Consider the following 57,671-nt stretch of genomic DNA (forward strand, 5'->3'; position numbering starts at 1 on the left):
CCTTTTCGAGGATTATAAAACAAAAAATGCCCCTCAATGAGGGGCATTTTTATTGCTAATAATAAGAATCTACAATAGCTTAGTTAAAGATATAACGTAGTCCTAATTGTGCTTGCCATCTGTTTAAAAGACTTGCATCTGTTCCAAATGTTTGAGTAAGCTCTTCATTGAACGTGTATGTAGGTACACCGTCTGCAACGCTTACACTTACTGGCTGGATACTGTTAGGTTGCTCAACAAGTCCCCAATCAGAATTGATAAAGTTTCCTAAGTTAAGAACGTCAACACTAAACTGGATTGTGTTTTTCTTTCCTTTTACATCAAAATTAAAATCTTGTAATAAACGGAAGTCAACACGGCTTCTCCATGGTGCAAGTGCTCCATAACGCTCTGCATATCCACCTCTGTTTTCGCTCAGGTAATCATCTTGCTCGATGTACTGATTAAATGCTGCTGCTTGTTCTGGTGTAGCAAAATTTTGCTGTGATACTTCTCCAGCAGTTGGGATGTAAATAAGGTCGTTAAAGTTACTTCCGTCACCGTTAACATCACCAGCATACGTATAGTTAAAACGTCCTCCTCTAGCCCACTCCGCAAATGTAGAAATGGTAGTAGCAAACTTGCCATCACCATACTCAAATTTCTTTGAAGCTACAGCAATTACTCTGTGTTGATCACCATAACGTGAGTTTGATAATACTGCATCATTTGCATTACCACGTATTGCATTTGCGTTAAAAGCATCACCTGTAATCTCTGCGTCAATAGAGTTTACATTTTTAGAATCTAGGTAGTTATATGCTACACTTGCATAAAGTCCGTTACCAAATGATTTTTCTGCTTTTAACGTAGCGTTAATTGTACGACCGTTATCAGAGTTTGTAAATACATACGCATTTGTAGGTCCGCCAAAGGCATTAGTAGAAAAATCTGAAGCTTGATAAATAGGTCTGTTATCTACTCCTTGTAATGTAGCAGATGGATTATCAAGTGCCCAGTTTTGAACGTGTGCAGCGTTAAGATCTTTTGTGTAAGAGAAGTCTCCTGTAAGTACCACGCCATTATCTAGGCGGTAATCTACACCTATATTAGATCTCCATACTTGTGGCCATTTAAAATCTTGATCTACTGTCTGGTAGAAGAAAAAGTCAACACCTTGTACTTGGTTACCTAACCATACAAAAGGAAAACGACCTGTAAATATCCCTGTTCCTCCACGTACTTGGAAAGTCTTATCTCCTTCTACATCCCAGTTAAAACCTAATCTAGGTGAGAATAAGAATCCATTGTCTGGAAGTACTGTACTATCTAGAAGAATATCTTCTCCCGTTGATGGATCTACATAAACGTTTTCTGGTTGGTACGTTCCTTTACGATCAATGTTCTCTTGAATTTTATCTTCTGTATCAAAGTATAATGGCTTATCAAGACGTAGCCCTAGTGTAAGAGTTAAATCATCTGTTGCTTTCCATTGATCTTGTCCATAAAGAGAGAACTGCCCTACGTTAGTTTCGGCAAGTGCCCATCCAGCTGGATCACCAATAGGAAGACCATTATTCTCGTTAAACTCTGCCTCTGCAGATAAGAAAGTTCCTTGATATTGATTAACTAAGAAATCTTGAAAAGCCACAAGGTCAGTTTCTCCAGTTGTATCATTTACATAATCTGTATCTAGTACTCCATCACCATCAAAATCCATGTCTTGATCGATTGATACACTTCCAAATAAATCAAAACCGTAACCTGTTAAGTTAAATGAGTTGTAGAAGCTAAATTTCTCAAATGACGTTCCTAAAGTAAATGTGTGACTTCCAGAAACAATATTCAAGTTGTTTGTGATTTGGAAAACTTGTTGCTCAAGTACATTTGAAATTGAGAACGGCTCATGACCAGCTATGATATAGTTTTGTCCTCCTTTTGTAATGTTTATAGATGGACCTGGTGTAGAAAAAGGCTTTCTAAAATCATCAAAGAACGTGTAACCTACTTGTAATTTATTTGAGATGTTACTAGCTATGTCGCTATTCCACTCAAACTGGAAAGAATCTATGTTGTTGTTTATTTCATATCCTGCATTTTCAAACTGCAATGTAGTCTGGTTAGGTCCACGAAGTGCAATTGCATTTGGGTTTGCTGGATTTTCCTTAGAAGAGCGTAGTAAGTTATAAACAAGTGCTACACGGTTCTTGTCATTCACGTTCCAATCTAACTTGAAAAGTGCTTTTGTAGAACCTGCATCAAAGTTAAATCCTTCATATCTTCCTGGCTCATAAAAAGAACCGTCTGCATACTGGATACTTCCTAGTGCAGCAGAAACAGCATCAAGATCTGCTGGTAATACGCGAGACTCATTGATTGCTCCAGTATTTCTGTTAGGTGCCCATGGAGCTCCAAGATCTGATCTAGATTCCTTTTCAAAGTTTGCAAAGAAAAATAGTTTGTTTTTGATGATTGGTCCTCCTATAGAGATACCATAAGTATTCTGGCTCTGGTCTGCTACAAAAACGTCATCTCCTCCTACTTTACCTCCAGTAAGATCTTCATTTCTGTAAAAACCGTAAACAGTTCCTTTTACTTCATTAGTACCACTTTTTGTTACTGCATTTACAGAAGCTCCTGTAAATCCAGAAAGCGTTACATCATAAGGAGCTGTACTTACTTGAATTTGCTCAATAGCATCAAGAGATATAGGTTGAGAACCTGTCTGTCCTCCTGGAGTCGCTGCATCAAGTCCAAATGGATTATTGAAAACCGCCCCATCAAGACTAAAGTTGTTATACTGATCGTTACGTCCTCCAAAAGATCCATTACTAGAAGCACTAGGCTCTAGACGGTAAAAATCTGCTGCAGATCTAGATATTGTAGGAAGTGACTTTAATTGTCTCTCACCTACATTTGTCGCTGCACCTGTGCGGCCATCACTAAAAGTATTATTACGAGAACCTGTAATTACTACTTCTTCTAGCGCATTGCTATCTTCACTCAGTGTTACTTCAACGTTGTACGTTTCTCCTAGATTAAGAGTTACGCCTGTAAATTCCTGACTTTGGAAACCTACATAGCTCATTGTGATCGTATAAGGTCCACCCACACGTAGGTTTAATAGACTAAAACGACCGTCAAAGTTTGTAATAGCTCCGTACTTTGTACCTGTAGGAGTGTGTACTGCAAGTACATTTGCCCCTGGCAAAGTCTCGCTACCTCCATTTACTACTCCCGAAATAGAGGAAGTAGTTACTTGTGCTTGCAAACTAAAAGCGCCAAGTACTACAATTAATAAGAAAATTTTTTTGAACATAAAGTTTGAATTTGTTTCCCGTAAAAATACTAGAGTAAATCAAGGTAGACGCTCATTTTAGTAACATTTCTTTAGCATTTTCTTAACAATTGTTAAATACTTTTTAGGTGCGCTTTCGCGAAAGCGTAAAATCATCACAAACAATATCGATAACACCTCATTATCATCATGTTATCAATCCAAAATATTCTAAAATAACTTATTTAATTCACAAACAACAATTTCACATGTACTCTATAAAATATGATAACTCATGAATGAATAATTATCTTTGCAGTCTATGACAAGTAACCAAAAAACGCAAAAACAAATCCTTGCCAAGCTAGGGATTAAGACCCTCAATGAGATGCAAGAAGCAGCTCAACTAGCAATACAATCTGCAAGAGAGGTGATATTACTATCTCCTACGGGTACTGGTAAAACACTCGCTTTTTTATTACCTGTAATAGAAGCACTTGATCCAGATTGTGAAGAAGTGCAATTACTTATTGTCGTTCCTTCACGCGAGCTTGCTATCCAGATAGAAAATGTAGCTCGTAACATGGGGACTGGATATAAAATTCATGCTGCTTATGGTGGGCAAAGTTTTAATACAGATAGGCAAGCTATAAAACATCGTCCAGCTATTTTAATAGGTACGCCTGGTAGAGTAGCAGACCATATGCGCAGAGAGACATTTTCTACAGATCACATTAAAACTTTAATTCTAGACGAATTTGATAAATCACTAGAGGTAGGTTTTGAAGGAGAAATGACAGAAATCCTTAGTTTTCTACCGGCTCTAGAAAAGAAAGTGCTTACCTCTGCTACACAAGGAATAGAGATCCCAAAGTTTGTAGGCCTTACTACTCCGGTAGAAGTAGACTACTTGCATGAAGGAGGATCAAAACTTGAGATAAAAGCTATTGTATCCCCAGATAAGGATAAGCTAGATATGCTTGTTAAGGCGTTGTGCCATCTAGGCGATCAGCCAGGGATTATCTTTTGCAATTTCAAAGGAACTATCGCACGTATAAGTGAATACCTTAGTGATCGTGGTATTGCTCACGGGACTTTTTATGGTGGTATGGAACAAAGAGAGCGTGAACTGTCGTTACTTAAGTTTCGTAACGGTACGCACCAATTACTACTTGCAACAGATCTTGCAGCCCGTGGTATTGATGTGCCAGAAATAAAATTCATACTACACTACCACTTACCTATTCATGCAGAAGAGTTTACGCACCGTAATGGTCGTACAGCTCGTATGCAGTCTGAAGGTACAGCATACGTATTACACTGGAAAGATGAGAAACTTCCAGAGTTTATGCCACAAATGGATGAAGAGTTCATACATGACAAAGGTATACCTGACGGATCACAATGGCGAACTTTAGAGCTTTCTGGAGGACGTAAGGATAAGATTTCTAAAGGTGATATTGCTGGTTTCTTTTTTAAAGAAGGAAACATAGATAGAGAACATCTAGGTACTATAGAGGTCAAAAATTTACAATCATTTGTAGCTGTACATAAAAGTATTGCAGAAGAAATGATACAAAGACTAGATAATAAGCGACTTAAAAAGGCAAAACTAAGAATACAACACGCCTAGAGAAGCATTTGTAAAACAGAAAAGGATTGTAAAAACTACATTTAATAAGTAGTCTTTACAATCCTTTTTTAATGATAACCAATTTTGGTTATAAGAATTATTTTACTTCTACAAAGCGAGCAAACCATTTATAAAGGTCTCCTCTAGTTATCACAGCACCCTCACTTATAAGTTTAAACTTATCTGCATTACGATCTGCGCTATAATCTTTGCTTGCACTCATAAAAACAACATCATCATCCCCTAAGTTTTCTTTAAGCCATGCATAGCCTTCGGCAGTGGTGATGTCTATATCTTCCTTATTGATTTTTACAGCAATAAGTGACATATTATTTTCTCCTAGTAAGAATAAGTGCATCTGGTTAGGAGATACGTGCTCTAGGTATTGTGCTTTGGTAAGCACACCTTCCCACACAAGATCTGAGAAAACATCTATTTCCTCTTCGGCTACTTGTGGTTGTTTTTCTTTAATGGTTGCCCATTCATCACCAGTGATAGATTGCGTTGCTAGAAAATTTATAAATTCTGGCTTTAATTCTTCTAGTTGTTCTTTTGTAAGGCGAGCGTATTTCATTGTGAATCACTTTTTCGCGTAAGCGTATTAAAAAATAAATTTCATAAAAAAGCCGTCCTTACGGTTGTAAGAACGGCTTTTCATATAATGTCTAATGACTTAGTTAGCCTCTGCTACTACGTCAAAAGGAAGTGTAGCTACCACATTTTTGTGGAAACGTACTTTTGCTTCATAATTACCTAAGCGTTTTACAACATTTCCTGCGATAGAAATAAATTTCTTATCGATAGAAACACCTTCTTTTGCTAGGTATTCTGCAACGTCTGCATTGTTAATAGATCCAAAAAGCTTGTCTCCATCTCCAGTTTTTGCAGTAATCTTAACTTCAAGTCCGTTAAGTTTATCTGCTTGCTTCTGTGCATCGTCCACAAATTTTTGTTCTTTGTGGGCGCGTTGCTTAAGGTTCTCTGCAAGTACTTTCTTTGCGCTAGGCGTTGCAAGTACAGCATGACCATTAGGGATTAGGTAATTTCTACCGTATCCGTTTTTTACTTCTACTAGATCGTCTGCAAATCCTAGATTTTCAACGTCCTTCTTTAATATAAGTTCCATCTGTTATCTAGTTTCTATTTGTATAAATCAGTTACATAAGGCATCAATGCAAGGTGACGTGCGCGTTTTACTGCTACAGACACTTTACGTTGGTACTTTAAAGAAGTTCCTGTAAGACGACGTGGTAACAATTTACCTTGCTCGTTTACAAAACCTGCTAGCCAGTCTGCATCTTTGTAATCGATATACTTGATACCAGATTTCTTAAAACGACAGTACTTCTTTGCTTTGTTAGTCTCAATGTTAAGAGGCGTAAGATATCTGATATCTCCGTCCTTCTTTCCTTTTGCTTGTTGTTGTAAAGATGCCATAACTTACGCTTTTTGCTTTTTTAGTTTTTCACGTCTTCTTTCAGCCCACGAGATCGCGTGCTTATCAAGTGCTACCGTAAGGTAACGCATCACACGTTCGTCACGGCGAAAAGCTAGTTCGTAATCATTGATAGCTTGTCCATCAACAGTAAATTCAAGTAAGTGGTAAAAACCGCTTTTCTTGTTTTGGATAGGATATGCAAGCTTTTTTAAGCCCCAATCCTCTTTACTAATCATCTTAGCGCCCTTTTCTTTAAGAAGACCTTCGTACTTCTTTACTGTTTCCTTTATCTGATCATCAGATAAAACGGGATTCAAGATGAAAACAGTTTCGTAATGGTTCATATAATATGAGTTTAATTAAAAATGAGTGCAAAAGTAACGATTTACTTTTAATATTCAAATAGCATATTGTTTATAAATTGTAAAAAAATGCTACCTTAATTATAGAATCTCATTTTTAGCTTTTTGCTTTCGCGAAAAAGTGAATTTACAGAATCCACGCAATTACTATATAATAAGGACACTTCTCAAGGTTGTTCTAATTATCATCTAGTTCATAGATTATAATTAAAGCTAAATCGTGTAAAAACTGAAATTCTAGGTCTCTTTAATTTGTCTAAACCTACGCCCAATCGTCAATAGTCAAATTTTTACCGATTAAGACGTTAAAATCGCCGTTCCCTATGAGAATAAAGGAAAAATCATTCGACCAATCGCACGAATACCCGATGAAAGTCATGATTTTGTTGGTAAATAGGTTATTTTTACTTAATATTGACAAACTTAACCTAATTTAAATACTAATTGCTGTGGAAGGAGTACTATTAGACTGCGCAGTTGTGGATGATTCAAGTTTACAACGTCTAGCTATCGTAAAGATGATCAATGATCACCCTAACTTACGACTAGTTGCCGAATATAACAATGCCATAGAAACTAAAAATGGTCTTATCGAGACTAAAGTAGACCTGCTTTTTCTTGATATAGAAATGCCTATCCTCTCTGGATTTGATTTACTTGATGATCTAATCCATAAGCCACAGATTATATTTGTGACAGGTAAAACAAAATACGCTTACAAGGCTTTTAACTATAACGCAATCGATTACTTACGTAAACCACTTACTAAGGATCGCTTTACAAATGCGGTTTATAAAGCAATAAGCTTACACAAACTAAAAACTGAAGGTGCTGTCGAAGATGATGACTATATCTTTGTAAAAAGTAACCTAAAGAAAAAGAAAGTGATGCTCAATGAGCTTAAATATATCACTGCTCTTGGAGATTACGTAAAGTTAGTTACTGTGCATGATCCTATTGTTGTACTTGCAACGATGAAATCATTTGTAGCACAATTACCACCAGAACGTTTTATGCGTATACACAAGTCTTACATTATCAATATAGATAAGGTAGATAAATACAACAGTAGAAATATTGAGATAGACGGAGAAAAAATTCCTTTATCGAGACATAAAAAGTCAGAGCTTATAGATGCTCTATCTGCATAAGTAGACGTTAGACAAAATTTAGATATAAAATTAAAAATCCCGCTCGTTGAGTGGGATTTTTTATGCGGTTAATTTAATCTATTATAATTGTTGTGACATTTAAACGTTGTAGCTTTAATATAACCATTATCCATTTTTGAAAAATCTTTTACACTTAATCGCAATCATAGCACTAACCATTGTTACTCAAATAGGCGGTGCTGTTTATGTAGTTACACTATTAACGCTACAACAAGTAAAGAGCAAATCAATTTTAAAAGGATCTTCTCTGTTTATTTTTCTATATTTAATAGCAACATTTCTGGTTACACCAATTCTAGCGCCAATTTTTGGACGAGAAAAAATTAAAGAAACAGAATTTCTAGAAGCACATTCCTTCTTTTACAAGCTAGCTAATAGGGATTACGTCAAGCCAGAATTACAGCAACTACTTGACAACACCTCTAAAGCCTACGCAAAAAGTAATAAAAATATAAAGCTCATTCATTTAGACGCCAGCTTTCCATTTTTTGACAAATTTCCATTACTCCCTCATTTAAGTCATAACGATGGAAAAAAAATAGACATCTCCCTTGTATATCAAGACGACAACGCAGAAATTACAAATAGAAAAAAGTCAGTAAGTGGATATGGTGTTTTTGAGAATCCTCAAGTTAGAGAGTATAATCAGAATTTGGCTTGCCAAAAACGCGGGTTTTGGCAATATGACTTCCCCAAATACTTATCTTTTGGAACTATAAATGATGATATTATATTTTCAAACAGCGGAACAAAAAACCTTATTAGTGAAATCTTAAAGGATAATAATCTAAGCAAACTATTTATAGAGCCTCATCTAAAAAGTCGCTTAAACCTTTCTAATAATAAAATTAGATTTCACGGTTGTCGTGCTGTTAGACATGATGACCATATCCATATCCATATCCAGATAAAATAAGTGCTATATTTTATATTCAACTAAATTTAGTTTGAGACTTAAACTTGAAAATCTAAACTATTAATAACAATCCACATCTATCACAAGTCGTACACTTCTATAAGGAGCAATAGCATTAAAACTTGTCACAACCCGCTTTATTGCTTTCTTAGTCTCTAATAATTTCTGACGGCGACTTATCTTAATTAGTACATTACGCCTATATTGATTTCGTATCCTTGCCACAGAAGGAGTCTCTGGGCCTAAGACTGCGTCTGGCCCTAACGTTTGCCTTAGTGCTTTTGCGAGCCAGATACTAGCCTCTTCTATTTTTTGATAATCTCTATGCTTTAATGTAATCCGTATCAATCTATGAAACGGTGGATACTTAAAATTACGACGCTCTTCTAATTGCTCCTTGTACATCTCCTCAAACTTATTTGCAGAGACCTGCTGTAAGATTTGATGATAAGGATTATACGTCTGCACAAGTACTTTACCTTGCTTTTCTGTTCGCCCTGCCCTACCCGATACTTGAGCAATCAATTGGTAACTGCGTTCATGCGCTCTAAAATCTGGAAAATTGAGCATACTATCTGCATTCATGATTCCTACAAGAGTTACATTTCTAAAATCTAATCCTTTGGTAAGCATTTGCGTACCTACAAGAATATCTATTTGCTCTTGTTCAAAGGCAGTAATAAGCTTTTCAAATCCATACTTACCTCTAGTAGTATCAGAATCCATTCTTGCAATAGATTTGTCTGGATACAGCTCTTTCAGTTCTAATTCTATTTGCTCTGTTCCAAAGCCCTTTGTAGTAAGCTCTGCGCTACCACAAGCCATACATTTTTGCTGTAATGCGATATTATAACCACAATAATGACAACGTAGTTGTGATCTGTATTTATGATAGGTAAGACTTACATCACAATTAGGACATTGCGGTGCGTGACCACAAGTAGTACATTCTAATATAGGTGAGAAACCCCTACGGTTTTGAAAGAGAATTACTTGCTCCCCTAATGCTAGTGCATCTGTAATTGCGCGTATTAAGGTGTCAGAAAAGTGACCCGTCATCTCACGTTTTTTGCTTTTCTCCTTAATATCTACAAGATTAATCTCAGGCATTAAAATACCTCCATGTCGTTGTTTTAAAGACACATAACCATATTTCCCTTGCTGTGCGTTGTATACTGTTTCTATAGATGGCGTTGCAGACCCTAGTAATACTTTTGCTTTAAACATTGCTCCTAGCACAATAGCAGCATCACGAGCATGATACCTAGGTGCAGGGTCGTATTGCTTAAAACTACTCTCATGTTCCTCGTCTACAACTATAAATTTTAAATCTCTAAAGGGTAATAAAAGTGCACTACGTGCCCCAATAATGATTTGAGCTTTATCCAGCTTTTTCAATACATTATTCCACACCTCTACTCGCTCGTTTACTGAGTATTTGGAGTGAAAAATCGCTACGCGCTCACCAAAGTATGTTTGTAGCCTAGTTATTAACTGCGTAGTAAGTGCTATCTCTGGAAGTAAGTAGAGTGTTTGATCACCAGATTCAAGCATCTCTTCAATAAGCTGCACATAAATCTCCGTTTTACCCGATGCAGTTACTCCATGCAACAAGGCTACATCTTTAGTTTCAAAATGACTTTTTATCTCATTATAAGCCGTCTGCTGGTATTCATTGAGAACCTTCGTTTCAAAAACTTCACCGTCAAAACCTACGCGGTCTTGGCGTTTCTGATACGTTTGAAAAACACCTTTATCCACCAGCGCCTTGAGCTGACTAGCAGTAGCGCCAGATGCTTTTTGTAAATCTTGAGATGAGATAGGTTTATTTGTTTTCGCTTTAAGCGAAAAAAATGTGAGCACCATTTCTCTTTGTTTTGGAGCTCGAGATAATTCTTCTAGTACATTAGTTAGCCCTTCCTCGCCTTCATATGCTGGCGCAATAGTGATAAATTTTACAAGCTTAGGTACGTATTGCTCATAAATCTCTTCTTGCATCTCAATCACACCTTGATCAATTAAACGCTGTATAGATGGAAGGATTTTCTTCTTGTCTAGAATATCCATCACCTCATGAACCTTTAATTCTGAACGATGTTGCAAAGCTTCATAAATAAGAAACTCATCATCCTTAAGTGATGTCTCATCTATATCAAGCCCATCTTCCTTAAGTCTTATCACAGTCTCACTTTCCAGTAAGAAAGCCTTAGGGAGCGCAGCACGCATTACCTCTCCTTCGGTACACATGTAGTAATCTGCAATCCAACTCCAGAATTTGAGCTGCTCCTCTGTGACTATTGGGTCCTCATCTAGAATTTGCTGTATTTCCTTGGCTTCATAAATTGTAGGCGCCTGCTGATGTTTGTTTTTTACGATAGAAGCATATACTTTCTTTTTACCAAAAGGAACAGCAACCCGCATCCCTTTTTGAATATAGTTATACTCTGCCTCAGAGACGAGGTACGTAAACGTATTCTCTACAGGGATAGGAAGTATAACATCTATAAAATAAGGCATAGCAAATTGTGATAAGAAAGTATGAATATACAAAGTTACAGAAGCAGATCAAACGTAGGTGCTAATCGTAAATAAAAAGAACATTGATGTTTGACATACGCTTTCGCGAAAGCATAAAAAAAGCCGCTCCCAAAAGAAACGGCTTTCAATTTTAGAAGGCTAGATTTCTAGCTTCTTATCCACTGTTGTGTTCTAAATAAGAATGCTATATAACCACGAACGTTTAAGACATCTTTATCATCCTCGTCAATCCACAGTTTGGCTTTATATTCTTTTCCTTTTTCTGGATCAAAGATGGTTCCTCCCTCATATTCATCATCATCTTTTTCTAGATTCTTAATGATATCAAGACCTATGAGTGGTTTATCATAATCTTCACCTTTACAGTAAATACAAGTCTTGTCACGATTTGCTGGATTTAATATATCTACAATCTTACCAAACACTTTACCATCCTTTTTATAAATTTCTATGATAGACATTGCCTCACCAGTCTCATCATCTATAGTTTTCCATTGTCCAAAAATAGTTCCTTGTTGCGCTTGTATGCTCACTGCAAAAAATAGCAGCATAAGTAGGGTTATGTGTTTTTTCATAGTATTCAAGTTTTAAGATTCTAAAATTAATGTGATTTACAGAGAGATTATAATGCATAAAAAATGGCGAGTCACAAGTGATCGCCATTTTTAATATGATTGTGATAATTAGTTTTTACCTAACATCGCATCTTTAAGATCATCATCTGCTGGGTCATTACCTAACCAGATTCCGAAAAGAGCTTTCTTAAAATCAAGACCTGCAATAGATCCTACTTCTTTTCCATTTTTGTAAACTACAGTTCCTTTTCCTTTAATATAAGCGATGTCAAACACGTTTGTTTTTACAATCTTATCGCTGAAAAAACCTTTGAACTGCTCAATCTTCGCATCTAGCGAACTAGTATTGCCATTCATTGAAGCGTCAAAACCATCATCTACAGCTCCTATCATTTTCTTACTAGAAACCATTCCAGAAACGATGTCTAATTTAAGCGCCATAGTCTCGTCTGCATTGATAATTGCTGCAGCATCACTCTTTTTTGACACTAGATATAATCCTCCAGCATAAAGGTCAAATACTACCTTCTCTCTCATACCAGCACCGTTAAGGATAAGTTCTGTACCTCCCATTGTTACTGAGTTAGGTAAAGTTGCATCTCCTACTACTGTTTGTGCCTGGCTAACTGTAAGACTACATACAGCTACTAAAGCTAATAAATACTTTTTCATAATTTTTCTTTGTGTTTGTGAGTTATTTAATTTGAATTAGGGTTTTTATGTAAAATTCGTAATTTTTGAAGGGTTGCATTCAGCTCATAACCCAATAAAATCAAATTGGAATTTAACCAAATATAAAGCATCATTATTAATAATGCACCAATAGAGCCATACAACTCATTATATGTGCCAAAATTATCAATATAAATGCCAAATAGATAAGTGGTTATCATAAATAATATTGTTGTCATTAATGCTCCTGGTGAAAAGAAACGACTTTTACGCCCTTCTTTAGTTCCAAAATAATATAGCGTAGCAATTACCGAATAAATCATAATGATTAAAAACAGGTTCTTCCCTATGCTTAATAGCGCGATATCCATGTCGTTACTCATAAAGTCACGCTCTCTCAATGAATTAAGTAACAATTCAAAATATATCACTACTGATATAGTAGTAACCAACAACAATGCCAGAATAATGGAAGTCCCTAAAGCAACCGCATATTGCCTAAAGAAATTACGGCTTATCTCATTGTAATGAGAACCCTCAAAACCACTAAAAATGGCGTTAACACCATTTGCCGTTAAAAACAAGGCAAGCAAACCAGCAAAGGAAGCAAGACCTGCTCTCTCATTCTGTGAGATATCGATTATGATAGGTTTAAAGAAATCTAAGGATTGCGCAGGTATCAACTCATAAATAAAGGCCATGAACTTGATATCAAAATTCTCAATAGGCACATATGGCACTAAATTAAGTAAAAACAGCAATGCCGGAAAAATGGCCATAAAAAAACTATAGGCAATAGAACTTGCACGAGATCCCAGAGCTCCCTGTATAATCCCATTAAAATAAGCGCGTAGCAAGTAAAGAAGCGTCATTCCCTCAAAGCCAGGAATAACGATACTATCCAAGATACTCACAAGCCAACAGAAAGGCTTGAATCTCATTAAACGTTGTTCTATTGTCTTATCTGATGCCATTAAACTGCTTTCAAACTAAGATCTAAGTTATAGACAGAATGCGTGAGCGCCCCACTAGAAATATAATCTACACCGCAAAGAGCATACTCACGTATCGTCTCTTCATTAATACCACCAGAAGATTCTGTAAGGCATTTATCGCCTATTAATGCGACTGCAGTACGAGTATCCTCATAATTAAAATTATCTATAAGAATACGATATACATGCTCGTGATTTTCAAGTATCTCTTTAATCTCATCCAGACTTCTAGCTTCTACAATAATCTTCAGATCTCGCTGCTCTTCCTTAAGATAATCTACTGTTTTGAGAATTGCTTTTGTTACACCACCCGCAAAATCAATGTGATTATCTTTAAGCATAATCATATCATACAGGGCAAAACGGTGATTCTCACCACCACCTATTTTTACAGCCCATTTTTCTAGCGCTCTTATTCCTGGCGTTGTCTTTCTTGTATCTAGAATTTTAGTATCTGTTCCTTCTAAAAGGTTCACAAAGAACTTTGTCTTCGTCGCAATAGCACTCATACGCTGCATAGCATTAAGCACTAGGCGTTCCGCTTTAAGAATGCTCTGACTTGAACCAGATACATAAAATGCAATATCACCATATTTTACAGCGTCTCCATCCGTTAATATATCCTCAACTTTTAATGAAGGATCTACGTATGCAAATACCGCTTTCGCGAAAGCGCAACCTGCAAGAATACCTTCATCCTTTACAAGTAATTTTGCTTTTCCAGTGGCGGTTGCTGGTATACAAGCTAGTGAGCTGTGGTCTCCATCACCTACATCCTCTCTTATAGCATTTGCAATTATACCTTCTATCTCAATCTGAAATTGTGCTTCTGAAATCATATTTGTATTGTTCCTTTGATGTAAAAATAAGCAAAAGGTAAAGCTTCTTACTTCTGTAATGTAGTTTTGTATTTTTGCCATATGAATATTAAACTTCTCTGCGTAGGCAAGACCGATAATAAACAGTTGCAAGCACTGGTAGACACGTATAGTAAACGGCTCAACTTTTATGTAAAATACTCCATAGAAATTCTCCCGGATATTAAGAATGTCAAAAATCTTAGTGAGCAAGAACAAAAAAATAAAGAAGGCGACCTTATTTTATCTAAAATAGGCCCTTATGACCACCTCTTGCTATTTGATGAAAATGGAAAAACGTTTACAAGCGTAGGCTTTTCAAAATTTTTACAAAAAAAAATGAATAGTGGCATCAAGACATTAGTCTTTGTCATAGGTGGTCCTTATGGATTTTCTGAAGAGGTTTATGCAAAAGCACAAGGAAAAGTATCATTATCATCTATGACATTTTCTCACCAGATGGTAAGACTATTTATTACCGAGCAAATTTATAGAGCATATACTATCTTAAAAGGTGAGCCATATCATCATCAATAAACATAATTTCTAGAATTAGAATCGTCTTTTAATTGCCCTAATTTATTAATGCTAAATAATTATTGGGTTTAACCTATTTTTATGAGCATAAGTAGCATAATTATTACCGCTACGTGTTATTTTTGTATCCTTAATTCGACTACAATTTAATGGGATCACAATCAGGTACAAAAAAGAAAAACAGGCTGCAATTATTGCACCAGTACTATGTGTACACTGGTTTTTATACTTTTTTAAAGGACGCTCTTAAAAAAGCACTCCCTCCTATCTTACTTGTAGTAGCAGCGATAGTTCTTATTCACTTCTTTGTAATAGACCTTAATACGGCACTGCAATATGTAATAGACAACTATTCAAACCTGCTTGTCCTTACCTTATTTTTTGTTTCAGAATCTATACTTGGTATAATTCCTCCAGAGCTTTTTATCGCATGGAGCGACAAGACAAGCAATCCTATTTTATACCTATCTCTTATAGCAATATTATCATATGCTGGTGGAGCAGTTTCCTATTTTACAGGAAGAGCAGCTTTAAAAATTCCATCCGTTCATAATTACCTAGAGGTAAAAATGGAGAAGCACTTAAAAAACGCTCGTAAATGGGGAGGCTTTTTAATTCTAGTAGGAGCTTTACTTCCGCTTCCTTTTGCCGTAGCAAGTCTTGCAGCAGGTATGATTCGCTTCGAGTTTAAATATTGGGCATTATTTGGTCTTGCTCGTTTTGTAAGATATGCAATTTACGGAGCAGCAATTTTTAGCCTTGTATCCTAATGAAACTAGTTTTTGCAACACACAATCACAATAAACTTCGCGAAGTTCAAGCATTAGTGCCTGATCATATTACCCTCCTATCTTTAACAGACATAGGATGCACAGAAGAAATCATTGAGGATGCAGATACCATCGAAGGTAACGCACTTCTTAAAGCAAATCATGTGCTTACTAACTATGGGTACGATTGTTTTGCAGATGATACCGGTCTTGAGGTGGATGCACTTGATGGTGCGCCAGGAGTATATTCGGCGAGATATGCTGGTGAGCAAAAAGATGATTCGGATAACATGAACAAGCTCTTAATAAATCTTGCTACTAAGCAGGATCGTGGAGCACAGTTTAAAACAGTTATCGCTTTCGCGAAAGCAAACAAAACAGAAACCTTTACAGGAATATGCAGAGGTGAAATCACTAAAGAACGTCACGGTGATGGCGGTTTTGGGTATGATCCTATCTTCCGACCAGAAGGTTACGATGCAACTTTTGCACAAATGGCTCCATCTTTAAAAGGAAAAATAAGCCACAGAGGGCTTGCTGTATCTGCATTTCTTGAATTTCTACATAATCAGGAATAAGTTTTTTACGCCCTAATGCTTTCATTATAGTTTTATTGAGTACTTTTGCAGCTTGAAAAACCTCAGGGTGAGGTATTGCCAGATTTTTTGGCACGTGTTGATCGAAGCAATTGGTTTATAAGTCGTTGCGCTTCCTATACACGCTAACACTTATAAATACTATTGTCTTATGACATTTGATGAACTAGGCCTAAATGCGCCTTTACTCCAGGCTATCGCCGATTTAGGTTTTGAAAAACCTTCTAAAATTCAAGAAGAAGCTATCCCACAACTTATTGCAGAAGACCGCGATATGGTTGCTCTTGCACAAACAGGAACAGGAAAAACAGCAGCTTTTGGATTTCCACTATTACAAAATATAGATGCAAATAGTAAGACTACTCAAGGTCTTATTATCGCTCCTACTCGCGAACTATGTCTCCAGATTACAAACGAGATGAAATTGTATGCAAAGCACATGAAAGGTGTGCGTGTTGTTGCAGTTTATGGAGGAGCAAACATACAAGAGCAGGCTCGTGAGATTTCTCGCGGAGCACAAATTGTTGTAGCTACACCGGGACGTATGCAAGATATGATGCGTCGTCGTATGGTAGATATTACAAAATTAAGCTACTGCGTACTTGATGAAGCAGATGAGATGCTTAACATGGGATTCTATGAGGATATCACAAATATTCTTGCAGATACTCCAGAAGATAAGCTTACATGGTTATTTAGTGCTACAATGCCTAGAGAAGTATCACGTATAGCAAAAGAATTTATGGTAAACCCGTTAGAAATAACGGTAGGACATAAAAATGAAGGAGCAAAGAACGTATCTCATGAGTACTTTGTAGTACACACAAGAGATCGTTACCAAGCACTTAAAAGACTTTCTGATGCAAATCCAGATATCTTCTCTGTAATCTTTTGTCGTACTAAACGCGATACTCAAAAAGTTGCCGAGCAACTTATTGAAGATGGATACAACGCAGGAGCATTACACGGAGATTTAAGTCAGAACCAGCGTGACCTGGTAATGAAGAGCTTTAGAAATCGCCAGATACAAATGCTTGTTGCAACAGATGTTGCTGCACGTGGTATTGACGTAGATGATATTACACACGTAGTAAACTACCAATTACCTGACGAGATAGAAACGTATACTCACCGTTCTGGTCGTACAGGTCGTGCTGGTAAAACAGGTATCTCTTTAGTAATTGTTACTAAAAGTGAGATGCGTAAAATCAAACAACTTGAGAAGATCTTAGGTAAGAAGTTTGAGCAAAAAACCATTCCAGACGGAAAGGAAATCACTCAAGTACAGTTAATGCACCTTGCAAACAGCATTAATACTACAGAGATTAATGACGAGATCGAGGCTTACTTACCAGAAATAGAAGAAGTTTTAAAAGACAACACTAAAGAAGAGCTTATTAAAAAAGTATTTTCTGTAGAGTTTACACGTTTCTTTAATTATTATAAGAAATCAAAAGATCTTAATCAAAATGCAGTTGGAGCGGCTAAGGAACAATCAGGTGACTCTACTCGTTACTTTATTAACGTAGGTAGCAAGGATGATTTTGACTGGATGAAGCTTAAGGATTTCTTAAAAGAAGAATTAGGTTTAGGTCAAGATGGTGTTTACCGTGTAGACTGTAAAGATGCCTTCTCATTCTTTAATACAGATACAGAGCACAAAGATAAAATCATAGCACATTTTGAAAACTTCGAACTTGATGGTCGTCGTGTAAGCGTTGAGGAAACTCAAGGTGGCGGAGGTCGCAGTGGTGGCGGAGGTCGCAGCGGTGGCGGAGATCGTCGTCGTAGTGGCGGAGGTCGCAGCGGTGGTGGAGATCGTCGTCGTAGTGGCGGTGATGATGGATTTAGATCTGGCGGTCGCAGCGGTGGCGGAGATCGTCGTCGTAGTGGCGGAGGATCTTCAGACAGACAACGTAGTGATCGTAAATCGAGCTATGGAGATGACCAAGGTGGTCGCTCTAGAAGCAGATCAGAAAGACCAGCAAGATCTGAGAGATCAGAACGCAGTTCTTCTCCACGAACTCCAGATAACAGATCTGAAGGAAATAAGAGCCCATTTTCTGGTAAAAGACGTCGCAGAAGCTAGTCTGACGCACGTTAAATGTTAGAATTATTGTAAATAAATAGATTTGGTATGATTTTCCCTATGGAATGCATAAATTGCCTTAGCATATGAAGAAGATCATACTAAACCTACTTATATTCTCTGCCGTTGCAGTAGGATATTCACAAGAAATAGATACTACATCAGACCCAACCGAAGCTCAAGAAAAGCTAGAGGATGGATTTATCGATGGAAAAGTATTAAGCAGTAGTACAGATATTGCATTACAAAATGTAAACATTCTCAACCTCTCAAATTTTAAAGGAGCTACTACTAATGAGTATGGTAAATTTGAAATCAAGGCTGAGGTAAATGATACGTTATACTTCTCTTACCTAGGATACAAATCTCTTAAAGTACGCGTGAGCGGTGACTGGATTAAATACGGTGACGTAAAAATCCAAATGACAGAGATAGGTATCGCACTTGAAGAAGTCGTGGTTCAAGAAATTGAGCTTACTGGATATCTAGAAATTGATGCAAAGAGAGTTCCTATTTACAGCAATCAGCGATACAGTATATCTGGATTAAATTCTGGTTATGAAGTAGGTAAAAGTCAGCCAGGAGCAATATCTAGAGTGTTAAGCTCTATTTTTAATCCTGCAGATTTTCTTTATAATATTTTTAGCAGAAAGAAAGGCCAACTTCGTAAGCTTAGGCAAATGAAGGAAGATGACAAAGTACGTAATCTACTAGAACGTAAATTTGACCGCGAGACGCTAAGTGCTTTACTTCAAATAGATCGTGTTGATATAGACGCAATACTTAAAAATTGTAGCTACTCAGATAATTTTATCATGAGCGCAAATGATCTTCAAATTCTCGACGCAATAAGTGAATGTTATGAAGAGTACAGAGTTCTTCAAAGAAAAGATTAATTATCTATTATATATAAACAGAAAGCCCGCTATATTTAGCGGGCTTTCTGTTTTATATAGCATTTTGAATGATACGCTTTCGCGAAAATATGATGCTACAATGCTGCTATAATCACCTCTGGATCTGCTCTGAGTTTATAATCTTCTGATAGAAAGTGGTAAGAAACTTCTCCGTTCTGGTCAATAATATATGTAGCTGCGATAGGAAGCTCATTTGCATCATTACCTTGACTCTCTAAAAGATCAATACCAAATTTCCCATATAATTCTGCAAGCGCCTCTGGAAGTTTAAAAACCAAATTGAGTGATCTTGCTAATTCGTTATTTTCACTAGTAAGCACTTCAAAATCCAGCTCATTTTTCTCCTTAGTAGATAGCGAATTGTCCGGTGTTTCTGGAGTAATAGCAATAAGCGTTGCTCCTTTCTCTTTAATTTGAGGTAATACCTCTTGAAATGCTTTAAGCTCTAAGTTACAATAAGGACACCATCCACCTCTATAAAAGGTAATCACTACTTTACCCTTTTGTAACTGCTCACTCAGTGTGATAGTTTTTCCTTGAGCATTTGGCAATGTAAAGTCTGGAAATTTATCTCCTGTCTTTACTGCGTGCTTCAATATATCTGTAGCTTCAAGATCTTCAATGGCTTTTCTCATGATGTCTTGAGCAGCGCCAGGATGACGTTTAATACTGTTATCTGCAAGTTCTTTTAGTGATGCGGTAAGTTTCATAATTTGACGTTTTCAATTTGAATGTTGGTCTTTAAAAGTGCATCAACTTTACATTTATTTCCAGCTTATATTTCAGGAATTCAATTTTTCGCGAAAGCGTACCTCTACCCTCTTTCTTCTATAAATCTTTGCTCGATTCTTTCCACATCTTTGATCATCTTACGTGTCCATTCGAGTTTTTTATCAAAAAGCTCTTGCTCAGAATATTGCCAAGACACGTTAGATTGCTTGAGCTTAGTCATAATATGCTGTATGGTTATTGCCGCAGAGACAGAAATATTAAGACTCTCTGTAAAACCCACCATAGGAATATAAATAAAGTCGTCTGCCATGTCAAGCACCGTATCACTTAATCCCTCTGTCTCACGACCAAAGAATATCGCTGCCTTTTGATTAATGTCAAAATTTTCTAGCGTATGAGCATCCTTGTGCGGGGAGGTTGCAATTATTTTATATCCCTGACTTTTTAAGTGAGAGATACAGCTTTTTGCGCTGTTATGACGTTGCACATCTACCCATTTTTGAGCACCCATTGCAATCTCACGGTCTATACTTTTTACATTTACCTCTTCTATCACGTGTAACTCTTGCACGCCAAAAGACTCACAGCTACGTATCACAGCGCTGGTGTTATGTAATTGATACACATCCTCCACCGCAACAGTAAAATGATTTGTACGCTCTTTAAGTACATTATCAAATAATTGAACACGTCTTTCTGTAAGAAATGATTGTAAGTATGCCAGAAGCTCTTGATCCATGATTGTTGTTTACACGCCAAAGATACTGTACTTTTAAAATGCAAAACAAACTAGAATGTCTAAACAAAATATAGTAGTCCTCTCTGGAGCAGGAATAAGTGCCGAAAGCGGACTAAAAACTTTTAGAGATGCAGAAGGTCTTTGGGAAGGTCACGATGTGATGGAAGTTGCTACTCCAGAAGGATGGCACAATAATCAAGAACTCGTTTTACGCTTCTATAACGACAGAAGAAGACAGCTGCTAGAGGTCACACCTAATGCCGCACACAAAGACCTTGTACAATTAGAAGAGGATTATAATGTTACAATTATCACTCAAAATGTAGACGACTTGCATGAACGCGCAGGTAGCTCAAATGTGATACACCTGCACGGAGAGTTGCTCAAAGTGCGTAGTAGTAGAAATGAAAGCGATATAAAACCATGGTCAACCGACTTAAAAGAAGGAGATCTATGTGCGCTAGGGTTTCAGCTAAGGCCTCATATCGTCTGGTTTGGCGAAGAGGTGCCACTTCTAGACAAAGCAGCAGAGCTTGTGAGTAAAGCAGATTTTATAATCATTGTAGGAACCTCCATGCAAGTATATCCAGCCGCTGGACTTATTGATTTTGCAAAACCTAGTGCTCAGATTTATTTTATAGATCCAAAACCCTCAATAGCACAGAGAGAACGTCTTACGATAGTTCCAGAAATAGCATCAACAGGTATAAAAAAGGTGGTTACCTCATTGTTACATTGAGTCCAAACACTTAAAAAATGACGTTATCTGAACTTTATAATGAGCTAGCATATGTAAATCACTCACGTGAGAAGCGTGCGTACTACGCACAGTTAATCTTAAATGAGCCTAGTCTTACGGAGCTCGTTATAGAAATTCTATTTATGGTAGATGACGCTAGATCTCCCAAAGCTGGATGGATAGCAGAATTTGCAACCAAAGAAGATATCACAATCATTCTTCCGCATCTTGAATTATTTACAACTAAGATGCATACTGTTTATCAAGATGCCGCACTGCGACCCGTGAGCAAAATCTGTGAAGAGCTTGCCATCTCCTATTACAAAATGAAAAATTTACAAACGAGAGCTTCCCTAACCAAAATTCAAAGGGAGCGCATGGTCACTTCAGCTTTTGACTGGCTAATAACCGACCAAAAAGTCGCTGTCAAAGCATACTCAATGACGTCGCTATATTATCTAGGCACAGAATTTAATTGGATACATGAAGATTTACAACGTATTATGGAGGAAAACTACATGACGAGCAGTGCAGCATATAAAGCAAGATGCAAGCACATTACCGCATGGATAAAGAGAGATCATAAGTATAAAAATTCTTAATATCTACATGATGAACAGAAATGAGGGTATATCTCAAATAATTATTGATATTTTCGCAGCTCTACTTTATGATGCAAAAACTACTTACTGCTACAATTGCCTTGCTATTTCTTATACAAGCAAATGGTCAAGATGTAAAACCTTACGAACTAGAAGCAAACTATTTTTATGGGAGCATCCTAAGGCACAATAAAGATGTATCCTCACTTATTACCGGGCATCCGGAAGGAATTATTCTGAGTTACAATAGAAAAACCTACGGTCTAAAGGAGTGGGAACGACTTTATAATTATCCAGATTGGGGATTCACCTTTGCATATCAAGACCTTAAAAATGAAAGTCTAGGAGACACCTACAATGCGCTGGCGCACTACAACTTTTATTTTTTGAACCGTAAGCTTATGTTTAGAATAGGGCAAGGTATTGGCTACACCACAAATCCCTTTGACCTTGAAACTAATGTGGAGAACAATGCGTATGGTTCTCGTTTATTTAGCGCGACACTCGTGATGCTTAATTATAAACAAACCATCACTCCCACACTATCATTTCAAACTGGTCTTACTTTTTTGCACGGCTCTAATGGAAATTTACGAGCACCTAACACTAGCACAAACACAATAGCATTAAATGCTGGGATTATCTATAAAGATCGAGCCGTACCAGATTTTATTCCAAAGGGAGAAAAAGTATCTTACAAAGAGCCTATTCATTATAATATTGCCTTAAGCGCTGGACTCAATGAAAGTGATTTTATAGGTTTAGGCAGAGAGCCATTTGCAATAATCTCTGCCTATGCTGATAAGAGATTGAGCAAAAAAAGTACTGTTCTTGCTGGTGCAGAAGCTTTCTTTTCAAAATTCCTGAATAATGAAATTGAATTCTTATCTGTTGCTTTTCCTGGACGTGGCGTAACTGCAGATCAAGACTGGAAACGCGCAGGAGTCTTTGTTGGCCATGAGCTACACCTCAACAATACAGCATTAATAACACATGCGGGATATTACCTTTATTATCCGTATGATTTTGAAGGTAGATTTTATCAACGCGTAGGACTTAAACGCACCTTTGGCAAAAAGTACTTTGGTAGTGTGGCTGTAAAAACCCACGGAGCAAAAGCAGAGGCAATAGAATTTGGATTAGGGATACGATTATGAGTTTACAAACACAAAAAATACATCTTTTAAGTACGCTTTCGCGAAAGCGTAACCTCATACTACAACTTCTACTTGCTGTACTATTATTCTCTTGCGATACAGAAAATGCAAATGATTGCCTCCAAACGGATGGTGATATCATCACTTATGAAATTGAAGTACCTGTTTTTACAAAAATCCAAATGGAAGATGACATTCGGGTGCTCTTAAAGCAGGGAGCAGAACAACAAGTGATTATTGAAACAGGTGAAAACCTTGTATCGGACTTAAATTTTGAAGTATCAGAAGGAACACTTGTACTACAGAACAATAATAGTTGTAATATCTTAAGGGAGTATGGACGAACCCTAGTGACAATAACGTCTCCAAACATTAGTTTTATAAGACAAGCATCCTCCTTTGACTTAAAAAGTGAAGGTGTTCTCTCCTTTCCAACTTTAACTTTATTCAGCAATACTAACCCAAATAGTCTTGACATAGACGACCCCAATAAAAGTGGTAATGTGTATTTAAATCTGGCTGTTCCACTCTTAAGAATATCTGCAAATGGATCAAGCAATTTTGTAATATCTGGCAGAGCAGATCAAATGAATATCAGTTTTAGTGACGAGCTCCCACAATTTGACGGCAGAGGCTTTTTAGTAGATGATATTCAATTCACTCATACTAGTGCTGCAAATATGGTATTTAATCCTGTAAACAGCCTTAAAGGGAGTATTCGTGCCACCGGAGATGTAATTGTTGTAAACGAACCACCTTTAGTCGAGGTAGAAGTGCTATTTACGGGACAACTTATCTTTGAAGACTAAAAAGTATCTAATTGTAGAAAACATTGTATCTTTTAATCAGTAATAACAATAAACTTAAATAATGGTAAAAGCAAAATATCAAAACGTTCTTGACCTAGGAGAGAAACTTAACATCCAGAACGGAGATGTAAAAGAAGAAAACGGAGTACTTCATGTAACAGGTACTGCTACAAATCAGTATGAGAAAAATCAACTTTGGGATGCTATTAAAGCAGCTGGAGGAGAAAGTCCAAGTGATATAGTAGCCGATATTTCTGTTGCAGATACGTCTGTATATGCAAAACATACAGTAACAAGTGGTGACACATTAGGGAAAATTGCAAAGCACTATTATGGTGATGCAATGAAGTACAAAGAGATTTTTGAAGCAAACAAAGACATCTTAAAAAACCCAGATGTTATACACCCAGATCAAAATCTTGTGATTCCAAATTTATAAGATAGCATCATTTTCTTATAGTTAATTATCTATAAAAAAAGCTCCCAAATTGGGAGCTTTTTTATTTTTAGTCTAAACTAAATAATTTATATAATTAACTTTAAATCAATTAAATAAATCAACTAGTTGAAGTGATTATTTAATTGTATTTTTTTAAGCTAATCCCGATAAGTAGCTGCCGTAAAGATCATTAAAACGCATACCTGTAGTAAGTTTATATTTGCTCAACTTCTTGTTTTCTACAAGACCGAAGAGTATAAATTCTTTTAAGAAATACGTATCCTCTTTTGCCATTTCTGGTTGATATTTTTTGATCAAATCATCAAGAGGTGTGATACTATCTAGCATAAGTTCATACTCTTTATTGGTAAGCGTATCTTCTAGTTCAAAACCGCTTTGCTCAAAAAACCATGCTAGTACTTCTTCATAAGGATCTTTCTCATCATCCTTAGTTAGTTTTTCAATCTTAGGGAAATAGTCATCAAACAAAGAAGCTGTTGCATCGCCTATTAAAATTTTGGCAACCTCTCCTGCTCCTTCTTGTTCCCCTTCGTAAACAAGTTCTACCTTCCCTGTAATTGCAGGAACGATTCCTAGTAAATCTGAGTAACGTATGGTAGTAGTTTCATCTCCCGATAGCAACATACGACGTTCTGCAGTACTCATCAGGTTTTGAAAAGCAGTAATACTCATTCTGGCACTTATCCCACTCTTTTCATCTATAAACTCACTTTCACGAGCAACAAAGCCTATTTCCTCAATTAAGTCTTTCACTAGATTAGGAACATGAACCTTTGTTTTCTGACGCTCATCAAGATTTGCTTCTTGATCTGTTATGGTTCTTGCGATAGCTACTGTTTCTGGATAATGAGTAAGTATTTGAGAACCTATACGGTCTTTAAGAGGTGTTACAATGCTTCCTCTGTTTGTATAGTCTTCTGGATTTGCAGTAAAAACAAACTGCATATCAAGAGGTAGTCTTAATTTGAATCCGCGTATTTGAATATCTCCTTCTTGTAGAATATTAAATAGTGCTACCTGAATTCTAGCTTGTAAATCCGGTAATTCATTAATTACAAAAATTGATCTGTTTGCACGAGGAATCATCCCATAGTGTATCACGCGATCATCTGCATAGCTCAGTTTTAAATTTGCTGCTTTTATTGGGTCTACGTCACCTACAATATCTGCAACTGTCACATCTGGCGTTGCTAGCTTCTCTGCAAAGCGCTCAGAACGATGAATCCATACTATAGGTGTATCATCACCTTTTTCTTCTATAAGCTCTGTAGCAAATCTAGAAATAGGATTAAGTGGATCATCATTAATTTCAGACCCGCCTACTATAGGCATCCATTCATCAAGTAGGTTTACCATTTGACGTGCAAGACGTGTTTTGGCTTGTCCTCTTAGCCCTAGCAAGTTTATGTTATGCTTACTAAGAATAGCTCTCTCAAGCTCAGGAATAACCGTATGTTCATAACCGTGTATACCTTCAAATGTAGGCTTACCAGATTGTAATCTTTCTATCAAGTGTTCTCGTAACTCATCCTTTATGCTACGAGATATCCATCCGGCTTCTTTAAGTTGTCCTAGTGTATTTATCGTTTCGTAATTCATAGTATTTTTTTATTTCCTTTATGTAATAGCTGCTTGTTTAAATAGTCTACTAGCAACGGTATCTCCTTTGTAATAAGTGAATATTATAAAAGTTCTTACTTAATTCTCTTTTTTCTATTAGTCTCGTAGTCTTGAAAAATCATCTCACCTAACCCTTGCAGGCCTGTAAAAAATGCTTTTCCTTGATTTGCTTCTGTAAAATTATCTACAAACTGTTGTAAATAAGGATCATTTGCTATCATAAAAGTGGTGATAGGTATATGAAGCTTGCGTGCTTGTCTAGCCATACTGTAACACTTGTTTACAATATACTCGTCTAGTCCGTTTGGGTTTTTATAGTAACGACCATCCTTAAGTTTTAAACAAGATGGTTTACCGTCTGTAATATTAAATATCTGTTTATTTGAGTTGCGCTTGCGCCTCAAGATATCCATAGCAAGATTAAGACCTGCTACTGTGTTGGTGTGATAAGGACCAACTTGTAAATAAGGCAAATCTTTTATTTTAATAGGCCAGGCATCATTACCATACACGATAATATCCAGAGAGTCCTTAGGATAACGCGTGGTGATAAGTTGTGCGAGTGCCATCGCGACTTTCTTTGCAGGAGTAATACGATCTTCACCATAAAGTATCATACTGTGAGAGATATCAATCATTAACACAGTACTCATTTGAGCTTTAAAATGCGTCTCCTCTACGATAAGGTCACTTTCGCGCAAGCTAAAGTCATCTGCTCCATTATTAATTTGCGCATTACGCAAACTTTCTGTCATAGATATACGCTCTAACGGATCGCCAAAACGATACTCACGATGATCTCCAGTATGCTCATCGCCTCTTCCATTTAATTTGGAACGGTGATTACCTTGAGAGCTTTTTTTAAGTTTACCGAAAATTTGATCAAGAGCACGCTTTCTTATGGCGCGTTCTGTCTTTTCTGTTATTGCGGTTCCACTGTTGCCATCGGGCTTGACTTCCTCACGTATGTAGCCTTTGTCTTTGAGTTCTTGAACAAAGTCATCAAGGGTGTAGTCCTCATTTGTAAGTTTATATTCTTTATCCAAGTCTTTAAGCCAATCCATAGCCTCGTCAAAGTCTCCAGAGGTATGTGTAATTAGTTCTTGGAAAATATCTAGCAACTGATCAAATAATGATTGTTGCGGAGCATCATAGGTTTTAAAGACAAACCCACTCCTTTCTTGTTGTCTTCTCATAGCTTTATAAAAATACTACCTAATGGTATAATAAAAAAGCACCTCGCTAGAGGTGCTTCATAAATCTTTCTTAAGAGATGTAATTATCCTTTTGGCATAATTACAGTGTCAATAGCGTGTATTACTCCGTTTGAAGCAGCTACGTCTGTCATAATAATTGTTGACATTCCGCCTTTTGCATCCTTAATCACAACATTTGCACCATCCATCATTAATGTGATTTTCTCTCCCATTACTGTGTTAGTTTCAAATGATCCGTTGTTTGCTTTGATAGCTTCTACTACATCACCAGCCATATATTTTCCAGCAACTACGTGATACGTTAAGATATCTGTAAGCGCTGCTTTATTTTCTGGCTTTACTAATGTTCCTACAGTTCCTTCTGGTAATTTAGCAAATGCATCGTTAGTAGGTGCAAATACAGTAAATGGTCCTGTGCTAGTAAGAGTCTCTACAAGTCCTGCAGCTTTTACTGCTGTTACTAGTGTAGTGAAGTTCTCATTTCCTACTGCTACATCTACAATAGTTCCTACTTCTTCTTTTACTGGTGCTTCAACTTCCATTGTTGCCTCAGCTACTTCGTTGTTTACTTCTGTAGTTTTCTCTTTTGTTCCTTCGGCACATGAAGCAAATAATAATCCTGCTCCTGCAACCATTAATAACATCTTTTTCATAATAATTGGTTTTTTGAATAATTAATTTGTTCAAAGATAATTCGATTTTGTTAGACAAACCATAATACTATCTCAATTCCTTGTTAATCATTTCATAAAGCTTTCAAGGATTTAAGTTATGCTTTCGCGAAAGCGTGAATAAAACCTTTACAACATAGCGCATCCATTAACATCCCTTTAAGAATTTCAAATTAGCTTTTCTTTAACTTTAGTCCCTTGACTGTAAAGTCACAAAGAATCAACCAAATAATATAAAATGAAACAACTCTTCTCTCTGTTGCTGCTGTGCGTCTGTACGGTAGTCTCTGCCCAAAAACTTGACATGTCTTTATTAAAGGACATACAACCACGTAACATAGGCCCAGGCGGTATGTCTGGTCGTGTGACTGCAATAGATGTCGTTACAGACAATCCAGATGTAATGTACGTAGGTACTGCTTCTGGAGGTTTATGGAAGTCTACCTCTGGCGGAATAAAATGGGATCCTATTTTTGAAAATGAGCTTACAGCATCTATAGGAGCTGTTGCGATACAACAATCTAATCCATCTGTGATATGGGTAGGTACGGGAGAAGGTAATCCTCGTAACTCTCTTAATGGTGGTTATGGCGTTTATAAATCTCTTGATGGTGGTAAGTCTTGGAAGTCTATGGGACTTGAGAAAACAAGACATATACACCGCGTAATTATAGATCCTACTAATCCAGATATCGTTTACGTAGGCGCTATAGGTTCGCCATGGGGTGAGCACCAAGAAAGAGGTGTTTATAAAACTACAGATGGCGGTAAGACATGGAATAAGATCTTATTTACAAACATAAAGTCTGGCGTTGCAGATATGGTGATGGACCCAACTAATCCTAACAAGCTTATTGTTGCCATGTGGGAACACAAGCGTGATCCATGGTTTTTTAAATCTGGTGGTGAAGGTTCTGGTATCTTCATGACTCATGATGGTGGTGCTACTTGGAAACAATTGAGTGATAAAGATGGTTTGCCTAAAGGCGAACTAGGACGTATAGGTTTATCTATCGCTCCAGGAAGCCCTAATGTAGTGTATGCACTTGTAGAGGCAAAAAAGAATGCTCTATACCGTTCTAACGACGGTGGTTTTAACTGGAAGAAGATTAACGATAAGAGTGATATAGGGAACAGACCATTTTACTACAGTGATATTCACGTAGATCCTCAAAATGAGAATCGTGTTTTTTCTGTGTTTACATATGTAAATGTATCTGAAGATGGCGGAAAGAATTTTGACCAACTTATGGGAGCGTATGGAGTAGATAATGGAGTGCACCCAGATCACCACGCATGGTGGATTCATCCTAATAATGGGAAGTTCATGATGGACGGTAATGACGGCGGACTTAACATCACAAAAGACGGTGGTAAAACATGGCGTTTTATAGGAAACTTACCTGTAGCACAGTTCTATCATATTAATGTAGATAATGAGTTTCCTTATAATGTATATGGAGGAATGCAAGATAACGGCTCTTGGAGAGGTCCTGCTTATGTATGGAAAGCTCAAGGAATACGTAATGATTACTGGCAAGAAATTTCCTTTGGAGATGGTTTTGATGTAATTCCTGATCCAGATGATAGTCAGTTTGGGTGGACTATGAGTCAGCAGGGATCTGTGAGTCGCTACGATTGGAAAACTGGAAACAACTATGGTGTAAAACCTACACATCCAGATCCTGATGTATTCTTACGTTTTAACTGGAACTCAGCTATAAACATTGATCCTTTTGATAACAGCACTATCTATTTTGGAAGTCAGTTTGTACATAAATCTACAGATAAAGGACTTACGTGGGAAGTTATCTCTCCAGACCTAACCACAAACAATCCAGAGAAGCAAAAGCAATCAGAATCTGGTGGTCTTTCTATGGATGCCACAGGAGCAGAAAATCACACAACGATTCTAGTTATTGAGCCTTCGCCATTAGAAAAAGATATGTTTTGGGTAGGTACAGATGACGGTCGTGTGCATTACACTCAAAATGGTGGGCAATCTTACACTGATGTGTCAAAAAGCCTAAAAGGTCTTCCAGAAGGAAGCTGGATTGTACAAATCAAGGCTAGTAATAAAAATAAAGGGGAAGCATTATTAGTAGCAAATGATTACCGTCGTTTCAACTATACTCCTTATGCATACAGAACTACAAACTATGGTAAATCATGGACTCGTATTGTAGATGAGAACGATGTGCAAAGTTATGCGCTTGCCATTATAGAGGATCCAGAAGAGAAAAACCTTCTCTTTCTAGGTACAGATGATGGTTTATATGTGTCTATAGACGCTGGTAATAACTGGCAAAAATGGACTAAAGGATTCCCTACTACTTCGGTTAAGGATCTTGTAATTCATCCTAGAGAGCAAGATCTTGTGATTGGAACTTTTGGACGTGCTGCATGGGTTCTTGACGACATAAGACCGTTACGAGCGATTGCAAAGGATAGAAGTACGCTTTCACGAAAGCTTCAACTCTTCAACCCTCCTACTGCTTATGATGCCGCATACCAGCAACCTACGGGAAGTCGTTTTGGCGCAGATGCTCTTTATAATGGAGAGAATCGCGGAAGTGGAGCGCAAATAGCGTATTACTTTGTAAAAGATGAAACAGCATCTTCAAAAACATCTACAGATGATACTGATGAAGAAGATACTGATAGCGATACAGAAGTTAAAAGTGTAACGTGGGATTCTATCCATTTAAAAGTATACGACGGCGCACGCCAGATTCGTCATTTAAAATGGAAAACCCCAGACAGCACAGGAATTCATAAAATGACTTGGTATATGCGTGAAGCAGGCGGCGATCGTCCTTCTCGTTCTATTAGAAAATCTAAGAACGAGCCGGGAGGAGTTTCTGTAAAGCCAGGCACTTACAAACTAGTAATGCAATATGGTGATCAATCAAGTGAGTCTTCTATTGAAGTAGCGAGTGATCCTCGTTATGACGTTCCTGCTAAGGCTATTAATGATGCTTATAACACAGGAAAGCAACTTGAAGCAATGACACAAACTGCTGCAGATGCTGTAAAGCAACTAGTACAGAGCAAAACAATCGCTAGTGATTATAAGAAGATGATTAAAAAACTAGATGATGATAAAGCTTATAAAAGCGAACTCAAATCTATAGGAGAAATGACTAAGCGCATTGATAAGGTTATTGCTCTTTATATAGGTACTATTGATAAAAGACAGGGAATCACTCGTAATCCAGAGATTACAGTAATGAATCGTATAAGATCTGCAAGTGGTTATGCTCGTAGTCGTCCTAATGGGCTTACATCTACAGAGACTACATTAATATCACACGCTCGCAACGAGTTACAAACTGCGCTTGACAAGACAAATACCTTCTTTACAGAGGAGTGGGCTCCTTTTGAGTCTACACTCAAGGCTATGAATGTAAGTGCGTTTAAAGAAATCAAAACCTTTACCATAGATTAATATGAGAAAAGGAATCATTTTAATAGTAGTTACCATAATCATGACAGCTACCCTTACCGCGCAAGATCGCGGTGAGGACAAGCTAGGCTCATGGGGTATGCTCTTTACTACAAATCAAATCTCTGAGAAATTAAGTCTACATGCAGAGGCGCAGTATCGTACTTATGAATTTGGAACCAATTTTAATCAGTTGTTATTGCGTACTGCTTTAAATTACCATATTTCTGAGAATGCAATGGCATCATTTGGTTATGGATATATCACTACAGACACAGCTTTTGAGGAGTTTGATGGTGAAAAGAATGTAACTGAAAATAGACTTTATGAGCAATTTGTATTAAAAAACTCATTAGGTAATTTTAAATTCAGCCACAGATACCGCTTAGAGCAACGCTTTATTAATAGGCCTTTTGGTGAGAACACGACAGAGCATAGAGCACGTTACTTTTTACGAGTAACCTACCCTCTTAACGACACTTGGTTTTTAACAGCTTATGATGAGATTTTTATTAATCTGCAGAATGACTTTTTCGGTCAAAACCGTTTATATGGTGCTGTAGGGTATAATTTCAACAAGAATGTGAGCACGCAAGTGGGCTACCTCAAAAATGATTTTGCGGTAGATACCTACGATCGTTTTCAAGTAGCACTGTTTATCAAAACAGATTTAAGAAAGAAGAAAGGGTGATAACATTCCCATATCATTAAAAAACCTCAATCTTATGATTGGGGTTTTCTTTTTTTACGCTTTCGCGAAAGCGGAACAGAAAAATATAATAAAAGTGTAAAAATTTTGAAGGATAACCTTTATAACATATTAATTACACCTAATAATCGTACATTAAATTCTTTAAAGATAGGTTGCTCGATTTCCTACGACAGAAGAGCTACAACCATTCAACTAATAACTTATTATGAGATCTAGCAAGATAAATTTTACAAATGCACAAGGAGAAGTACTCTCTGGAAAACTTGACTTACCAGCAAACCAAGACCCGCATAACTTCGCCATTTTTGCTCATTGCTTTACATGTACAAAAGATTTTAGCGCAGTGCGCAATGTGAGTCGTGCTTTGGCTTCACAAGGATTTGGAGTACTTCGCTTTGACTTTACTGGTTTAGGAGATAGCGATGGAGACTTTGCAGATACTAATTTTTCTAGCAATGTAGATGATCTCATAAGCGCTGCAGATTTCCTTGCCAAAGAATACAAAGCTCCTTCCCTACTGGTAGGTCACTCGCTAGGAGGTGCCGCTGCAATTTTTGCTGGAGGCAAGATTGACACTATAAAAGCCGTTGCGACTATAGGCGCTCCTAGCAACCCTGTACACGTTCAAAAACAACTAGGCGCACAGCTCGCAACTATAAGAGAAGAAGGCCAAGCTCAGGTAAAACTAGCTGGGCGTGACTTTACGTTTAAAAAACAATTTATAGACAATCTAGAAGAAAATTCATGTGTAGATGCTGCTCGTGACTTGCACGAAGCGTTACTCATACTTCACTCACCGCAAGATGATACTGTATCTATTAAAAATGCAGAAGAGATTTACCTTGCAGCACATCATCCTAAAAGCTTTGTAACTCTTGATGGGTCTGAGCATTTATTAATTGACAAAGAAAATGCTTCTTATGTAGGAAAGATTATTGCGGGATGGGCTGCTCGATATATCCCTACTGAAGATGAAGCTTCAATAAGCACCACACACCAAGTAGTAGCAAGCCTAGACGCCGAAGATGGATTTTCTACACTTCTTAAGCTTGGAAGCCACCACATGAAAGCAGATGAGCCTGTGCGCGTAGGAGGAAACGACTATGGCCCTACTCCTTATGAATTACTAGCAGGAAGTTTATCTGCCTGTACTGCTATGACCATACAGATGTATGCAAAGCGTAAAAACTGGCATATTGAAAATGTTGAGGTACATACTAGCTATTCAAAAACACATGCTCAAGACTGTGCTGTTTGTGAAGAAAGTGACACCGCAGGTAAAATAGATACTTTTCATCGTGAGATTAAAATCACATCAAATCTTGATGAGAAACAACTTAAACGCATCTTGCAAATTGCAGATAAGTGTCCAGTTCATAAAACACTACATAGCGAGACTCAGGTTCTTACGAAGTTAATATAGGTTTGTTACGCTTTCGCGAAAGCGTACCCCATAAAAACACATCATCAACAAACATCAAAAGTTCGAAAGGGATACCATATCCTTTTCGAACTTTTTTTATTGCCTACGTTATCAAATTGTAAATTACTTACGATACACGCAACGCAAAGGAGATTCATGCATCTAGTTATAAACTACAACATTATGAAACACGTATGTATCCTACTACTCGTATCTTACTCACTACTGAGCTGTGTCACAGACAGAAGTAGTGATGATATAGATACTATTGATCTATTATCAAACTACGATGCGATTACTCTTGATCGTCCCACTTTTGAAGCAAGCGTCACTCTTGAAGACGCAAGAAACATTATCAACTCAGGGAAAATTTATGTCATTAATGATTTACTCTTTGTAAATGAAAAGAATGAAGGCTTTCACATTTTTGATAATGAAGATCCAGAAAATCCTACTGCCCTGGCATTTATTAAAGCTCCTGGTGCAACAGATCTCGCTATTAAAAACAATGTGTACTACATCAATCAAGCTGTAGATCTCATAGCAGTTACTTACGATAAACTTGATGAAAATCTGGTTGTCACAAAACGCATACGCGATGTGTTTCCCGTAAAACAATCTCCAGATGGATATATTCCAGATGTGGAGGATGGAGCTATAATTATTGATTACGAACTTCAAAACTAAATCACGATGAGAACATATATTTTTATATTAGTATTTGCAATCGTTTCATTAGGATGCAGTTCAGATAGTAATGAGGGAAGCAGCTTTAATAGCGCTGATAGTATAGGTCAAGGTGGTTCACTAGCTACTTTTGTTATTAAAGGAGATTACCTTTATACCGTAGACAATGAAGATTTAAATGTTTTTAATATCACTACAACTACAGATCCCGTACTTGTAAATACAGTTCCTATTGGTTTTGACATTGAGACTTTATTCAGTTACAAAGATTACCTCTACATAGGTTCTCGAAACGGGATGTTTATTTATAATGTGAATAATCCAGAGTTTCCTGTACAATTATCATCTGTGCAACATTTTACTTCTTGCGATCCGGTTGTAGCAAATAGCAACTATGCTTTTGTGACATTATGGAGTGATTTAGGATGTGGTGGTTTTGTAAATCAACTAGAGGTTTATGACGTATCTGACGTGCTTAACCCTATGCTTGTTAATATTCGCCAACTTACATTCCCAAAAGGTCTTGGACTTTACGGAGACTACTTAATAGTATGCGATGACGAAATCAAAATATTTGACGTAACAAACCCAGCCGAGTCTGTGCTAGTGCATAGCATTGATAGACTGGTATTTGATGTAATCATTCAAGGAGACTTGTTAATTGCCGTAGGAGAAAGTGGCGTTTTTCAATACGCACTAAATGCTCAAGATATTACAGATACAACAGCCCTAAGTACCATAAGTATCTAAAAGGTTTTATAAATGTTTAGTATTTCTTAGCTAACCTTGGTATCTTAGAGGTTATTAAACACTAATCACAAAATTTTTAATTATGAAATTCAAGTATATTACCCTAGCAATACTAGCGACAGCAGCACTTGCAAGTTGTAAAAAAGACGTAAAAACTGTAGAAGAAGTTGAGGAGGTAACTGTAGAGGCAGAAGCTCCTGCAGCACCTGTAGCGCAAAAAATTATAATGAAACTCGAACCTAAAAGCGATAGCAAAGCTACTGGGAGTGTTGTTTTTAAAGAAGAAGATGGCCAAGTAAGTTTTACAGCTGTTATAGGTGGGCTTGATGAAGGAATGCATGCAATACACATACACGAGAGTGCAGATTGCTCTAGCGCAGATGGTTCATCGGCTGGAGGTCACTGGAATCCTACTAACGAGCAACACGGTAAATGGGGAGCAACAGAGGGCTTCCATAAAGGCGACATAGGAAACTTCCCAGCAGACGAAAGCGGGAACGGAACGATCACTATGAGCACAGATCAGTGGTGTATAGGTTGTGGAGATCCTAAAAAAGATATCGTAGGAAAAGCTATTATTGTACACCAAGGAACAGATGACTTTACATCTCAACCTAGTGGTGCAGCTGGAAAGCGTATCTCTTGTGGAGGAATTATTAAATAAGAAAGAGCACTAACAAGTTTATAAAAAAAGCCTCACCATAACGGTGAGGCTTTTTTATGCGTTGTTGTGACCATATTAATTGGTATTTACATGTATTAGAATCATTTTTACATAATACTAAGGAAGTATCACTCGCTATAAATGAGACGTTAGATAGTTTCTGTTATATCCATATCTCTATGGTTGATGATATAAACTGAGTTACTTCGCTACATATAACGTATAGCAAACATGTCATGCTTATTAAAATTTGTAACTAGAAAATATCATAACGCAAAAAAGCCCTCGCAAATGCGAGGGCTTTTTTTATAGTAAGTTCTTTTGATAAGATTACTTCTTAACTTCTACAGCAGATTTTTTTAAGGCCTGGCTCATCTCAATAGATAGAGCAGATCTCTCAAATTTCATTTTACCTGACATTGTTTCCAATACACAAGTACCGTTATCATTAAGTTCAAGAATTTTACCGTGTAAACCACTTTTAGTGATCACGCGATCTCCCTTGGCAAGATCTTTATCAAAGTTCTTTTCTTGTTTTACTTTTTTACGCTGCGGTAGTACAATAAAAAATACTATAAATACCGTAAAGAGTAAAAGTGGGCCTAGTATGCCCTGCATTCCTTCGCCCATAGTGCTTATTTAGCTGCTCCTGCAGCAGGATTTACAAATGCTTTGATAAGTACAGTCTCTGTACCTTTCTCAGTGTTTGCTTTGATTGTAACAGTTTTAGTTACTTGGTTTGCACCACTACCGTTATATTTTACAAGTAATTCTCCTTTTTCTCCTGGAGCTACTGGATTTTTAGAATATTCTGGTACAGTACAACCACAAGAGCTCTTTGCATCTACAATTACTAATGGTGCTTTACCAGTGTTTGTAAATGTAAATTTGTGCTCAACAGTTGTTCCTTTTTCAATGTTTCCAAAATCAAATTCAGATTCATCAAAAGCAATAACTGGATATGTAGTAGCTTGTGCATCTCTCGCTGCAGCAACTTCTACATTTTCTTCTTTTACTTTGCTAGCTGCATCTTCCTTACATGAAGTAAATACCATAGCCGAAAGTACTCCTAATACTAATAAACCTTTTTTCATTGTTGTTTTTTATTAAATAATGATATGTAAAAATAAGAAAATTTAATTATTTTAAACCTCTACCCTCTTTCTTTAACCTTTTTTCTGACTCGTATTGTTTTACAAGCTTATCAAGTATTCCGTTTATAAAAATACTACTCTTAGGCGTTGAGTATTCCTTTGCTATCTCAAGGTACTCATTGATAGTTACTTTGACTGGAATGGTAGGGAATTTTAAAAACTCGCAAAGTGCCATTTTTATCAATACCATGTCTACATCTGCAATACGTTCTTTATCCCAGTTAGGGGTGTTTTCTGAAATTTCAGAAGACAAGAACTCTTCATTTGCAACAGTTTTCTCAAGTAAAGTAGTTCCAAATAATAAATCCTCATCATTCTTAAAGAGCACTGGAAGCAACATAGATTCTGGAGATGCAGGTTTCATCTTTCCTATGCGCTTTAATACAGCCATGTTTACCATAGGTATATCATCTATCCAAGTAAGTCGTGCATCCTCTATATAATCATAAAGCTTATCATTAGGAGCAATAATCTCAGTGTAGGCAGCAACAAGGAATTTTTTATCTGATTTAAAATCAGATTCTCCTTGTTCCATGTACGAGGCATATAATTCACTATTTATAAGTTCGTTATAAATAAGAGTTACATACTCATCATTCATTCTCCAGTTTTTGAGTTTACGCTTACTTACCTCGTCGCGCAACTCTGCATTGTCAGATAATTTGACAAGCACTTGGTTCTGAATAAACTTTGTGTTAGGATTTTTTTCTTCTTCGGTTGCTAGAATCTTTTTAGAGAATTTTTCTTGTTCCGCTTTCGCGAAAGCGTGAACCTCCACCATTAAATCTAGCATTAAGAGATACAGATTGTACATCTGGTTCATACTCTCCACTGTAAATTTATCTTCTTGTTGAAGATCAAAATGCTCCTTACTACCTAGTGCGTAGATGGTTTGCATTACTTTGACACGGATATGGCGTCTGTTTAACATAGCGACAAAGAACTTTTAGTTTGGTTATAAAATGAAAAAAGATCATTTTTAAAATCGGTGCAAAAATACAGTATTTCTAAAAGTATCTCCATGTTTTATGGATTATGTTACACTAAAATTTGGCTCGCATAGGTCTTAAAAAAAACCGACCTTAGCGGTTCAAAAAAACTGCACAATATCGCCATGGGCGCACTACAATCATTAAACAAATATTTCTTACGCTATAAATGGCGTCTCATCGCTGGATTTTTCATTGTTATTGCTGCAAGATTCTTTGCAGTTTTTAATGTGGATATCGTAGGTGACATCATAAACGACGTAGAGATTTACATAAATGCTGGAGAGGATAATCTTCCTGGCCTTAAAAAATCAATGCTATTTAAACTGGGCTTACTACTGGGAGCAGCATTACTTTCTGGATTTTTTACCTTCTTAATGAGACAGCTCATCATTGTAGTCTCTCGTTATATTGAGGCAGATCTTAAAAATGATGTGTACCAGCAATATCAGAGACTAAGCTTAGGTTTTTACAAACAGAACAGAACCGGAGATCTCATGAACCGCATCTCTGAGGATGTAACTAAAGTACGTATGTATGTAGGCCCTGCAATTATGTATCTCTTGCAAGCACTTGTTTTATTTGCTGTAGTAATACCTTATATGGTGAGAATGGCTCCTTCCCTAGCCGCTTACACACTTATTCCATTACCTATATTGTCTATTGCTATTTATAAACTAAGTCGTGCGATACATGTAAGGAGTACTATCGTTCAAGAGTATCTCTCAAAACTTACTACGTTTACTCAGGAATCCTTCAGCGGGATATCCGTGATTAAAGCTTACACGCTAGAAGCAAATACCTTTAAAGATTTTGCACAACTTAGTGAAGATAGTAAAGAGAAAAACTTAGACCTTGTAAAAGTGCAAGCCTTCTTCTTCCCTCTCATGATAGGATTAATAGGCGCTAGTAACCTCATTGTAATCTTTGTGGGAGGACAACAATATATAGACGGCACCATACCAGATTTAGGTACACTAGTAGAATTTATAATGTATGTAAACATGCTTACTTGGCCTGTTGCTACCGTAGGATGGGTTACCTCGATAATTAAAGCTGCAGAGGCCTCACAAATACGTATTAATGAGTTTCTAGAAATAGCACCTCAAATTCAGAATACGGCAAGTAACCATACGCCTATTACAGGGGCTATCGAGTTTAAGGATGTTACATTTACCTATGATGACACAAATATCACAGCCTTAAAGAATGTATCTTTCTCTATTAATCCTGGACAGACCCTCGCAATAATAGGCCCTACAGGTTCTGGAAAGTCCACTATACTTGAGCTTATAGGTCGACTATATGACGTTACAAGCGGCGTTATACAAATAGACGGTCTTGCTATGAAAGATATTCATCTTGATGATTTACGATCAGAAATAGGATATGTACCTCAAGATGCGTTCTTATTTTCTGATACTATAGGAGAAAATATCAAGTTTGGCGATACAGACGCAAGTGACGAACAGGTTTACGCTTTCGCGAAAGCGGCATCTGTACACCACAACATCATTGATTTTAAAAATGGTTATGATACCATTCTAGGAGAACGAGGGATCACACTTTCTGGAGGTCAAAAGCAGCGTGTATCCATAGCTAGAGCACTTATAGGCAACCCTAAAATATTACTTCTAGATGACTGTTTAAGCGCTGTAGATACCGAGACGGAAGAAGAAATACTAAACAATCTAGAGAAACTAACTGTCGATACTACGACCATCATCGTGAGCCATAGAATATCATCTGCAAAAAATGCTGACCAAATTCTAATTATTGAAGATGGAAAAATAACACAGCAAGGCTCTCACAATCAACTAATAGAGCAAGAAGGATACTATAAAGAACTTTACGTAAAACAACTAGACGAAAAAGAAATGTAGAAAAAATTGGGCAATGGCTAATTTTTTATCATTTTTGAAGTAGATAAACACAATCCAAACAATAAGGAATATTATGAGTGATTACGAAGGACGTGACAATGAAGAGATTTTCTCAAAAGTATTAAGAGCAGGAAGACGCACTTACTTTTTTGATGTAAGATCTACGAAGGCAGGAGATTATTACCTTACCATTACAGAGAGCAAGAAGTTTACAAATGATGATGGTTCTTTCCATTTTAAGAAACATAAAATCTACTTATACAAAGAAGACTTTGCTGGCTTTACAGAAAACTTGAATGATATGACTTCATACATTCTTGATGAAAAAGGAGAAGAAGTAATATCAGACCGTCACCAGAATGATTACTCACGCCCAGAGCCAACAGAAGTTGTAGACTCAGGAGCTGTTTCTTCAGAGAAGCCTAGTAGCATGAGCCCAGACAAGTTTACAGATGTAAGCTTTGATGATATTTAAAGAATAAATTACCCTAAATATATAAATACCACCTCTCGCGAGGTGGTATTTTTTTTGTTAGTCTCTTAAGAAAATTACTTCTTGAGGTCGCACATTACCTGTTTCTAACGTGAGTATAATCTCCTTATCTAAGCTCATCAATACCACTAGACCATTTGCAATATTGTCCTCCATATAGGTCCCCATCACCACGTAAGTACTTGTTTCCAGATCTATTGACGTATTTACAATATTGATTCCTCGACCTGTTTCTGTAAAAATTCTATTTATTAAATCCGTACTCTCATAGGTTACAATAGTATTTGTATCATATGAGTAAATACTAGAAACAATCCCGTCAAACTCCTTAAAGACCATCTCATTTTGAGAAAACTGCGCTTCATTAAAGCCATCACTTATACTTAATCCTAAAGGAAACGAACTAACCTCGCTCGTTGTAAAAGTGTTTATATTAAGTACAACATGAGACACTGCGTCACCATTAAAATTAAAGAGATACATCTCATCCCGCACATCATTGTACATAAAACCACCATATTCACTTACATCTATAACACCTAAGCGCTCGCCATCTATTGCGCTATTTACATATAGATTACGCACACCTGTAAAAGTATCTACAGCTATGGCAAAAGATCTATTACCGCTGGCAAAGACATTGAATTGAACAGGCGCTATATCTGCGTTACCTAGATATGATTCTGAGGTTGTACCAGATAGTTGATTATAGCTATGTACATAGATATCACAACAACTACTTGAAGCATCTAGATAATAGGTGAGTAAACTTTGCTCTGCATTGATAGTATAGAAATTATTTGTAGCATTATCAGGATTAAAAAAATCTGTTACACTTCTCATTCCACCTATAGCCACATCGTAAAATACATAGGACGTAGCTGGAAAATCTAGAGCAAATGCAAGTTCTGTTCTTACAGTGTTTTGCAAAAACCCAAACTCAAACCCAATTGTTTCTTGAAGATCTGTAATTATCATATCCTCATAAGACGCGGTCCACTTCACTAAGTTAAAGCTTGTCCCAGTAGTAAGGTCATCCCCTATTATGGCTATTGCAGGTAATATTATTTGCTCTTCATCAATAGCAGTAGAAAATGTGTCATCATTATCACAATTTATAAATGCAACACATGTGAGTATCAAAGAGAACCTGGTTAATAGCTTCATTTTTTTCTATAAGGTACTTATTAATTTTTAACAGCGATCACCTCTATTTCAATTTTGGCACCCAGAGCTAGTGATTCGGCAGCGAAGGTTGTTCTAGCAGGTTTTTGAGGGAAATAAGAACTATACACTTCATTGAATGCTTTGAAGTCTTCTATATTATCAAGTATCACTAATGCTTTTACCACATTACTCATATCCATATCATGCTGCGCTAACACCTCTTTTATGTTTTCAAGGGTTTGCGTTGTTTCGGCAGTTACTCCACCAGGTACTAGTGTGCGGTTTTTTTGATTTAAACCTATTTGACCAGAGAGAAAATACATATTACCCACTTGTACTGCGTCAGAAAAAGGAGCGTCTTTCTTTGTGATCTCATGAGACTTATGAAAGACAGGTTTTTCATTAATTTCAACCTTGGTTTCTGGTACAGGTCTAGTAAGAGAATGTCTTTCTTGACAAGACAAAAGAAGTAATAAACACGCGGCGCTTAAGAGAAGTCTTTTCATATAGATTGTTTTTTAGACAATAAATGTACACATAGATGAGAACCTTTTTTAAGGATTACGTATTTTTAAACTTTTAGATTACATGATGTAGTACGCTTTCGCGAAAGCGCACTAACAACCTACCAATATGGATAAAAAACAAGAATTTCTAGAATTCATTAAAGCAGGGAATACGTTTAAGGGAGACTTTATAACGATGGGAGCTGCGATGCTAGATGGTGAGACGATTACAAATGCACATGTAAAAGTGCCACTTAAAACCTTGAATCGTCACGGTCTTATAGCCGGAGCAACTGGAACGGGTAAAACAAAAACACTACAAATAATAGCCGAAAACTTATCTGACAAAGGTATCCCTGTACTTTTAATGGATATGAAAGGTGATCTTTCTGGTATTGCAAAAGCAAGCCCAGGACATGCTAAGATAGATGAGCGCCATGCAAAAATTGGGGTTCCTTTTGAAGCTAAAGATTTCCCCGTAGAACTTCTCACACTCTCAGATCAAAATGGGGTGAGACTAAGAGCCACAGTAAGTGAGTTTGGACCTGTATTATTTTCTCGTATTCTTGATGCTACGGTTGCACAATCTGGTATTATCTCTATTCTTTTTAAATACAGTGATGATAATAAATTGCCTTTACTAGATTTAAAGGATTTTAAAAAAATCTTACAGTACGCTACTAAGGAAGGTAAAGGAGAAATAGAAGAAAATTACGGAAGAATATCTCCTGCATCTTCTGGATCTATCTTACGTAAGATTGTTGAGCTAGAACAACAAGGAGCAGATATCTTTTTTGGGGAAAAGTCTTTTGATACAGATGATCTTACTAGAAAAACAGAAGATGGTCGTGGCGTTATTAACGTGATTCGTCTTACAGATATTCAAGACAGACCTAAACTGTTTTCTACATTTATGCTGAGCTTGCTGGCAGAGATTTACTCTACCTTTCCAGAACAAGGTGATAGCGGTAAGCCAGAGCTTGTAATCTTTATAGATGAAGCACACCTTATATTTAAAGAAGCCTCAAAAGCACTGCACAGCCAGATAGAAAGTATTGTAAAATTAATACGTTCTAAAGGGGTTGGAATTTATTTTGTAACTCAAAACCCAACAGATATTCCAGACGGAGTATTGAGTCAGCTAGGTCTAAAAGTACAACATGCATTACGTGCATTTACTGCAAAAGATAGAAAAGCAATTAAACTTACTGCCGAAAACTATCCAGATTCTCCATACTACGATACCAAGTCGGTCCTTACCTCGTTAGGTATAGGGGAAGCATTAATTTCTGCCCTTGATGAGAAAGGTCGCCCTACTCCACTTGCTGCAACAATGTTACGTGCTCCTATGTCGCGTATGGACGTGCTTACTCAAAAAGAGATTGATAGTATTAATGATAGATCTGAACTAGTAGAAAAGTATAGCGAACTCACAGACCGTGAGAGTGCTTACGAACTTTTACAGAAAAAGATAGATAAAGCAAACGAATCTGAAGCAAAGGAAAAAGCTAAAGAAGAACGTGCCAAAGCAACAAAGTCTTCTTCTAGATCATCTAGTTCAAAAAGCACACAAAGTGCTGGAGCAAAAGCATTAATTAAGGTACTTACAAGTGCTACAGTAATACGCGGAGTATTTGGTATACTTGGTAAAATGCTTAAATAGTTAGAAACCATTAAAATATTTAAAGCTCACCTAGCGGTAGTTTTATTACAAATAATAGCATCCATCACATATGAGGTGCATCTATATTTTATGAAAAAACACATTATAACATTATCACTTTTAGGACTAGTAGTAGCAAGCTGTAGTAATTCTGGAAACTTCAGTATCTCCAATGAGACTGTAGGACCACTTACAAAAACAACGAAGGTAAGCGAACTCAAAACTGCCTTTGCAAATGATAGTCTTGTAGATGCTACAGGAGCCACAGATTTTAAAACGCCACAAGGATATGTGACCGTTTTTGAAAAAGGAGGTAAAAAACTGTTAGAACTAGGGCCTAGTTCAAACGAAAGCGATGCTACTATAAATTATATACGTGTATATGATGAGCGCTTTAAAACGACTGAAGGAGTAACGACAAAAAGTACCTTTAAAGATATTCAAGACGGTTATAAGATTAAACGTATAGACAACTTGATATCTACCATTGTTGTTCTTATCGAGGATAATGATATCTTCTTTACAATCGATAAAAAGCACCTTCCATCTGAACTTATGTTTGACACACAATCTAAAGTAGAGCTTTCTCAAATTCCAGATGATGCACCTATTAAATATGTTCAAATAAGCTGGTAATGAATAAAAAATATAAAATTCAGAAAAGCCCATTTGTAGTGCCTACTACAGATGGAAAGTTAATAGAGGAGCACTGGGGTCGTGCCACAGATGGAAATACAGATGTAAGCATAGCTCACATGGTTGCACCACCGGGATGGAGCGAGCCTTTTCAAACTCCAGAATTTGACGAGTATACTTATATAATACGTGGTAAGAAACAATTTATCATAGAAAACGAAACTTTAATACTGGAAATGGGTCAAAGCATTAAAATAGAACGTAATACAAGAGTTCAATACAGCAATCCATTTACTGAAGAATGCGAGTATATGTCCATTTGTACTCCTGCATTTTCGCCAGATTCCGTTAACAGAGAATAATATTACTATTGAAAAAGTCACTACAACGCCTTATACCTAAACTTATAGGGGCAAAAATTAATAGCGTTAGTCTTGCTAGTCCTGCCAAAGCAGCGCAGCAATCATTTAATATCTTTTGTACTCCTCGCAAAGGCAGACCTTATGGGGAGCAAATTCCATATTTAGAAAATCCAAAGTTTGAAAAATTAGATTCTGGATCTTGTGAGCTTCAGTCATATCATTGGAAAGGAACTGGCAAAAAGGTTCTTCTCATTCATGGATGGGAAAGTAATACTTATAGATGGTATAGACTTATAGAAGACCTACAGGAAAAGAATTATGATATCTATGCCATAGATGCACCTGCTCATGGGTACTCAACTGGAAAGTTACTTAACGTTCCAAGATATGCACAGGCAATAGAAACTGCAGTCAATGCTTATAAACCTGATCATATTATCGCACACTCGATAGGTGGTCTTGCAACGGTGTTTCATCAGTTTACTTACAAACCCGAAGGCTTGACATCTGCTGTAATCTTAGGATCTGCCTCAGAGCTTGCAGAAATTATGGTGGGCTATAAGGCAATTCTTGGCTTGAATAATAGAACTATGACTGCCTTAGAAAAATTAGTCAAGGAATTATTTGGGTATAATTTTAAAGAATTCTCTGGTGCGGCATTTGCAAAATCTCTTACCCTACCAGCGTTGATTATTCATGATAAGTATGATAAAATAACGCCCGTCTCTGCTTCTCAAAATATCCACAAAAATTGGAAAGGGAGCACCTATATTGAAACGGAAGGCTACGGGCACTCCTTGTATCAAGAAGAAGTGCGTAAGCATATTGTAGACTTTCTAGCTTAAGTCTTCTATATCGTCCACATCATCTTGAGAACTTTTAGGACCTTCATTGTGTACATTTAAATCATAACCCACGTAAAAACCTAATGGTTCATCTATGATTAATTTGACTTGTGAAGCAACTTGACCAGTATGAAATGAAAAATGCTCTACTGCGTGAAGCACAAGTCCTATTCCAGAATATTTGAATCCTTGCACTTGTCTTTTATTCAAAAGATTTTCAGGTAATGCATCTTCTATTATAATAGTCGCAGACTGTACAGTAAGCAACAATTTTTGAAGAAGCTCATCTCTAGTATACCCATCTTCTGTTGAAAATTCTAGCTCACGATCACGCTCATCTGGCTTACCACCAAGTCCAGATATAATGTACTGAGTTAGATTACCACAGATATGCAATAGCTGATTACCAAGTGTATTGAGAGCTTGATTTTGCTTTATCCAAATTTCGTCTTCTGAGATTTTGGATAAAGCAATACTAATCATGCGCACATTCTCGTCTAAACGAAAAATAGCATTTTCTTTAAAATCTTCGTGCCAGCTACTTTGCATACTACGCCTTTGTTTCTAAAATATAATTCTCTAGCTGCTTTAATGAGATTCTATTCTCATAAATAGCTTTTCCTATAATCGTCCCTTCGCAACCCATTGCTGCAAGCTTAGGAAGCTCATCAAAAGTAGAAATTCCGCCTGACGCAATTAATTTCAAATCTGGCGTACTCTTTAATATCTCTTCATATAAGTCAAAACTAGGACCTTCAAGCATACCGTCTTTACTTATATCTGTACAAATAACATAAGATACTCCTTCCTTGTTGTAAGAGCTTATAAACTCTACCACATCATCATCAGACTCTTCAAGCCATCCAGAGATTGCAATTTTTCTATTATGAGCATCTGCTCCCAAGATAATTTTATCACTCCCAAATTTTGATAGCCAGCTCTTGAATGTGTCCGGATTTTTTACAGCAATACTTCCACCAGTGATTTGAGAAGCACCACTTTCAAAAGCAATCCTTAAGTCCTCATCTGTTTTCAATCCTCCACCAAAATCTACTTTTAAACTCGTTTGAGAAGCAATTTGTTCAAGAATCTTATGGTTTACAATATGCTTACTCTTTGCGCCATCTAGATCTACAAGGTGTAAGTGTGTAATCCCGTGTGCTTCAAATTGCTTTGCAACCTCAAGCGGATTTTCATTATACACTTTCTTCGTTGCATAATCACCCTTAGAAAGGCGTACACAAGCTCCCTCTATGATATCTATTGCAGGTATAATCCTCATAATTCTAAAAAGTTTTTAAGTATTTGTTCTCCCACATTACTAGATTTTTCTGGGTGAAACTGTGTTCCATAAAAGTTATCCTTTGCAAAAGCACTTCCGTAAGGAATTCCATAAGAAGTGGTCGCTATGGTTTCGGTAGTTACTGGGGCGTAAAAACTATGCACCATATAAATAAATGATCCATCCTCTACTCCTTTAAATAATGGAGATTTAAGATCAGTAATCTTGTTCCACTGTATTTGTGGGACTTTTACGCTTTCGCGAAAGCGTAACACATCTACATCAAAGATTCTCAGCCCTTCTGTATTACCCTCTTCAGAACGGTTACACATAAGTTGCATCCCAAGACAGATTCCTAAAACAGGCTGCTTTAATGTAGGAATCACTTTATCAAGACCCGTTTCTCTCAGTTTTGACATGGCACTACTCGCCTCGCCTACTCCTGGAAAAATCACCTTATCTGCCGAACGAATTTCTTCTTCATCATTGCTTAAAGTGGCTTTAAATCCTAAGCGTTCTATCGCAAATTTTATGCTCTGTATATTACCAGCGCCATAATTAATTATTACTATTTTCATTACAGCATCCCTTTTGTAGATGGTAAAATCATCTTATCTGCATCTCTCTTTACCGCTACTTTAATAGCCTTTGCAAATGCTTTGAAGATAGCTTCTATTTTGTGGTGCTCGTTTGTTCCTTCGGCTTTGATATTAAGGTTTGCTTTTGAACCATCTGTAAACGATTTAAAGAAGTGATAAAACATTTCTGTAGGCATTTTACCTATCATCTCACGATTAAAATCTGCTTCCCAAACTAGCCAGTTTCTTCCTCCAAAGTCTATAGCAACTTGCGCAAGACAATCATCCATAGGCAAGCAAAAACCGTAACGTTCTATTCCTAATTTATTTCCTAAAGCGATGGCAAACACTTCTCCTAGGGCGATTGCCGTATCTTCTATCGTGTGGTGTTCATCTACTTCTAGGTCTCCTTTTACTTGGATATCTAAATCCATTTGCCCATGACGAGCAATTTGATCCAACATATGATCAAAGAAAGAAAGCCCAGTATCTATATTTGATTTACCAGTACCATCAAGGTTCAGAGTAATGTTTATGTCTGTTTCATTCGTTTTTCGCGAAAGCGTAGCAACACGTCTTTCTAACTTGAGAAACTCATAAATCTTCTGCCAATCGTTAGTCTCTAGGGCAATATCTTTATTCAAATCATCTTGTGAGATAGTGATTTCTCCCATACCAAGATTAGTATCATCATTAATAAATATCCCTTTTGCGCCTAAGTTTGTTGCTAGTTGCATATCTGTAAGGCGGTCACCTATTACAAATGAGTTTGCAAGGTCATACTCCTCAGAAAAGTATTGAGTTAATAAACCTGTACCAGGTTTTCTAGTGTCTTTATTTTCGTGCGGAAATGTGCGGTCTAAAAATACATTATCAAAAAAAACACCTTCGTTTTCAAAAGACTTCATTATGAAATTGTGCACTGGCCAGAAGGTGTCTTCTGGAAAAGAGTCGGTACCTAAACCATCTTGATTTGTAATCATCACAAGCTCATAATCGAGTTCTTGAGCAATCTTACCTAACCATGTAAAACACTTAGGATAGAATATCATTTTTTCAAACGCATCGATTTGTTCATCTACCGTTTCTTTAATCATTGTACCATCACGGTCGATAAAAAGGACTTTTTTAGCCATTATTTTAGTGTATTAAGTGCGTTTATAAGTTGTGTATTTTCTTCTGTAGTTCCTACTGTAAAACGTAGTGTATTCTCACACAAAGGTTGTGTGCTTCTGTTACGTACAACAATCCCAAGAGCTATAAGTTGCTTGTAACGCTCGTTTGCATCATCTACTCTTGCTAGAATAAAGTTTGCGTCAGATGGAAAAATCTCTTTAACAAATGGTACTTCTTGTAAGACCTTTGATAAAGCCGCTCTGTTCTCTAAAAGCGTATTTATTTCTGTATCTATAGTCTCCGTTTGCACTAACCTATTATAAGCTCTTTCTTGTGTAAGAGCGTTTACGTTATAGGGAGGCTTAATTTTATTTAAAACAGTAATAATCTCATCACTTGCAAGGCATAAGCCTAAACGTATACCTGCAAGGCCATAAGCCTTAGATAGTGTTTGCGTGATTATTAAATTAGGATATTGAGATAATTGTTTTGACCAACTTTCTGTAGTTGCAAAATCTATGTATGCTTCATCAAGAATAACTAGACCTTTAAAAGTCTCTAAAATCTCAATAATAGCAGCTGCATCAATTACATTACCTGTTGGATTATTTGGCGAGCAAATAAAAATTAGCTTTGTATGCTCATTTATGGCAGTCAAAATACCTTCAGTATTAAGTTGGAAATCTTGATTAAGTAAGACTTCTGTATTTTTAATATCATTAGTTCCAGCAAGTACCTTGTACATTCCATATGTAGGTGGTACAGTGATGATTTCATCCTTACCAGGAATACAAAATGCTCTAAATATTAAATCAAGCACTTCATCACTACCGTTACCCAATAACAATTGGCTCTCAGAAATACCGCGCTGTGCAGCTATAAGGCTCTTTAAAGTGCGTTGCTGCGGATCTGGATATCTATTTACACCATTTTCAAATGGATTTTCATTTGCATCAAGAAATATCATTTCCTTATCAAAATCTGTAAACTCATCTCTAGCAGAGCTATAAGCTTGCATGCTTGCCACGTTAGGACGGACGAGACTAGAGATACTAAAGGTTTTATTCATACTAAAAGATGTAGCTTATTGTAATTTTTTAAGTCTAAGAGTTACCGCATTTTTATGTGCATCAAGTCCCTCTGCAGCAGCCATAAGCTCAATAGCTGGACCTATATTTTGAATCCCTTTGGGTGATATTTTTTGGAAAGTCATAGACTTCATAAAACTATCAAGGTTTACACCGCTGTATTGCTTTGCATAACCGTTAGTAGGTAGTGTGTGATTTGTTCCAGATGCATAATCTCCAGCACTCTCAGGCGTATAGTTACCTATAAATACAGATCCTGCATTCATGATATTATCCACATAAAAGTTTTCGTTTTTCATGCATACAATAAAATGCTCCGGGCCGTACTCATCAATTAGTGCTAATGCAGTTTCATCGTTTTCAACATATATTAGTTTACTGTTTTCGATGGCTTTTTCTGCAATATGCTTTCGCGAAAGCGTACTCATTTGCATTTCCACTTCTCTTTCTACATCATCTATGAGTTTACGAGAAGTTGCTACTAAAATAACTTGGCTATCAACACCGTGCTCTGCTTGGCTTAATAAGTCTGATGCTACAAAACTCGCATCTGCCGAACCATCTGCCACCACTAATAACTCTGAAGGTCCAGCGGGCATATCGATAGCTACACCGTGCTTTGTTGCTATTTGTTTTGCAACTGTGACAAACTGATTTCCTGGGCCAAATATTTTATATACTTGAGGCACCGTCTCCGTTCCAAAAGTCATCGCAGCAATTGCTTGAATACCTCCTACTTTAAAAATTTTAGTAACTCCGCTCAGCTTTGCGGTGTATAAAATTGCAGGATTTACATTTCCATTTTTATCTGGAGGTGTACATAATACAATTTCTTTACAACCAGCAATATTTGCAGGAGTCGCAAGCATCAATATTGTCGAAAATAATGGTGCTGTTCCTCCAGGGATATAAAGTCCTACTTTTTGAATAGGTCGTTTTTCTTGCCAGCAATCTACTCCATCTGTTGTAGTTACTGCTACTCTAGAAGTTTTTTGTGCTGTATGGAAACGTTCAATATTTCCTTTTGCTAGCTGTATCGCCTCTTTTAATTCTATAGATAAAGAATTTTCTGCATTTCGTATTTCACGATCAGATACAGTGATAGTATCTAAAGTAACATTATCAAAAATGGACGTATATTTTGCAACTGCCTCATCTCCCTTTAACTTTACCTCTCTAAAGATATCATTTACTGTAGCCTCGATATCATCTACTGTTTGAGTAGGTCTTTTAAGGATTTTCTCCCACTCACTTTTTTCTGGATTATAGATCTTATTCATAGCAAAATAAATTTATAGTACCATTTTTTCAATAGGACACACTAAAATGCCTTCGGCTCCTGCAGATTTTAAATTATCTATAACATCCCAGAAACTATTTTTATCTATCACAGAGTGTACACTACTCCAATCTTTTTCTGCTAGAGGTAAAACAGTAGGACTTCTCATTCCAGGAAGCATTGCAATCACTTCATCTAGTTTATTATTAGGTACATTCATAAGTACATACTTACTACGCTCACCTGTAAGTACAGCTCTTATACGAAATTTAAGCGTCTCAAGAATTGCCTCTCTCTCCTTTGAGATGTTAGGCGACACTGTCAGAACAGCTTCTGAAGTAAGCATTTGCTCCACTTCTTTGAGGTTATTCTTAAATAATGTGCTACCACTAGAAACAATATCACAAACAGCATCTGCTAGGCCTATACTTGGGGCAATTTCTACAGAGCCATTGATAATATGTAATTCTGCTTTTACACCTTTACTATCTAGATACTCCTTTACAGTGTTCGGATAAGATGTGGCAATGCGTTTACCTTCAAAGTCCTTAACAGAATTATATTTCTGACCTTTAGGAATAGCTAGTGAAACTTTACACTTTGAAAAACCTAATCTCTCTACAATTGGTAAATCCTTACCTTTTTCAATTAAAGTGTTTTCACCTAAGATTGCGATATCTACAACACCATCTCTTAAGTATTGAGGTATATCTCCATTACGTAAATAAAGTACTTCTAACGGAAAGTTTCTAGCCGTTGCTTTGAGCTGGTCTTTTCCATTATCAATAGATACACCACAATTTTTAAGTAGTTGTAACGATTCCTCATTAAGGCGTCCAGATTTTTGAATAGCAATTCTAATTTTTTGACTCATGATAATTTTTTAATGTCCAAATTACTCAAAAGAAAAAACCCGCTTGAGTAATTCAAACGGGTTTTTAATATGAAATATATACATACTCTTTACCTCGCTTGAGCGATGATTGAAGTATGATGGTGATGTGTGTTATTATTAATCATTGTGGTACAAATTTAAGAAGTTCTTTGTTAAAAACAAGTGGATAACCTAATTTAATTAATTCTTAACATTGACAACTTTTCTGTAACTTTGGACATAGTGCTATTACCTATAATAGTGCTCGCTTAGCATAATCGATGAAGGGATTTTTTGGGGCATTCTTCGTTTTTTTACTATGGACTTCTGGCTGTATTTACTTTGTAAGTACAAGAGAGGCTACTAGTGACAGTGCCGTACAACAAGTTGTTGAGGAGAAAGATAATTCAGATAAAAGCGTCCTCAAACCAAAAGAACAACAATCACCTCCCCGAGACGTTTCTAAAACAAGGTCGACAACGACTCGTTTTGCTCCAGATAGTTTAGATTTATATGGAATTGAACATGAGACCTCTTCCCTACTTGCAGAAGAAATTCAAAAATCTATTGCAATTAGTGATACTATAGATATTACAAAAGATGAGCCTGCGTTAGAATTTGAAAAGGAACTTAACTCATTTATGGGCCCTTCTTTTTCTAGCAATATCTTTTACCCTCGTTATAACAATACAGATCTTATACTTGACAAGGAATTAGTTGAATATGCGACAGAGCTTAGACAACTATTGAAAGAGAATCCTGATAAAAAGGTTACCATACTAGGCCACACTGATAATGTAGGAAGCAGTAAGGATAATTTTAATCAAGGACTTAAAATGTCTCGACAAGTAAAATGGTATCTCACGGCACGAAGAGGAATACCAAGGCGCAAGATAACAGCAACATCTCGAGGTGAGGAAGAACCAATAGCAAACAATGAGACTCTCTCTGGCAGACAAGAGAATAATAGAATAGAAATTATAGTAGATTAATATGAGTGTATCACAAGAAGCTATATCAATACCAGTTGCATACATAGAGACATTTGTAATGACTCTTGTTGCCTTTTTAATTGGTTATATAGGTTCACATTTATACAGTAAAATTGTTCTTAAGAAGAAACTTGCAACTCAAAGTGATACTATAAAAAACCTAAAAGAGACTATTGATAATCTGCAAGACGAACTAGACCGCAAGGCAGATGGAGTTTTTAGGAAAGATAGAATGGATGAAGAGTTTGATCACCTCAAGGTGAGAAATCGAGCTTTTTCTCAAGAAGTTATTTCTGAGAAATTAGTAGAGAAAGACTACACAGACCTTATTAATTTTGAAAGAATAGGTAAAGCTACAGTTTCTGATAAAAATGAACTTCAACAAATTATAGGTATAGGACCTTATACTGAAGCAAAATTAAATGAGTTAGGCATTTACACTTTTGATCAAATAAGTAGATTGACCAAAGAAGATATTGAAATTATAACTAAGCTTATTAAATTTTTTCCAGATAGAATTAAAAATGATCGATGGGTTGCCAAAGCAATCAGGCTCAAAGAACAATTACTGGAAGATGCTCAAAATCCAAAAAAAAAGATGAAACATAAAAAAACCACCTATTAGGTGGTTTTTTTATAAGTACTATTGATGTCTAGTCTTAATTAATCTTAACTCCAGATTCATTAAACTCAATATCCATATTCTTTCCTTTTCTCTTAAACTCTACATCGTAAAACAATCCTTTTGCGGCGCTTTGAACGCGTTCTATTTCTGTTATTTCTTCGTCTGAGTAATTATCATCTATCGCTTTTTGAACAACTTTAGGCAGGTCATCTTTCTCTATACTTACTTCTGTCTCGATCCATGAACCGTTAGGACTAAAGTCTGCTCTGTGACGTACTCCATCTATTCTAAACCTAGATTCATAGTTCCCATTTGAATCAACGTGCCAGTCTGGATCATTCTCTCCTGGATATTTTGCTTGAAACGTTTTCTTTACTGCTTCAGGTGCATAACCCTTTTTGCTATTTTGACTTTCTACATTTTGACCACAGCTTATAGCAAGTATGAATCCAAACAAGAAAAGTATTTTCTGATATCTATACATAAAAAAAATCTTTACAATCCACACGTGAATTCGCATGGATTGTAAAGATATAAGCTTTCGCGAAAGCGTCATCTTAACGCTTTCTTATAGTTTTATGAAGTATTCTAATTATTTCCTAAAATTAGTGGAAGTCCAGAATCACCAGAACCAACAACGATAACTTTAGAATTAGGTGACTTTGATAATTCTATAGTTGCATCAATTCCTTTGTCTTGAAGAATTTTATCTGTCAAAGAAGCACTTAAAATCTTATTTGCATCTGCTTTACCTTGAGCTTCAATACGCACTTTTTCTGCTTCTTTAGATGCTGTTACAAGTCTAAACTCGTACTCTAAAGATTCTTGCTCTTGTCTTAGTTTTCTTTCAATTGCGTCTTTTATAGTATTAGGAAGCGTCACGTCTCTTACTAATACCTCATTAAGTTGCACATATTGCTTAGACAAAATAGCTTTAGTCTCTACAAATATTTCGTCCTGTATAGCATCTCTTTTACTTGAGTACAATTGCTCAGGTGTATATCTACCTACTACACTACGTGCTGCAGATCGTATAGCTGGCTGGATTACTCGTTGTAAATAATCTTTACCTAGTGTTTGGTGTAGATTTCCTAAATCTTTGCGCACTGGCTCATACCAAGCAGAGGCGTCAATTTGTATTTCTAATCCATTAGACGATAAAACTTTCATTTTTTCAAAAAGCTCTTGTTGTCTTACTTCATAAACAAATACCTTATTCCATGGCGCAACTAAGTGAAATCCTTCACTCATAGGTGGCTCATCTGTCACGACACCATTTCCAAACGTTTTAAATAATACTCCTGCCTCTCCAGAATCTATGGTTACAGCAGATTTTGTAACTAATACTAATAAAATAATGATACCTATAACTATAGGCACGCCAATCTTTGGTAATTTTTCCATAATAATTTTTTGATTTTTATTTACGTGAGTCCGTTATACTTGCGCATAAACCACTCAATAGAAAGTAGTAAGGCTATTATAAATAATAACCATTTCCAATCTATTAAAGGTACGATTTTTTCCGTGCTTTTCTGTACAGGTTTGTATCGAGTATCTTTCAAAAGATCTTCAATAAGTTGGTCTCCTGTTGCGCTCGTATAAAGGGCTGCTACGGTATTAGACGCTAGAGTACGTAGTTCTGTTACATTTGCATTTAAGAATTGTTGTTCTATCTCAAAAGGAACTATTGTAAAACTACCAGATCGAGCGAGTCCTTGATCTATAACCGACACGGTAAACTTGTAATTACCCGGCTCTAGATTATTCATCGCAACCTGATATGTATTTTTTTTAAGCAATAACGGTATATCTGTTACTTTACCCGTCTCTGCATGGACTACACGTATGGATAAACGTGCTCGTGTATCAAAGGTGTAATTTTTATCAAAGTACTGCGCATACAATGTAACATCACCATTGCCGTAATAAAAAGACTCATAATCTATATTAAGACGACTCTTTTTCTTATTTGATGCTGCATATTGCACAAGATTATCAATAAAGTTGTCAAAATCTTCAAAGCTGTTATTATTAATAAAACTCTGTGCTCTCCATCGCCACAAGCCTTCTCCTAGAATGTATACTTCGCGCTGTCCATTTGTATCAGTAGTTGCTATAAGTGGATTTTCTGTATTTAAAGATCCTATAGTCTGGGTCAGTGCAACATCTACTTCTGTCTTAAAATTAACGTCACCAAAGCTTGTCTTTAACGGCGGAAAGTCAGCAAAGCCTATATCTTCTATCACAAAAGCAGAGAAATTCACGTTGAGTTCGCCTTGTACTTCCTCTTGCTGTCCAGTGATTTCTTGATTAATGGTATTCTGGAAGGTATTTACAGCATTCCAATCTGTATTTGCGCCAGCGACTATAATACTATTTTTGGATAGCGAAGTAAGTTGCTCATAAACATTCTTGAAACGTGCATCTGGCTGATACAATATTACTAGCTCATAGTCATTGAGCTTACTTATACTTTCTAGAGGGTTTGAAAAAGTAACCGTGCGTAGTCTGTTACTCTCTATACTCTTTTTAAGCATGCCCACATCTGGATGAACGATGTTACTTACTATAAGAACATTCGTTTTTTGATCGATAACTTCTATCGCAAAGTTCTTACTATTATTTTTTGTGTTTTTTTCTGACGTAATAGGAGCAAGCTGTATAGCATATTGCCTAACTCCTACACTCGTTGCAGGTAGTAGTAAATTGAAAACCTGTGATTCTTTTTCTGGACTAAAAGTAACTCGCTCAGAATGTACTACTGTCCCTCCTGAAGTAACCGTTAATTGTGAGCTTACAGTATTGTTGCCGTTATAAGAGGCAAAAATCTCTACCGGAAACTTATTATTAATATACGCATATCTATTTACGTTTACCTGCCCTAATTTAAGATCATCGTATGTAATTGTATCTCCTAGAACTACAGGATATATCTGCTGATTGAGGTTTTTTGAGGTGTATTGATAAGCCTCACCATAGGTTTGGTTTCCATCGGTGAGTAAGATAACTGGTGCTATTTCTGTACCATAAATGTCTTCAAGACTATGAAGAACATTAGAAATGTTAGTCTGCTTTTCTTGAAAATCTAAAGTATCTAAACGTTTAAATTCTTGACCAAAACTATAAAACTGTACGTCAAAAGCATTGTTTAAAGGTTCGCTTTCGCGAAAGCGTGATACTAAATCACTACTCTCATCATCATATTCCAAGTGTTTAATACTTGCCGTATTATCTACAGCTACCGCTAGTGATGGTTTTACGGTAACATATGTAACTTGTTTATAAGAAGGATTAATTAAAATAATAAGCAATCCAAAAACGCTTAAAAACCTTATAAGCGCATAAACTTTATTCCGGCTGGTCTTATATTTTGCCTTATAAAAATACTGAAAAACCGCTATTCCCAAGGCGAGAATAGCAGCTCCAATAATTAATAATAATGTTTCTGTTTGCAAATGTTGTGGTTGTTCTTATCTCAAATATATTGAGCATGGGCAATAGTCACGTAACTCGTAAATTACGTCAGCATTCCTCCGTCTACATTAATAACTTGACCTGTGATATATGCACTCATATCACTAGCAAGAAATACGCAAGCGTTTGCAATATCTTCTGGGCTTCCACCGCGTTTTAATGGTATAGACTGTCTCCATCCATCTACAGTAGCTTCATCAAGCTTACCTGTCATCTCAGTCTCGATAAATCCAGGAGCAATCACGTTTGTACGTATGTTACGAGAACCTAGCTCAAGTGCCATAGACTTAGAGAAACCTATCATTCCAGCCTTTGAGGCAGCATAGTTTGCTTGACCAGCATTTCCTTTTACTCCTACTACAGAGCTCATGTTGATGATACTTCCTTTGCGAGCTTTAAGCATTGTGCGCTGCACTGCTTTAGTCATATTAAAAATAGACTTAAGGTTTACCTCTATGACTTTATCAAAATCCTCTTCAGACATACGCATAAGGAGATTATCCTTTGTAATACCTGCATTATTTACAAGAATATCAATAGTTCCAAAATCTTCAAGCACGTTCTTCACAAGCTCTTGAGCCTGCTCAAAATCTGCTGCATTACTTTTATATCCTTTGATTTTTACTCCTGTACTCTCTAGACTTTTCTCTAGTTCATCTGCCGCGGCAGATGATGAACTGTATGTAAAAGCAACATTTGCTCCATGTTGAGCAAATACTTCTGCGATTCCTTTTCCTATTCCACGGCTAGCACCAGTGATGATAGCTGTTTTTCCTTCTAATAATTTCATATTAAATGCTATGAATAGACAGTTAACCTATTATAATTACTGTCTGAGGTTATTTTTATTGATCTAATTAGTTTAAATATTAGGTTGTATCGTCACGCTTTCGCGAAAGCGTACATCGCTAA

General features: G+C 36.6%; 58 protein-coding genes. 27 read left to right on the forward strand and 31 right to left on the reverse strand.

Annotated features, from left to right (window positions below; genetic code table 11):
* Positions 1 to 79 precede the first annotated feature (79 nt).
* Positions 80 to 3,298: a TonB-dependent receptor domain-containing protein gene (locus tag ACJJVW_RS15120; RefSeq protein WP_405252958.1), complete on the reverse strand. Its 3,219-nt coding sequence runs from the start codon at positions 3,296 to 3,298 to the stop codon at positions 80 to 82.
* A gap of 280 nt (positions 3,299 to 3,578) precedes the next feature.
* Here ACJJVW_RS15120 and ACJJVW_RS15125 point away from each other — a divergent pair, with 280 nt between their 5' ends.
* A complete protein-coding gene (locus ACJJVW_RS15125; protein WP_405252960.1) occupies positions 3,579 to 4,889 on the forward strand; it encodes a DEAD/DEAH box helicase in 1,311 nt (436 codons plus the stop codon).
* 97 nt (positions 4,890 to 4,986) lie between these two features.
* On the opposite strand, the gene ACJJVW_RS15130 is transcribed toward ACJJVW_RS15125, so the two are convergent.
* From ACJJVW_RS15130 to rpsF, 4 genes are all read right to left on the reverse strand, one after another.
* Positions 4,987 to 5,463, reverse strand: coding sequence for a DUF6495 family protein (locus ACJJVW_RS15130; protein ID WP_013752087.1), 477 nt, complete (start codon positions 5,461 to 5,463; stop codon positions 4,987 to 4,989).
* Between the two features lie 99 nt (positions 5,464 to 5,562).
* On the reverse strand, positions 5,563 to 6,015 hold the full coding sequence (rplI, locus tag ACJJVW_RS15135; RefSeq protein WP_013752086.1) for a 50S ribosomal protein L9: 453 nt from the start codon (positions 6,013 to 6,015) through the stop codon (positions 5,563 to 5,565).
* Between the two features lie 14 nt (positions 6,016 to 6,029).
* On the reverse strand, positions 6,030 to 6,326 hold the full coding sequence (gene rpsR / locus ACJJVW_RS15140; RefSeq protein ID WP_108878900.1) for a 30S ribosomal protein S18: 297 nt from the start codon (positions 6,324 to 6,326) through the stop codon (positions 6,030 to 6,032).
* 3 nt (positions 6,327 to 6,329) lie between these two features.
* Complete coding sequence (rpsF, locus tag ACJJVW_RS15145; protein WP_035336833.1) at positions 6,330 to 6,671, reverse strand: 30S ribosomal protein S6; 342 nt, start codon at positions 6,669 to 6,671, stop codon at positions 6,330 to 6,332.
* A gap of 467 nt (positions 6,672 to 7,138) precedes the next feature.
* Between rpsF and ACJJVW_RS15150 the strand changes: the two genes are divergently transcribed.
* Entirely contained in the window at positions 7,139 to 7,840 is a 702-nt protein-coding gene (locus ACJJVW_RS15150; protein WP_013752083.1) for a LytTR family DNA-binding domain-containing protein, read from the forward strand.
* A gap of 136 nt (positions 7,841 to 7,976) precedes the next feature.
* Positions 7,977 to 8,777, forward strand: a complete 801-nt coding sequence (locus ACJJVW_RS15155) for a hypothetical protein (protein ID WP_405252962.1) — start codon at positions 7,977 to 7,979, stop codon at positions 8,775 to 8,777.
* Between the two features lie 60 nt (positions 8,778 to 8,837).
* On the opposite strand, the gene priA is transcribed toward ACJJVW_RS15155, so the two are convergent.
* The 5 genes from priA to nadC all read right to left on the reverse strand — a co-directional run bounded on the left by priA (position 8,838) and on the right by nadC (position 14,396).
* The gene (gene priA / locus ACJJVW_RS15160; RefSeq protein WP_405252964.1) at positions 8,838 to 11,294 is read right to left on the reverse strand and encodes a primosomal protein N'; all 2,457 of its coding nucleotides are present in this window, start codon (positions 11,292 to 11,294) and stop codon (positions 8,838 to 8,840) included.
* 167 nt (positions 11,295 to 11,461) lie between these two features.
* Positions 11,462 to 11,890, reverse strand: a complete 429-nt coding sequence (locus ACJJVW_RS15165) for a DUF2147 domain-containing protein (RefSeq protein WP_298325279.1) — start codon at positions 11,888 to 11,890, stop codon at positions 11,462 to 11,464.
* Positions 11,891 to 11,998: 108 nt separating this feature from the next.
* Positions 11,999 to 12,562 (reverse strand): chalcone isomerase family protein, encoded by a 564-nt coding sequence (locus ACJJVW_RS15170; protein WP_298325280.1) that lies wholly within the window; start codon positions 12,560 to 12,562, stop codon positions 11,999 to 12,001.
* Positions 12,563 to 12,588: 26 nt separating this feature from the next.
* A complete protein-coding gene (locus ACJJVW_RS15175) occupies positions 12,589 to 13,536 on the reverse strand; it encodes a YihY/virulence factor BrkB family protein (RefSeq protein WP_405252966.1) in 948 nt (315 codons plus the stop codon).
* Entirely contained in the window at positions 13,536 to 14,396 is an 861-nt protein-coding gene (nadC, locus tag ACJJVW_RS15180; protein ID WP_405252968.1) for a carboxylating nicotinate-nucleotide diphosphorylase, read from the reverse strand. Before nadC ends, ACJJVW_RS15175 begins: the two co-directional genes overlap by 1 nt.
* 81 nt (positions 14,397 to 14,477) lie before the next feature.
* Between nadC and rlmH the strand changes: the two genes are divergently transcribed.
* The 5 genes from rlmH to ACJJVW_RS15205 all read left to right on the forward strand — a co-directional run bounded on the left by rlmH (position 14,478) and on the right by ACJJVW_RS15205 (position 19,302).
* Positions 14,478 to 14,951 carry a 23S rRNA (pseudouridine(1915)-N(3))-methyltransferase RlmH gene (gene rlmH / locus ACJJVW_RS15185; RefSeq protein ID WP_298325288.1) on the forward strand — a complete coding sequence of 158 codons (474 nt, stop codon included), beginning with the start codon at positions 14,478 to 14,480 and terminating at the stop codon, positions 14,949 to 14,951.
* Positions 14,952 to 15,100: 149 nt separating this feature from the next.
* Positions 15,101 to 15,721 (forward strand): short-chain dehydrogenase, encoded by a 621-nt coding sequence (locus ACJJVW_RS15190; protein WP_339844284.1) that lies wholly within the window; start codon positions 15,101 to 15,103, stop codon positions 15,719 to 15,721.
* Positions 15,721 to 16,299, forward strand: coding sequence for a non-canonical purine NTP diphosphatase (locus ACJJVW_RS15195; protein WP_405224517.1), 579 nt, complete (start codon positions 15,721 to 15,723; stop codon positions 16,297 to 16,299). The genes ACJJVW_RS15190 and ACJJVW_RS15195 overlap by 1 nt, the downstream gene beginning before the upstream one ends.
* A gap of 169 nt (positions 16,300 to 16,468) precedes the next feature.
* A complete protein-coding gene (locus ACJJVW_RS15200; RefSeq protein ID WP_298325295.1) occupies positions 16,469 to 18,406 on the forward strand; it encodes a DEAD/DEAH box helicase in 1,938 nt (645 codons plus the stop codon).
* A gap of 86 nt (positions 18,407 to 18,492) precedes the next feature.
* Positions 18,493 to 19,302 carry a carboxypeptidase-like regulatory domain-containing protein gene (locus ACJJVW_RS15205; RefSeq protein WP_405224513.1) on the forward strand — a complete coding sequence of 270 codons (810 nt, stop codon included), beginning with the start codon at positions 18,493 to 18,495 and terminating at the stop codon, positions 19,300 to 19,302.
* A gap of 95 nt (positions 19,303 to 19,397) precedes the next feature.
* On the opposite strand, the gene ACJJVW_RS15210 is transcribed toward ACJJVW_RS15205, so the two are convergent.
* On the reverse strand, positions 19,398 to 20,033 hold the full coding sequence (locus ACJJVW_RS15210; protein WP_405224510.1) for a peroxiredoxin-like family protein: 636 nt from the start codon (positions 20,031 to 20,033) through the stop codon (positions 19,398 to 19,400).
* A 104-nt stretch (positions 20,034 to 20,137) separates the two neighbouring features.
* The gene (locus tag ACJJVW_RS15215) at positions 20,138 to 20,794 is read right to left on the reverse strand and encodes an RNA methyltransferase (protein WP_339844273.1); all 657 of its coding nucleotides are present in this window, start codon (positions 20,792 to 20,794) and stop codon (positions 20,138 to 20,140) included.
* A gap of 55 nt (positions 20,795 to 20,849) precedes the next feature.
* Here ACJJVW_RS15215 and ACJJVW_RS15220 point away from each other — a divergent pair, with 55 nt between their 5' ends.
* The 5 genes from ACJJVW_RS15220 (at position 20,850) to ACJJVW_RS15240 (ending at position 24,540) form a co-directional block, all read left to right on the forward strand.
* Complete coding sequence (locus ACJJVW_RS15220) at positions 20,850 to 21,533, forward strand: NAD-dependent deacylase (RefSeq protein ID WP_298325305.1); 684 nt, start codon at positions 20,850 to 20,852, stop codon at positions 21,531 to 21,533.
* A 17-nt stretch (positions 21,534 to 21,550) separates the two neighbouring features.
* Complete coding sequence (locus ACJJVW_RS15225; RefSeq protein ID WP_405252971.1) at positions 21,551 to 22,135, forward strand: adenylosuccinate lyase; 585 nt, start codon at positions 21,551 to 21,553, stop codon at positions 22,133 to 22,135.
* Positions 22,136 to 22,203: 68 nt separating this feature from the next.
* Positions 22,204 to 23,292 (forward strand): acyloxyacyl hydrolase, encoded by a 1,089-nt coding sequence (locus ACJJVW_RS15230; protein WP_379953221.1) that lies wholly within the window; start codon positions 22,204 to 22,206, stop codon positions 23,290 to 23,292.
* The gene (locus tag ACJJVW_RS15235) at positions 23,289 to 24,101 is read left to right on the forward strand and encodes a head GIN domain-containing protein (protein WP_405252973.1); all 813 of its coding nucleotides are present in this window, start codon (positions 23,289 to 23,291) and stop codon (positions 24,099 to 24,101) included. Before ACJJVW_RS15230 ends, ACJJVW_RS15235 begins: the two co-directional genes overlap by 4 nt.
* Before the next feature lie 61 nt (positions 24,102 to 24,162).
* Positions 24,163 to 24,540 carry a LysM peptidoglycan-binding domain-containing protein gene (locus ACJJVW_RS15240; RefSeq protein ID WP_405252975.1) on the forward strand — a complete coding sequence of 126 codons (378 nt, stop codon included), beginning with the start codon at positions 24,163 to 24,165 and terminating at the stop codon, positions 24,538 to 24,540.
* Positions 24,541 to 24,693: 153 nt separating this feature from the next.
* Here the strand turns inward: ACJJVW_RS15240 and ACJJVW_RS15245 are convergent, their stop codons facing one another.
* The 3 genes from ACJJVW_RS15245 to ACJJVW_RS15255 all read right to left on the reverse strand — a co-directional run bounded on the left by ACJJVW_RS15245 (position 24,694) and on the right by ACJJVW_RS15255 (position 28,051).
* On the reverse strand, positions 24,694 to 26,160 hold the full coding sequence (locus ACJJVW_RS15245) for a magnesium chelatase (protein ID WP_405252977.1): 1,467 nt from the start codon (positions 26,158 to 26,160) through the stop codon (positions 24,694 to 24,696).
* A gap of 95 nt (positions 26,161 to 26,255) precedes the next feature.
* A complete protein-coding gene (locus ACJJVW_RS15250; protein WP_108878918.1) occupies positions 26,256 to 27,377 on the reverse strand; it encodes a VWA domain-containing protein in 1,122 nt (373 codons plus the stop codon).
* An 83-nt stretch (positions 27,378 to 27,460) separates the two neighbouring features.
* Positions 27,461 to 28,051 carry a fasciclin domain-containing protein gene (locus ACJJVW_RS15255; RefSeq protein ID WP_405252979.1) on the reverse strand — a complete coding sequence of 197 codons (591 nt, stop codon included), beginning with the start codon at positions 28,049 to 28,051 and terminating at the stop codon, positions 27,461 to 27,463.
* Positions 28,052 to 28,307: 256 nt separating this feature from the next.
* Here ACJJVW_RS15255 and ACJJVW_RS15260 point away from each other — a divergent pair, with 256 nt between their 5' ends.
* The 6 genes from ACJJVW_RS15260 (at position 28,308) to ACJJVW_RS15285 (ending at position 35,750) form a co-directional block, all read left to right on the forward strand.
* The gene (locus ACJJVW_RS15260; protein WP_405252981.1) at positions 28,308 to 31,517 is read left to right on the forward strand and encodes a WD40/YVTN/BNR-like repeat-containing protein; all 3,210 of its coding nucleotides are present in this window, start codon (positions 28,308 to 28,310) and stop codon (positions 31,515 to 31,517) included.
* Between the two features lies 1 nt (position 31,518).
* Entirely contained in the window at positions 31,519 to 32,205 is a 687-nt protein-coding gene (locus ACJJVW_RS15265) for a DUF2490 domain-containing protein (RefSeq protein ID WP_298325327.1), read from the forward strand.
* A gap of 226 nt (positions 32,206 to 32,431) precedes the next feature.
* A complete protein-coding gene (locus tag ACJJVW_RS15270) occupies positions 32,432 to 33,649 on the forward strand; it encodes an alpha/beta fold hydrolase (protein WP_405252983.1) in 1,218 nt (405 codons plus the stop codon).
* Positions 33,650 to 33,832: 183 nt separating this feature from the next.
* Entirely contained in the window at positions 33,833 to 34,336 is a 504-nt protein-coding gene (locus tag ACJJVW_RS15275) for a hypothetical protein (RefSeq protein ID WP_405252985.1), read from the forward strand.
* A 6-nt stretch (positions 34,337 to 34,342) separates the two neighbouring features.
* Complete coding sequence (locus ACJJVW_RS15280; RefSeq protein ID WP_405252987.1) at positions 34,343 to 35,086, forward strand: LVIVD repeat-containing protein; 744 nt, start codon at positions 34,343 to 34,345, stop codon at positions 35,084 to 35,086.
* Positions 35,087 to 35,168: 82 nt separating this feature from the next.
* The gene (locus tag ACJJVW_RS15285) at positions 35,169 to 35,750 is read left to right on the forward strand and encodes a superoxide dismutase family protein (RefSeq protein WP_405252989.1); all 582 of its coding nucleotides are present in this window, start codon (positions 35,169 to 35,171) and stop codon (positions 35,748 to 35,750) included.
* 330 nt (positions 35,751 to 36,080) lie between these two features.
* Here the strand turns inward: ACJJVW_RS15285 and yajC are convergent, their stop codons facing one another.
* Genes yajC through nusB form a run of 3 tightly spaced genes read right to left on the reverse strand, consistent with a single transcriptional unit; the run spans position 36,081 to position 37,802 of the window.
* Positions 36,081 to 36,380, reverse strand: a complete 300-nt coding sequence (gene yajC, locus ACJJVW_RS15290) for a preprotein translocase subunit YajC (RefSeq protein WP_405252991.1) — start codon at positions 36,378 to 36,380, stop codon at positions 36,081 to 36,083.
* Positions 36,381 to 36,385: 5 nt separating this feature from the next.
* A complete protein-coding gene (locus tag ACJJVW_RS15295) occupies positions 36,386 to 36,844 on the reverse strand; it encodes a DUF1573 domain-containing protein (protein WP_108878926.1) in 459 nt (152 codons plus the stop codon).
* Between the two features lie 46 nt (positions 36,845 to 36,890).
* The gene (gene nusB / locus ACJJVW_RS15300; RefSeq protein WP_298325349.1) at positions 36,891 to 37,802 is read right to left on the reverse strand and encodes a transcription antitermination factor NusB; all 912 of its coding nucleotides are present in this window, start codon (positions 37,800 to 37,802) and stop codon (positions 36,891 to 36,893) included.
* A gap of 216 nt (positions 37,803 to 38,018) precedes the next feature.
* Here nusB and ACJJVW_RS15305 point away from each other — a divergent pair, with 216 nt between their 5' ends.
* Both ACJJVW_RS15305 and ACJJVW_RS15310 read left to right on the forward strand, forming a co-directional pair.
* The gene (locus ACJJVW_RS15305) at positions 38,019 to 39,776 is read left to right on the forward strand and encodes an ABC transporter ATP-binding protein (protein WP_298325352.1); all 1,758 of its coding nucleotides are present in this window, start codon (positions 38,019 to 38,021) and stop codon (positions 39,774 to 39,776) included.
* Positions 39,777 to 39,849: 73 nt separating this feature from the next.
* Entirely contained in the window at positions 39,850 to 40,251 is a 402-nt protein-coding gene (locus ACJJVW_RS15310) for a PUR family DNA/RNA-binding protein (RefSeq protein ID WP_013752053.1), read from the forward strand.
* A gap of 57 nt (positions 40,252 to 40,308) precedes the next feature.
* Here the strand turns inward: ACJJVW_RS15310 and ACJJVW_RS15315 are convergent, their stop codons facing one another.
* Complete coding sequence (locus ACJJVW_RS15315; RefSeq protein WP_405252994.1) at positions 40,309 to 41,412, reverse strand: hypothetical protein; 1,104 nt, start codon at positions 41,410 to 41,412, stop codon at positions 40,309 to 40,311.
* A 44-nt stretch (positions 41,413 to 41,456) separates the two neighbouring features.
* Positions 41,457 to 41,942, reverse strand: a complete 486-nt coding sequence (locus ACJJVW_RS15320) for a RidA family protein (RefSeq protein WP_405252996.1) — start codon at positions 41,940 to 41,942, stop codon at positions 41,457 to 41,459.
* Between the two features lie 127 nt (positions 41,943 to 42,069).
* Here ACJJVW_RS15320 and ACJJVW_RS15325 point away from each other — a divergent pair, with 127 nt between their 5' ends.
* From ACJJVW_RS15325 to ACJJVW_RS15340, 4 genes are all read left to right on the forward strand, one after another.
* Entirely contained in the window at positions 42,070 to 43,605 is a 1,536-nt protein-coding gene (locus ACJJVW_RS15325) for a helicase HerA-like domain-containing protein (protein ID WP_298325362.1), read from the forward strand.
* Between the two features lie 90 nt (positions 43,606 to 43,695).
* Positions 43,696 to 44,241 (forward strand): hypothetical protein, encoded by a 546-nt coding sequence (locus ACJJVW_RS15330; protein WP_405252998.1) that lies wholly within the window; start codon positions 43,696 to 43,698, stop codon positions 44,239 to 44,241.
* Positions 44,241 to 44,603 carry a cupin domain-containing protein gene (locus ACJJVW_RS15335; protein ID WP_405253000.1) on the forward strand — a complete coding sequence of 121 codons (363 nt, stop codon included), beginning with the start codon at positions 44,241 to 44,243 and terminating at the stop codon, positions 44,601 to 44,603. The genes ACJJVW_RS15330 and ACJJVW_RS15335 overlap by 1 nt, the downstream gene beginning before the upstream one ends.
* 8 nt (positions 44,604 to 44,611) lie before the next feature.
* Positions 44,612 to 45,448, forward strand: coding sequence for an alpha/beta hydrolase (locus ACJJVW_RS15340; protein ID WP_405253002.1), 837 nt, complete (start codon positions 44,612 to 44,614; stop codon positions 45,446 to 45,448).
* Here ACJJVW_RS15340 and ACJJVW_RS15345 read toward each other — a convergent pair.
* The 7 genes from ACJJVW_RS15345 to hisG are packed head-to-tail and all read right to left on the reverse strand — an operon-like array spanning position 45,440 to position 51,665.
* Positions 45,440 to 45,997 carry a DinB family protein gene (locus tag ACJJVW_RS15345; protein WP_405253004.1) on the reverse strand — a complete coding sequence of 186 codons (558 nt, stop codon included), beginning with the start codon at positions 45,995 to 45,997 and terminating at the stop codon, positions 45,440 to 45,442. The two genes, ACJJVW_RS15340 and ACJJVW_RS15345, sit on opposite strands and share 9 nt — an antisense overlap.
* Before the next feature lies 1 nt (position 45,998).
* Positions 45,999 to 46,730, reverse strand: coding sequence for a 1-(5-phosphoribosyl)-5-[(5-phosphoribosylamino)methylideneamino]imidazole-4-carboxamide isomerase (gene hisA / locus ACJJVW_RS15350; protein WP_339844202.1), 732 nt, complete (start codon positions 46,728 to 46,730; stop codon positions 45,999 to 46,001).
* Positions 46,727 to 47,308: an imidazole glycerol phosphate synthase subunit HisH gene (hisH, locus tag ACJJVW_RS15355; protein WP_405253006.1), complete on the reverse strand. Its 582-nt coding sequence runs from the start codon at positions 47,306 to 47,308 to the stop codon at positions 46,727 to 46,729. The genes hisA and hisH overlap by 4 nt, the downstream gene beginning before the upstream one ends.
* Complete coding sequence (hisB, locus tag ACJJVW_RS15360; protein ID WP_405253008.1) at positions 47,308 to 48,444, reverse strand: bifunctional histidinol-phosphatase/imidazoleglycerol-phosphate dehydratase HisB; 1,137 nt, start codon at positions 48,442 to 48,444, stop codon at positions 47,308 to 47,310. The genes hisH and hisB overlap by 1 nt, the downstream gene beginning before the upstream one ends.
* Positions 48,444 to 49,493 (reverse strand): histidinol-phosphate transaminase, encoded by a 1,050-nt coding sequence (hisC, locus tag ACJJVW_RS15365; protein WP_405253010.1) that lies wholly within the window; start codon positions 49,491 to 49,493, stop codon positions 48,444 to 48,446. The genes hisB and hisC overlap by 1 nt, the downstream gene beginning before the upstream one ends.
* 15 nt (positions 49,494 to 49,508) lie before the next feature.
* Entirely contained in the window at positions 49,509 to 50,792 is a 1,284-nt protein-coding gene (gene hisD, locus ACJJVW_RS15370) for a histidinol dehydrogenase (RefSeq protein ID WP_405253012.1), read from the reverse strand.
* 12 nt (positions 50,793 to 50,804) lie between these two features.
* On the reverse strand, positions 50,805 to 51,665 hold the full coding sequence (gene hisG, locus ACJJVW_RS15375) for an ATP phosphoribosyltransferase (RefSeq protein ID WP_013752040.1): 861 nt from the start codon (positions 51,663 to 51,665) through the stop codon (positions 50,805 to 50,807).
* 281 nt (positions 51,666 to 51,946) lie between these two features.
* Between hisG and ACJJVW_RS15380 the strand changes: the two genes are divergently transcribed.
* Together ACJJVW_RS15380 and ACJJVW_RS15385 are read left to right on the forward strand one after the other, a co-directional pair.
* On the forward strand, positions 51,947 to 52,657 hold the full coding sequence (locus ACJJVW_RS15380) for an OmpA family protein (RefSeq protein WP_405253014.1): 711 nt from the start codon (positions 51,947 to 51,949) through the stop codon (positions 52,655 to 52,657).
* 1 nt (position 52,658) lies between these two features.
* A complete protein-coding gene (locus tag ACJJVW_RS15385) occupies positions 52,659 to 53,282 on the forward strand; it encodes a hypothetical protein (protein ID WP_405253016.1) in 624 nt (207 codons plus the stop codon).
* A 34-nt stretch (positions 53,283 to 53,316) separates the two neighbouring features.
* Here the strand turns inward: ACJJVW_RS15385 and ACJJVW_RS15390 are convergent, their stop codons facing one another.
* From ACJJVW_RS15390 to fabG, 4 genes are all read right to left on the reverse strand, one after another.
* On the reverse strand, positions 53,317 to 53,766 hold the full coding sequence (locus ACJJVW_RS15390; protein WP_405253018.1) for a PepSY-like domain-containing protein: 450 nt from the start codon (positions 53,764 to 53,766) through the stop codon (positions 53,317 to 53,319).
* Positions 53,767 to 53,870: 104 nt separating this feature from the next.
* Positions 53,871 to 54,686 carry a prohibitin family protein gene (locus tag ACJJVW_RS15395; protein ID WP_013752036.1) on the reverse strand — a complete coding sequence of 272 codons (816 nt, stop codon included), beginning with the start codon at positions 54,684 to 54,686 and terminating at the stop codon, positions 53,871 to 53,873.
* A 20-nt stretch (positions 54,687 to 54,706) separates the two neighbouring features.
* On the reverse strand, positions 54,707 to 56,740 hold the full coding sequence (locus ACJJVW_RS15400; protein WP_339844179.1) for a VWA domain-containing protein: 2,034 nt from the start codon (positions 56,738 to 56,740) through the stop codon (positions 54,707 to 54,709).
* A gap of 62 nt (positions 56,741 to 56,802) precedes the next feature.
* A complete protein-coding gene (fabG, locus tag ACJJVW_RS15405; protein ID WP_405253020.1) occupies positions 56,803 to 57,549 on the reverse strand; it encodes a 3-oxoacyl-[acyl-carrier-protein] reductase in 747 nt (248 codons plus the stop codon).
* Positions 57,550 to 57,671 lie beyond the last annotated feature (122 nt).

The sequence above is a fragment of the Dokdonia sp. Asnod3-C12 genome (assembly GCF_045063975.1).
In the GTDB taxonomy this organism is placed as follows: domain Bacteria; phylum Bacteroidota; class Bacteroidia; order Flavobacteriales; family Flavobacteriaceae; genus Dokdonia.

Excerpts from the sequence above, each read along its gene's own strand:
- hisC (WP_405253010.1), bottom strand. The coding sequence starts at position 49,493 with ATGAATAAAACCTTTAGTATCTCTAGTCTCGTCCGTCCTAACGTGGCA.
- fabG (WP_405253020.1), bottom strand. The coding sequence starts at position 57,549 with ATGAAATTATTAGAAGGAAAAACAGCTATCATCACTGGTGCTAGCCGT.
- ACJJVW_RS15205 (WP_405224513.1), top strand. The coding sequence starts at position 18,493 with ATGAAGAAGATCATACTAAACCTACTTATATTCTCTGCCGTTGCAGTA.
- priA (WP_405252964.1), bottom strand. The coding sequence starts at position 11,294 with ATGCCTTATTTTATAGATGTTATACTTCCTATCCCTGTAGAGAATACG.
- rpsF (WP_035336833.1), bottom strand. The coding sequence starts at position 6,671 with ATGAACCATTACGAAACTGTTTTCATCTTGAATCCCGTTTTATCTGAT.
- ACJJVW_RS15345 (WP_405253004.1), bottom strand. The coding sequence starts at position 45,997 with ATGCAAAGTAGCTGGCACGAAGATTTTAAAGAAAATGCTATTTTTCGT.
- ACJJVW_RS15215 (WP_339844273.1), bottom strand. The coding sequence starts at position 20,794 with ATGGATCAAGAGCTTCTGGCATACTTACAATCATTTCTTACAGAAAGA.
- rpsR (WP_108878900.1), bottom strand. The coding sequence starts at position 6,326 with ATGGCATCTTTACAACAACAAGCAAAAGGAAAGAAGGACGGAGATATC.
- ACJJVW_RS15330 (WP_405252998.1), top strand. The coding sequence starts at position 43,696 with ATGAAAAAACACATTATAACATTATCACTTTTAGGACTAGTAGTAGCA.
- ACJJVW_RS15240 (WP_405252975.1), top strand. The coding sequence starts at position 24,163 with ATGGTAAAAGCAAAATATCAAAACGTTCTTGACCTAGGAGAGAAACTT.
- ACJJVW_RS15295 (WP_108878926.1), bottom strand. The coding sequence starts at position 36,844 with ATGAAAAAAGGTTTATTAGTATTAGGAGTACTTTCGGCTATGGTATTT.
- ACJJVW_RS15260 (WP_405252981.1), top strand. The coding sequence starts at position 28,308 with ATGAAACAACTCTTCTCTCTGTTGCTGCTGTGCGTCTGTACGGTAGTC.
- ACJJVW_RS15220 (WP_298325305.1), top strand. The coding sequence starts at position 20,850 with ATGTCTAAACAAAATATAGTAGTCCTCTCTGGAGCAGGAATAAGTGCC.
- ACJJVW_RS15195 (WP_405224517.1), top strand. The coding sequence starts at position 15,721 with ATGAAACTAGTTTTTGCAACACACAATCACAATAAACTTCGCGAAGTT.
- ACJJVW_RS15235 (WP_405252973.1), top strand. The coding sequence starts at position 23,289 with ATGAGTTTACAAACACAAAAAATACATCTTTTAAGTACGCTTTCGCGA.
- hisH (WP_405253006.1), bottom strand. The coding sequence starts at position 47,308 with ATGAAAATAGTAATAATTAATTATGGCGCTGGTAATATACAGAGCATA.
- ACJJVW_RS15130 (WP_013752087.1), bottom strand. The coding sequence starts at position 5,463 with ATGAAATACGCTCGCCTTACAAAAGAACAACTAGAAGAATTAAAGCCA.
- ACJJVW_RS15270 (WP_405252983.1), top strand. The coding sequence starts at position 32,432 with ATGAGATCTAGCAAGATAAATTTTACAAATGCACAAGGAGAAGTACTC.
- ACJJVW_RS15165 (WP_298325279.1), bottom strand. The coding sequence starts at position 11,890 with ATGAAAAAACACATAACCCTACTTATGCTGCTATTTTTTGCAGTGAGC.
- hisA (WP_339844202.1), bottom strand. The coding sequence starts at position 46,730 with ATGAGGATTATACCTGCAATAGATATCATAGAGGGAGCTTGTGTACGC.
- ACJJVW_RS15170 (WP_298325280.1), bottom strand. The coding sequence starts at position 12,562 with ATGAAAAAGTATTTATTAGCTTTAGTAGCTGTATGTAGTCTTACAGTT.
- hisD (WP_405253012.1), bottom strand. The coding sequence starts at position 50,792 with ATGAATAAGATCTATAATCCAGAAAAAAGTGAGTGGGAGAAAATCCTT.
- ACJJVW_RS15305 (WP_298325352.1), top strand. The coding sequence starts at position 38,019 with ATGGGCGCACTACAATCATTAAACAAATATTTCTTACGCTATAAATGG.
- ACJJVW_RS15255 (WP_405252979.1), bottom strand. The coding sequence starts at position 28,051 with ATGAAAAAGATGTTATTAATGGTTGCAGGAGCAGGATTATTATTTGCT.
- ACJJVW_RS15175 (WP_405252966.1), bottom strand. The coding sequence starts at position 13,536 with ATGGCATCAGATAAGACAATAGAACAACGTTTAATGAGATTCAAGCCT.
- ACJJVW_RS15275 (WP_405252985.1), top strand. The coding sequence starts at position 33,833 with ATGAAACACGTATGTATCCTACTACTCGTATCTTACTCACTACTGAGC.
- ACJJVW_RS15230 (WP_379953221.1), top strand. The coding sequence starts at position 22,204 with ATGATGCAAAAACTACTTACTGCTACAATTGCCTTGCTATTTCTTATA.
- nadC (WP_405252968.1), bottom strand. The coding sequence starts at position 14,396 with ATGATTTCAGAAGCACAATTTCAGATTGAGATAGAAGGTATAATTGCA.
- ACJJVW_RS15120 (WP_405252958.1), bottom strand. The coding sequence starts at position 3,298 with ATGTTCAAAAAAATTTTCTTATTAATTGTAGTACTTGGCGCTTTTAGT.
- ACJJVW_RS15310 (WP_013752053.1), top strand. The coding sequence starts at position 39,850 with ATGAGTGATTACGAAGGACGTGACAATGAAGAGATTTTCTCAAAAGTA.
- nusB (WP_298325349.1), bottom strand. The coding sequence starts at position 37,802 with ATGCAAACCATCTACGCACTAGGTAGTAAGGAGCATTTTGATCTTCAA.
- ACJJVW_RS15200 (WP_298325295.1), top strand. The coding sequence starts at position 16,469 with ATGACATTTGATGAACTAGGCCTAAATGCGCCTTTACTCCAGGCTATC.
- ACJJVW_RS15385 (WP_405253016.1), top strand. The coding sequence starts at position 52,659 with ATGAGTGTATCACAAGAAGCTATATCAATACCAGTTGCATACATAGAG.
- ACJJVW_RS15325 (WP_298325362.1), top strand. The coding sequence starts at position 42,070 with ATGGATAAAAAACAAGAATTTCTAGAATTCATTAAAGCAGGGAATACG.
- ACJJVW_RS15210 (WP_405224510.1), bottom strand. The coding sequence starts at position 20,033 with ATGAAACTTACCGCATCACTAAAAGAACTTGCAGATAACAGTATTAAA.
- hisB (WP_405253008.1), bottom strand. The coding sequence starts at position 48,444 with ATGGCTAAAAAAGTCCTTTTTATCGACCGTGATGGTACAATGATTAAA.
- ACJJVW_RS15335 (WP_405253000.1), top strand. The coding sequence starts at position 44,241 with ATGAATAAAAAATATAAAATTCAGAAAAGCCCATTTGTAGTGCCTACT.
- hisG (WP_013752040.1), bottom strand. The coding sequence starts at position 51,665 with ATGAGTCAAAAAATTAGAATTGCTATTCAAAAATCTGGACGCCTTAAT.
- rlmH (WP_298325288.1), top strand. The coding sequence starts at position 14,478 with ATGAATATTAAACTTCTCTGCGTAGGCAAGACCGATAATAAACAGTTG.
- yajC (WP_405252991.1), bottom strand. The coding sequence starts at position 36,380 with ATGGGCGAAGGAATGCAGGGCATACTAGGCCCACTTTTACTCTTTACG.
- ACJJVW_RS15390 (WP_405253018.1), bottom strand. The coding sequence starts at position 53,766 with ATGTATAGATATCAGAAAATACTTTTCTTGTTTGGATTCATACTTGCT.
- ACJJVW_RS15380 (WP_405253014.1), top strand. The coding sequence starts at position 51,947 with ATGAAGGGATTTTTTGGGGCATTCTTCGTTTTTTTACTATGGACTTCT.
- ACJJVW_RS15320 (WP_405252996.1), bottom strand. The coding sequence starts at position 41,942 with ATGAAAAGACTTCTCTTAAGCGCCGCGTGTTTATTACTTCTTTTGTCT.
- ACJJVW_RS15225 (WP_405252971.1), top strand. The coding sequence starts at position 21,551 with ATGACGTTATCTGAACTTTATAATGAGCTAGCATATGTAAATCACTCA.
- ACJJVW_RS15265 (WP_298325327.1), top strand. The coding sequence starts at position 31,519 with ATGAGAAAAGGAATCATTTTAATAGTAGTTACCATAATCATGACAGCT.
- ACJJVW_RS15395 (WP_013752036.1), bottom strand. The coding sequence starts at position 54,686 with ATGGAAAAATTACCAAAGATTGGCGTGCCTATAGTTATAGGTATCATT.
- ACJJVW_RS15285 (WP_405252989.1), top strand. The coding sequence starts at position 35,169 with ATGAAATTCAAGTATATTACCCTAGCAATACTAGCGACAGCAGCACTT.
- ACJJVW_RS15245 (WP_405252977.1), bottom strand. The coding sequence starts at position 26,160 with ATGAATTACGAAACGATAAATACACTAGGACAACTTAAAGAAGCCGGA.
- ACJJVW_RS15280 (WP_405252987.1), top strand. The coding sequence starts at position 34,343 with ATGAGAACATATATTTTTATATTAGTATTTGCAATCGTTTCATTAGGA.
- ACJJVW_RS15125 (WP_405252960.1), top strand. The coding sequence starts at position 3,579 with ATGACAAGTAACCAAAAAACGCAAAAACAAATCCTTGCCAAGCTAGGG.
- ACJJVW_RS15190 (WP_339844284.1), top strand. The coding sequence starts at position 15,101 with ATGGGATCACAATCAGGTACAAAAAAGAAAAACAGGCTGCAATTATTG.
- ACJJVW_RS15250 (WP_108878918.1), bottom strand. The coding sequence starts at position 27,377 with ATGAGAAGACAACAAGAAAGGAGTGGGTTTGTCTTTAAAACCTATGAT.
- rplI (WP_013752086.1), bottom strand. The coding sequence starts at position 6,015 with ATGGAACTTATATTAAAGAAGGACGTTGAAAATCTAGGATTTGCAGAC.